Source organism: Nocardia sp. NPDC046473 (genome assembly GCF_040645995.1).
In the GTDB taxonomy this organism is placed as follows: Bacteria; Actinomycetota; Actinomycetes; order Mycobacteriales; family Mycobacteriaceae; genus Nocardia.
Genome location: NZ_JBEYZJ010000006.1, coordinates 465,238 through 520,824 on the forward strand (window position 1 = coordinate 465,238; position 55,587 = coordinate 520,824).

The following is a 55,587-nucleotide window of genomic DNA, read 5'->3' on the forward strand; positions in this document are numbered from 1 at the left end:
CCGAGTGGCCGAAGCGCATGCGCCGCAGGCGCTAGTCTCGGCCACTCGGACGCGAGACGGGCCGCGAACGGCGCTCGATGGCCTCGCGCGTTGTGGTCGCCAACGTCGGTATCGATCAGGTCGAATCGATACCGACAGCCGCGTGTCAGTGCGTGTCGAGCCAGCTGTTGGTGAACTCTTCCTCGTTCTTCAGCACCTCGGTCAGGTGCTCGGCGATCGCGGATTCGATCTTGCCGCCGAACAGCGGGATCTTGACCTCGATGGTGCCGTTGGCAGCGGTGGTCGAGCCCGCGCCGTCCTCCCGCAGCGTGATGGTGCCGCGCACCTCGGCGGGCGCGCCCTCCACGGTGGCCTGGAAGGTGGCCGCATCGCCGTCCCAGGTCTCGACGCGGGGGATGATCAGGTCGCCGGGGCGCACCGCGGTGATCGCGGCGGGCAGCAGCTCGGCGGCGATGGCCTGCACCAGCTGGACGCGGATCTGGTTGCCGTTCACGTCGACCGAGTCGAGCCGGGCGTTCGGCCCGCCGACCTCGGCAACGCGGTCTTTCCAGTACTGGTCGTTCGCGAACGCCGCGCGCACGGCGGCAGCGGGATGCGAGTAGCGGGCCGTGTACGCCAGCGGTGTAGCCATGGTCGGACACGCTACCGTCTGCCTGTGCGAACTTCACGTGTGGTGCCGTCGGATGTGCTGGCCGCCACCGGCGCCCGGATCCGCGAATCGGTGCCGCTGGCCGAGCTGACCACGCTGCGGGTCGGCGGTCCCGCCACGGTCGCCGAATGTGACAGCACCGAAACGCTGGTCGCGACGGTGCGCGCGCTGGATGCCGCGGGCATTCCGGTGCTGCTCATCGCAGGCGGTTCCAACCTGCTGATCAGCGACGAGGGCTTCGACGGCGTGGTGGTGCGGGTGGCGACCGAGGGCGTCGAGCTGAGCGCGGACGGCGTGCTGGCCGAGGCGGGCGCGAACTGGGACGCGGTCGTCGCGGCCACGGTCGCGGCGGGGCTCGGCGGCCTCGAATGCCTGTCCGGAATTCCGGGTTCGGCCGGGGCGACGCCGGTGCAGAACGTCGGCGCGTACGGCGCGGAAGTAGCGAACCTGTTGCGCCGGGTGCGGCTGCTCGATCGCCGCAGCGGTGCGATCCGCTGGGTCGAGCCCGGCGAGCTCGGTTTCGGTTACCGCACCAGCGTGCTCAAGCATCGCGATGACGCCTTGGTGCTCGCGGTCGACTTCGCCCTCGATCCGAGCGGTGCGAGCGCGCCGTTGCGTTACGGCGAGCTCGCCACCACGCTCGGCGCCGACAACGGCGAATCCCGCCCGGCCGCCGAGGTCCGCGATGCCGTGCTGCATTTGCGCGCGGGCAAGGGCATGGTCCTCGACCCCAACGACCATGACACCTGGAGCGCCGGTTCCTTCTTCACCAATCCGGTGGTGCCCGAGGACCGGGTGCCCGAGGTGCGCGCGGCGATCTCGGCGCATGTGGGTGATGTCACGGTGCCGACCTATCCGGCGCCGGACGGCGTCAAATTCTCCGCGGGCTGGCTGATCGAACGGGCCGGTTTCGCCAAGGGTTTTCCCGGTCCCGATGCCCCGGCCCGATTGTCCACGAAACACACGCTTGCGCTGACGAATCGCGGCGGTGCGACCGCCGCGGATCTGGTGGATCTGGCCAGGACGGTGCGCGATGGCGTGGCCGAGCGATTCGGTATCCGGCTCGAGCCCGAACCCGTCACGGTTGATGTCTCACTCTAACCGGGTGAAACGGACACCACACCGTTCGCTAGCCGACCGAACGAGTTTGCCCGCGTAAATTCGATGAGGTGAGCAACCGTCCAGGGATCCGCAGACCGGTTGCCGCCGTGTCGGCCGTGCTGCTCGTCGTGGTCGCCTTGGTGGCCGGATGTAGCAGCGGCAGCGGCGGCAACAACAATCCTCCCCGCGAGCCGGGCCCCGTCGCCAAGGTCACGTTGGCACCGGGCAACGATGCGAAGAAGGTCAACCCGACCACCGCGGCCTCGGTCACCGTCGCCGACGGCACCATCGATCAGGTCGCGCTGACCAACGCCGGCGGTAAGCAGGTCGCGGGCGAATTCGCCCCGGACAAGCGCAGTTACAAGATCACCGAGCCGCTCGGCTACGACGCCACCTACACCTGGTCGGGCACCGCGATCGGCACCGATCGCAAGCCCGTCCCGATCGAGGGCAAGTTCAGCACGCTCGCGCCGAAGAACACCGTCCCGGCGACCGTCAATATCGCCGACAACCAGGAGGTCGGCATCGCCGCGCCGATCATCCTGCAGTTCAAGGCTTCCGTGCAGAACAAGGCCGAGGTGGAGAAGGCGCTCACCATCACCACCGACCCGCCCACCGAGGGCGCGTGGGCCTGGTTCCCCGACGACAACGGCTCCCGATTGCATTGGCGCCCCAAGGATTACTGGGTGCCCGGCACCACCGTGCACGTCTCGGCCAAGCTCTACGGGCTCGATCTCGGCGGTGGCAACTACGGATACACCGATCTGACAACGGATTTCCGCATCGGCCGCAGCCAGATCGTTAAGGCCAACGCGCCGAGCCACCGCATGCAGGTGGTCCAGAACGGCAAGACCATCTTCGATTTCGCGGTGAGCTACGGCGAGGGCAACGAGCCACGCAACGTCACCCGCTCCGGCCTGCACGTGGTCACCGAGAAGCACGAAGACTTCATGATGTCGAATCCGCCCTTCTACACCAACGTTCGCGAGCGCTGGGCCGTACGCATCTCCAACAACGGCGAATTCATCCACGCCAACCCGGAATCGGTGTCCGCCCAAGGGTCTTCGAACGTCACCAACGGCTGCATCAACCTGTCGCCGGGCGACGCCCAGGCGTACTTCCCGACCGCGCTCTACGGCGACCCGGTGGAGGTCACCGGCACCTCCATCCCGCTGTCGGCCGCCGACGGCGACCTCTACGACTGGACCATCGACTGGGCCACCTGGAAGACCATGTCGGCCGAGGACGGCTCCACCTCGGTCGTCTCCGCGACCCCGGTCGCGCCCGGCCCGCCCCGCTAATCTCGATCTCAGCTGGATCGAGGTTCGGAGGGTGATGTGGTGAACCGTCGTGCGGTAGTGCTCGGTCCGGGTGGGGTCGTCGGCACCGCATGGTCACTCGGCGTGGTGGAAGGGTTGCGCCGCAACAGGATCGAGCTGGCCGACGCCGACCTGCTGGTCGGCGCCTCGGCGGGCGCCGACGGCGTGCCGGTGCACCGGGTGGTCACCGCGAGCACGGCGATGCCGGGGATGGCCGCGCCGGTCACCATCGGCGCGCACCGCTACATCGACGGCGCGCCCCGCAACGGCTCGAATGCCGATCTGGCCGAAGGCATGTCGACGTTGATCCTGATCGAACCGCTGGCCCACGTCTTCCCGACGACGGTGCCGTCGAGCGTGCGTCGCGTCGCCCGGATCGTCCCGGACCCGGTCGCGATCGAAACCTTCGGCCCGGATCTCGACGACCGATCCAGCTGGCCCGCGGTATTCGCTGCGGGCCTGCGGCAGGGCAAGGCTGCGGCCGACGAGGTGCGCGCTGTCTGGCAGTGACTAGCGTCGCAGCGACGAATCGAGTTCCGGGTCGTTCTCGACCGCGCGATCGGCCGCCCGCTGGGCGCGCACGGCGTCGTGCCGTTCGGCGAGCAGGTCGCGGATCTCGATGAGCAGTTCGGTCTCGGTGGGCTCGGCCGCCTTGGTGGTGCCGAAGCGGTTCTTGATCGTCTTCATCGGCAGCATCAGCACGAAATACAGCACGGCGGCGACCACGAAGAAGTTGATGAACGCGGTGATGATCGGGCCGATCTGGATGAAGGTCGCCGGTTTGTCCGCGATCAACTGAACGCCGAGGCCGAGCTCGTTCTGGTTGCCGAACACCGCGAGCAAAGGATTCACGACACCTTTGGTCACCGAGGTGACCACTGCGGTGAACGCCGTGCCCATCACAACGGCAACCGCTAGGTCGATGACGTTCCCGCGCATCAGGAACTCTTTGAAGCCTTTGAACATGAGTCGACAACTCCGATCTGAGGTAGACGTCAAAGCCTCAGATGCTAACGGCAGAAGGTAACCGGCGAAGATTCAGCAATCTCGCCGCTAACCTGCTGCGGTCAGTGAGTAATTCGCTTCAGCTATCAGTGCTCAGGTGCGTCGCGCGAAGCGACCCGCGTCGGCCTGGTCACGGGGCTTGACGATGATCTGGTCGAGATTCACGTGCGACGGCCGGGACGCGACGAAGCCGATGATCTCGGCGATGTCCTGCGCCACCAGCGGGTCGATGCCCTCGTAGACCTTGGCGGCACGCTCCTCGTCGCCGCCGAAGCGGACCAGCGAGAACTCGGTTTCCACTGCGCCCGGCGCGATTTCGGTGAGGCGCACCGGCTGGCCGAGCAGTTCGCCGCGCAGTGTGCGGTGCAGCACGGCCTGCGCGTGCTTGGCCGAGGTGTAGCCGGCGCCGTTGTCGTAGGCGACGAAGGCGGCGACCGAGGTGATGGTGACGATGAGGCCGTCGCCGGAGGCGATCAGCTTGGGCAGCAACGCCTTTGTGAGGCGCAGCGTGCCGAGCACGTTGGTCTCCCACATCCAGCGCCAGTCGTCCAGGTCGGCCTCGGCGACCGAGGCCAGGCCCTTCGCGCCACCCGCGTTGTTGACCAGGATGTCGGCGCGCTCGATCGCGTCGGCGAAGGCCTGCACCGACTCGTCCGAGGTCACGTCGAGTTCCAGTGCGGTGCCACCGATTTCGTCGGCGACGCGCTGCAGGCGATCGAGCCTGCGGGCGCCGACGTAAACGTGATAGCCCTGTTCGGCCAGTTCCCGGGCGGTGGCCTCCCCGATGCCGGAGCTGGCTCCGGTGACAACAGCGGTGCGAGTGCTCATGCCAGCTGATCCTAGGTGCAGGCCGTTTGCGGGCAGGGGCGCTGTTGCGGGGATCACCGTTAGCCTGATCGGTATGGCTATTCGGGACGCGGTGAGCGCGGACGGAACGAACATCGTCTACCGAGTGAGCGGCCCCGCCGACGCGCGTCCGCTGGTGTTGTTGCACGGGTGGTCGGCGAATCTGCACTGCTGGGGTAAAGCGGCCGACGACCTCGCCGCGCGCTTCCGGGTCCTCGCCGTCGACCTGCGCGGCCACGGCTATTCCGACGCGCCCGCCGCGGGCTACGACGACCCGAAGAACTGGGCCGCCGATGTCGCGGCCGTGTTGGCCGCGGAAGGCATCGAGACCGGGGCGATCCTGCTCGGCTGGTCCTACGGCGGCATCGTGCTCAGCGACTACCTGACCGCTTACGGCACCGGCGCGATCGCGGGCGCAGTCTTCACCGGTTCGCAAGCCAATATCGGCCGCGACGTCCCCGGCGCGGCCACCGGTGCCGCCATGGCCGCCGCTATGCCCGGTGTCTTCGAGGAGAGCGCGGGTCGCGCGGTGCGCGCGTTCGGCGCCTTCGGCAACGCCAATACCGGGCCCGGCGCGGACAAGGGCGCCGACGCCCAGCGCCTCTTCGGCGCCAGCCTCGCCACCGCGCCCTCGGTGCGCAAGGCGCTGTTCTACCGGACCGTCGACAACACGGAAACCCTTCGCACACTGGACATTCCGGTGCTCGTGCTGCACGGCACCGAAGATCCGGTGGTCCCGATCGATAACGGCCGCTACATCTTCGAGGCCGCACCGGACGCTCGAGCGTCGTTCTGGGAGGGCGCCAAGCACGGTCTGTTCATCGAGGATCGGGCCCGCTTCGTCGCCGAGATCAGCATGTTCGCCGACAGCTTGTAATCCCGCGTCGTCCCAGGTCGGCGTCCCGCGACGGTGTGATCGGGTTCACCGAACCCCTGTGATAGCTCTCACTTGGGAGCGTGACGGTATGGAGGCCGGGAATCCAACGTGCACTATGGATAGTGTGAGTCAACGCCCGGACCTACGGCCGAACCGTGTCGCCGTTTTATCGGTGCATACCTCACCACTGGCTCAACCGGGCACCGGCGACGCGGGCGGCATGAACGTCTATGTGCTGCAAACCGCGCTCCAGCTGGCCCGCCGTGGCACCGAGGTGGAGATCTTCACCAGGGCCACCGCCTCCAATCTGCCGCCCGTGCAAGAGGCGGGCCCCGGCGTGCTGGTGCGCAACGTGGTGGCCGGCCCGTTCGAGGGACTCGACAAACACGACCTGCCCACCCAGCTCTGCCCGTTCACCGCGGAAGTGCTGCGCCAGGAGGCGCGCCACCTGCCCGGCTACTACGACCTCGTGCACTCGCACTACTGGCTGTCCGGCCAGGTCGGCTGGCTGGCCAGGGATCGCTGGCGGGTGCCGCTGGTGCACACCGCGCACACGCTGGCCGCCGTGAAGAACGCCGCGCTCGCCGACGGCGACTGTCCGGAGCCGATGACCCGCGAGATCGGCGAGAAGCAGGTCATCGGCGAAGCGGATCGACTTGTCGCCAACACCGCCGAAGAGGCCCGCCAGCTCGTCGAGCTGTACAGCGCGGAGCCCGAACGCATCGACGTGGTGCCGCCCGGCGCGGACCTGACCCGGTATCAACCGGGCGACAAGGCGGCCGCTCGGGTGGCGCTCGGCTTGGCGGCCGACGAACAGGTCGTCGCGTTCGTCGGGCGGATCCAGCCGTTGAAGGCACCCGACGTGCTGGTGCGTGCCGCGGCCGAGGTGCTCCGCACCGATCCCAACCACAAGCTGCGCGTGCTGATCGTCGGTGGCCCGTCCGGCACCGGCTTGGAACGCCCGGACGCGCTGATCGAGCTCGCCGCCGCACTCGGCATCGCCGACCGCGTCACCTTCCTGCCGCCGCAGCCGCCGGACCGCCTGGTGCTGGTCTATCGCGCCGCCGATCTGGTCGCGGTGCCGAGCTACAACGAATCCTTCGGGCTGGTCGCGATCGAGGCCCAGGCCAGCGGCACCCCGGTGCTCGCCGCCGATGTCGGCGGCCTCGGCACCGCCGTCCGGCACGGCGAAACCGGCCTGCTGGTCCCCGGTCATCGCACGCCGGATTGGGCTGGCGCCCTCGGTTATCTGCTCGATGATCCCGACCGCCTGCGCCGGATGAGTGGCCGCGCGGTCGAGCATGCCGCCAACTTCTCCTGGGAGCACACCGCCGACGGGTTGCTCGCCAGCTACTCCGCCGCACTCGAAGATTTCCGGGCCGAGCGGGCCGGGATCGGCGTCGGCCGGATGAGTGGTGCGTCGCGTGACGACACGCGTGAACGCATTAGCCTGGAATCCAGTCAGGCCAGGTCGCGGGCGCTGTGGCGGCGTCGGATGGGAGCACGTCGGTGAATGAGGTGCAGGCTACCGCTCAGCTGATCGATGAGACCCTGCGTGATCGGGAGATCGAGTACGACCGTTCCGGCGAAGAAGTCTTCGTCGTCATCCTGCCCGGCGAGCGCAAACTGAAGACCACCGTGATGCTTACCGTCGGCAAGCACGGCGTGCGCATCGAGTCGTTCGTCTGCCGCAAGCCGGACGAAAACTTCGAGGGCGTCTACAAATTCCTGCTGCGGCGCAACCGCAGGCTCTACGGCGTCGCCTACACGCTGGACCGGGTCGGCGACATCTATCTGGTCGGTCAGACTGCCACCCACGCCGTCACCGCCGACGAACTCGACCGGCTCTTCGGGCAGATCCTCGAGGCGGTCGACGCGGATTTCAATGTGCTGCTCGAACTCGGCTTCGCCGAATCCATTCGCAAGGAATGGAAGTGGCGCGTCTCGCGCGGTGAATCGCTGAAGAACCTGCGCGCCTTCGAACACCTGGTAGACGCCGCCGACAAGCCGTAAGTTCACTGCGATGACGGTTCTTGCGTTGGATATCGGCGCGACAAAGTTCGCGGCAGGCCTGGTCCACAACGGCCTCGAGGTGCCTGAGGTGCGCCGGGTCGATGTGCCGCCCGAGAACGTGTGGGCGGCCTGCCGTGGGCTGCTGCTCGAGGTGGTGGGAGACACGGCGATCACCGCCATCGGCATCGGCTCGGCCGGACCGGTCGACGTGCGCACCGGCGTCACCGCCCCGCTGAACATCCCCGAATGGAAGTCCGGGTTCGCGATCGTCGCCGCGGTGCAGGAGCTGTTCCCCACGGCGGCAATCCGATTCGCGATCGACGGCGCCTGCCTGGCGCTGGCCGAGCATCATGTCGGCGCGCTGCGCGGGATACCGAACGGGTTGGCGATGACCGTCTCGTCGGGCATCGGCGGCGGGATCATCGCGGACGGCCGAGTCGTCATGGGACGCACCGGCAATGCCGGTCACATCGGTCATATCGTGGTGCCCGGCTGGGACGTGCCCTGCCTGTGCGGTGGCGTCGGCTGTGTCGAGGCGGTCGCCAGCGGCATGTCCTCGGTGCGCTGGGCGGTGCAGCAAGGCTGGCAAGGCAAGACCGGCCTTCAACTGTCCGAGGCCGCGCAGACGGGCGACGAGATCGCCCTCGCGGCGCTGCACCGGGCGGGCACCGCGCTCGGTCAGGCGATCGCCTCGGCCGCCGCGCTGCTCGACGTCGACATCTGCGTCATCGGCGGCGGCTTCGCGCAATCCGGTGAGCCACTGTGGAAGCCGATGCAGGCGGCGCTGGACAAGCACGCGCGCCTCGACTTCACCCGCGAACTGCGCGTCATCCCGTCCCGGATCAGCAACGGCGCCACCCTCGTCGGCGCGGGTGTGCTCGCCGCGGGCGCCGCCACCGGCGAGATCGACCCGAGGCCCTGACCTCGCGGGGAACACTGCGACCCCATTTTCGACACATGGAAGGATGGCCCGCATGACCTACACCCTCGTGCTGCTGCGCCACGGCGAGAGCGAATGGAATGCCCTCAACCTGTTCACCGGCTGGGTGGACGTGCACTTGACCGACAAGGGCATCGCCGAGGGCAAGCGCGCGGGGGAGCTGCTGGCCGAGCACGGCATCCTGCCCGACGTCGTCTACACCTCGCTGCTGCGCCGCGCGATCAGCACCGCCAATATCGCGCTGGACGCGGCCGACCGGCATTGGATCCCGGTGATCCGGGACTGGCGGCTCAACGAGCGGCATTACGGCGCGCTGCAGGGCAAGAACAAGGCCCAGGTGCGGGACAAGTACGGCGACGACCAGTTCATGCTGTGGCGCCGCAGCTACGACACCCCGCCGCCGGCGATCGACCCGGGCGACGAGTACAGCCAGGAGGGCGACCCGCGCTACGCGGGCATCGAGGTCCCGAAGTCCGAATGCCTGCTCGACGTGGTCAAGCGGATGGTCCCGTACTGGGAGGACACCATCTCCAAGGATCTGCTCACCGGTAAGACCGTTTTGGTCGCCGCGCACGGCAACTCGCTGCGGGCGCTGGTCAAGCACCTCGATCAGATCTCCGACGAGGACATCGCCGGTCTGAACATTCCGACCGGCATTCCGCTGCGGTACGAGCTCGACGAGAACCTGCGTCCGGTTCGTCCCCGCGAGTACCTGGATCCGGAAGCGGCCGCCGCCGGCGCCGCCGCTGTCGCCAATCAGGGCGGCAAATAACCTTTACCGACCACCAACGCGCCGCGCTCTGAATTGAGCGCGGCGCGTTGCTGTTTCGGCCCTACTCGCTTGAATTGCCTATGTACCGGCAGGCTTTCGCGATTGCATCGGACCAGCCCCTTTTCCGCTGGGCCCCAGCGTCTCTCACGGTCTCCGCGCACGTGTGTGAGTGACAGATGACAGCGGGCACTCGAATGATTGCAGCGTCGGCGACGGTCTGCCGTCGGGTTGCTCACGCCGGGTGGGCGCGATGCGATCTGCGCCGGCCGGACGTGTTCTCCGACACACTGGTCGACTGGGTGCCAGTGGCGGATGGCTAGTTCGGTCAACTGCACAGTGAGCACTGGTTCTCCCGGCGATCAGCTGACGGCAGGCTTGTTACCTGCGGTTTGGGCGTGGCATGATCGCCGAGGTTGCTGTATGTGAACCTCTATTCGAAAGAAGTACGTGTTACCCCTTGTCATTACCGACAAGTAGGTATGTACACTTTGGTCGTTCGACCAGCCCGAGAGGTAGATCACGACTGATGAAGCACGTGTTGCGCGCAACAGTCGCGGCAGTTGCCGCCGCGATGCTCGTCCCCTTCCTCACCAGCGGCGCTTCCGCCGCGCCCACCCCGACCGGTCCTGACGGCGGCGCCGCGGGCGCCTCCTGGCAAGCGACCCAGGATGGTCCGCAGCAGTACCCGAACATCAACATCCAATGGGACGTCCCCATCACGATGAGTGACGGAACTGTCTTGAAGGGCAACGTCTATCGCCCCGCGGACGCGTCCGGCAGGCCTATCGATACGCCGACGCCGACGGTCGTCAACCTCACGCCGTACACCAAGCTGGTGTCGAACCTGGCCGATCACGCCCAGGCCATCCCCGGCCTGTCCGACGCCCTGTTCGGCCTGCTCCGTCAGATCGACATGAGCGGCACCCCGCTGTCCGGCGTCACCGACCTGACCAAGGGCTTCGCCGGCGGCGAGCTGCGCAACTTCACCGTGGACCGCCAGCTCATCAAGAGCGGCTACTCGCAGGTGGTCGTGGACGTGCGCGGCACCGGCTTCTCCCAGGGCGTCTGGGACATGCTGCGCCAGCGCGAGCAGCAGGACACCGTCGAGGTGATCGACTGGGCCGCCGCGCAGCCGTGGTCCAACGGCCGCATCGGCATGAACGGCATCTCCTACTCCGGCATCAACCAGGTACAGGCCGCTGAGAAGCACCCGGCCGCGCTGCAGGCCATCTTCCCCGTGGTGCCGGGCAGCGACCTGATGAACGACGTGCTCGCACCCGGCGGCGGCTTCGGCTTCAACTTCATCCCGCTCTGGCTGACCGCGATCAACGGACTCAAGCTGGTGCCCGACCTGGCGTCGGTGCTCAACGGACAGTTCGACACCAAGTGGCTGGCCGATCGCGTCCAGGATCCGTTGACGTTCATGGACGTGCTGCTCAACGTCTACACCACCGCGCGCATCGACGACCTGGACCCGCGCGCCAAGGAACTGCTCACCGGCAGCTCGACGCCGCGTGCGGGCTGGCTGAGCGATCCGTCCAAGATCCAGGTGCCGACCTTCGTCACCGGTGGCTGGCACGACCTGTTCACCTACTCGGAATCGAAGATCTACAACGAGATTCCGTTGCCCGCCGGTAAGAAGCAGCTGCTGATGGGCAACACCTACCACGTCAATTCCGGCAACGAGTACGCCAAGCCCGGCCTGCCGCCGCGGCTCGACGTGTTGCAGCGCGCGTGGTTCGACAAGTGGCTCAAGGGCATCGACAACGGCATCGATCAGTACGGTCCGATCACGTTGCGCCAGCAGGGCGGTGGCTGGATCACCACCGACTCGTTCGCCGAGCCGACCGAGAACTCCGGCGCGCAGGAGCCGACGCATCGGCGAATGTACCTGTCCGCCAACCGCAGTGGCACCGCGAACAGTGTGTACGACGGATCGTTGACCGCGGACGCCAACGGCGACACCGCGCGACTCACCGTCGCGCCCGGCCTGACCAGTCTGTGCTCCAACGATGCGGCGCAGGGCAGCGCGGGCATCCTGTCGATCATCGACGGCTGCGCGAAGGACTCGCGGATCGAGGAGTCGAACGGGCTGACCTTCACCAGCAACCCGGTCGCCGAGCCGACCACCGTCTCCGGCCGGATCGCGGTGCGGCTCAACACCGTTCAGGACGCGGCGGACGGCTACTGGGTGACCACGGTCAACGATGTCGCGCCGGACGGGCAGTCCACCGTGCTGTCCTCCGGGCAGGTGATGGCGTCGCTGCGCGAGGTCGACGAGGCCAACAGCAGCAAGTCGGCCAACGGCGACTACACCGATCCGCGGCCGTTCACTTCGCTCGAACACCGGCAGCCGACGGTGCCGGGTGCGGCGACGACCCTGGATATCGCCCTGCCCGCCACCGAGGCGATCCTGCAGCCGGGGCACCGCCTGCGCGTCGACGTCTACGCGGGCAACTTCCCGAAGGGGCTGCCGATCCTGCCGATGCTGCTCGATACCGGGCTGAAACCGCAGCACGTGCAACTGGATCCGGACCGGCCGAGCTTCGTGAATGTGCCGGTGCGCGGAAATCCCGGTTGGTGATTTCGGTCTGAATACCCGAAAGGGCGCCTTTGCTTCGATACTTTCGAGCGCAGGCGCCCTTTCGCATTTCGGGCGTTGTATCAGTTCCGCGCGGCGATATTTGTGAACCTGCACGAGTTTTCGCTGTTCTGCCGCGAATCTGAGACAGTTCCTGCTTCCCTTTCTACGGTTAGAGAGCATCTGTTCCCGAAGAGAGTGGATCCAATGAGGTATGCGCTCCGAACCGCGGCGTTGCTCGTCGCGGCGGTGGCCTTGTCCCCCTTCCTTTCACCCTCGGCCACCGCGACCCCGGTCGGCCCGGACGGCGGCGCCACCGGTGCCGGGTGGGCCGCCACCGAGGACGGGCCGCAGCAATATCCGAACGTCTTCATCGAATGGGACGTGCCGATCATCATGAGCGACGGCACCGTGCTCAAGGGGAACGTCTATCACCCGGCCGATGCTGCGGGACAACCGATTTCGACGCCCACGCCGACCATCGTCAATATGACGCCCTATACCAAATTGGGCTCGATGATCGCCGACAGCATGATCTCGATCCCGTGGCTGTCCGACGCGGTGATGCAGGTGGCGCGCGACGTCGACCTGTCGGGCACCCCGTTCTCCGGCATCACCGATCTGACCAAGGCGCTCGGCGGTGGGCTGCTGCGCAACTTCACCGTGGATCGTCAGTTGATCAAGAGCGGGTACACCCAGGTCGTCGTCGATGTCCGGGGAACCGGCTTCTCCCAAGGTGATTGGGATCTGCTGCGTTATCGGGAACAGCAGGACACGGTCGAGGTGATCGACTGGACCGCGCACCAGCCGTGGTCCACCGGGAACATCGGGATGAACGGCGTCTCCTATTCCGGCCTGAATCAACTGCAGGTAGCCGCGAAGAACCCGCCCGCGCTGAAGGCGATCTTCCCGGTGGTGCCGAGCCGAAATCCGTTCCGCGACTTGGTCGCACCGGGCGGTGCGATCGGCGTCACCTTCATGCCCGCCTGGTTGCTCGCGGTCAACGGCGCGAAGCTGGTGCCGGATCTCGCGGCGGCGGCCCGCGGTCAGTTCGACCTGCAGTGGCTGAAGGATCGGCTGGCCGATCCGTTCACCTTCGTCGACGCCCTGCTGAACGTCCTGGTCACCCCGGAGATCGACCAGCTCGATCCCAAGGTGCAGTCGCTGCTGCAGGCGGACAGCCCGTTCCGGCAGTCGTGGGAGACCGATCCGAGCCGAATCACCGTGCCCACCTTCGTGACCGGCGGCTGGCACGATGTGTTCGTCAACTCGCAGGCCGACGTGTATCGGCAGATTCCGTTGCCGCCCGGGCAGAAACAGCTCTTCGTCGGCGACGGCTACCACATCAGCAACGGCAACGAGTCCGGCCGGCCCGGACTGCCGCCGCGGATGGACGTGCTGCAGCGCGCCTGGTTCGACAAGTGGCTCAAGGGAATCGACAACGGCATCGACCAGTACGGTCCGGTGACGGTGCGCCAGCAGGGCGGCGGCTGGATCACCTCGCCGTCCTTCCCGCAGCCCGGCGTCGACTACCGGCGGATGTACCTGTCCGCGGCGCCCAGTGGGACCGCGACCAGCGTGCACGACGGTTCGCTGTTCGGCGCGCCGAGCCCGGCCGTCGACCAGCTCACCGTCGCGCCCGGCCTGACCGGGGTGTGCTCGCGGGACATGGCGCAGGAGTCGGCGGGCGCGACGTCGATCATCGATGGCTGCAGCAAGGACGCGCGCATCCAGGAACTCGGCGGGCTGACCTTCACCAGCGCACCGGTCGCCGAGCCGACCAGCATTTCCGGCCCGATCGCGGTGCGGCTCAACACGATGCACGACGCGACCGACGGCTACTGGACCGTCACCGTGAATGACGTGGCCCCGGACGGGCAGTCGTCGGTGCTGTCCTCCGGGCAGCTGGTCTCCTCGCTGCGCGCCATCGACGAGGGCCGGAGCACCCGTCTGCCGAACGGCGACTACGCCGAGCCGGTACCGGACCTGTCGCTGGACACCAGGCAGCCCACCGTGCCGGGACAGCCGACGGCGCTGGACATTTCGGTGCCGGGGATCGAAGCGGTGCTGCAACCGGGACACCGGCTGCGCGTCGACGTCTACGCAGGCAACTTTCCGCGCGGCCTGCCGCCGATGCCGCTCCTCGTCGACAGCGGACTGCGTCCGCAACACCTGCTGCTCGACCAGAACCAGCCAAGTTTCGTGAATATCCCGCTACGCGGGAACCCGGGCTGGTAAACCGTAACCCGGTCTGAGCGTGCACTTATCGCGCATCAAAGCTAGAACTCGCGGGGTATGAGCGAATAGTGCACGCTCAGGCGACAGCGTCTTCCGAAAGCACGAACGCCGAATCCGACTGTCCCGCCCGGATCGGCGTCGACGTCTTCGGAAACTCCTGGCTACCGGTCGTCGTCTATCTGCTGCGCGACGGCCCGTTGCGCCCGAGCGACCTGCGCGCGGCGATCGGCGGCAGCAGCCAGAAGATGCTGACCCAGACCCTGCGCCGGATGGAACGGATGACCCTGATCGGCCGGCGCCGCTACGCCGAAGCCCCGCCGCGCGTCGAATACGAGCTGACCGAAGCGGGCCGCGACGCCGAGGACGACGGAAATCCGGCCTCGACCAGCACACACAACGGTGTGGCTTAGACATACCCAACGGCGCGTAAACGGCTGGCTAACAGCGTCAGAAGTGGCCATGACCTGCACGAAACATCGTGTACCCGGAGTTGGATACGTCCTACGCGACCGTACGATTCAAGGGTGAGTGTTCCGCAAGCCGTCCTACTGGCAGTCCTTGCGGCTGTCGTAGGTCTGGCAGTCGGCGGGCTACTTATCCCCTATATGAATGCCAGGCAGCAGGCCCGCAGGCAGGCGGATTCCGGCCTGACGATGTCGCAGGTGCTCGACCTGATCGTGCTCGCCTCCGAGAGCGGCATCGCGGTGGTCGACGAATACCGCGACGTGGTGCTGGTCAACCCGCGCGCCGAGGAACTCGGCCTGGTCCGCAACCGGCTGCTCGACGAGCGCGCCTGGGCCGCGGTGGAGAAGGTCTTGGCCACCGGCGAGTCCGCCGAGTTCGACCTCACCGCGAAGAACCCGGTGCCCGGCCGCGGCCGGATCGCGGTGCGCGGCGTGGCCCGCCAGCTATCGCGCGAAGACACCAACTTCACCGTGCTCTTCGCCGACGACGATTCCGAGCAGGCCCGGATGGAGGCCACCCGGCGCGACTTCGTCGCCAACGTCAGCCACGAGCTCAAGACCCCGGTCGGCGCGATGAGCCTGCTGGCCGAGGCCATGCTCGAATCCGCCGAAGATCCCGAGGCGGTGCGACATTTCGGACAGCGCGTACTCGGTGAGTCCCGGCGGCTCGGCAAAATGGTGACCGAACTCATTGCGCTGTCCCGGTTGCAGGGCGCGGAGAAGCTGCCCGAGCTCGAGGTGGTCGACGTAGACACCGTCGTCATGCAGGCGGTGGACCGTTCGCGCACCGCCGCCGAGGCCGCCGGAATCACCGTCAGTACCGACCGACCAAGTGGGCTCGAAGTGCTCGGCGACGAAACGTTGCTGGTCACAGCCCTATCAAATCTGGTGGAGAACGCGATAGCGTACTCACCGGCCGGCTCCCATGTGTCGGTCAGCCGGTCATTACGTGGCGACCATGTCGCGATGGCCGTGACCGATCGAGGCATCGGCATCGCGAAAGAAGACCAAGAGCGGGTGTTCGAACGCTTCTTCCGATCGGATAAGGCCCGCTCGCGCGCCACCGGCGGTACCGGCCTCGGCCTGGCTATCGTCAAGCACGTGGCAGCCAACCACAACGGTGAGATCACCCTGTGGAGCAAGTTGGGCACCGGTTCGACGTTCACCCTGCGAATACCTGCCCACCACGAGGCCGACGGAGAAGAGGATTCCGCAGGCCCGACGGTGAGCATGAGAGAAACAAGCCCGCGCCCCTCGGGGCCGGGCCGACCCAATGGTGTGGAGGCACGCAGATGACGAGTGTGTTGATCGTCGAGGATGAGGAGTCGCTGGCCGATCCGCTCGCGTTCCTGCTGCGCAAGGAGGGTTTCGAAGTCACCGTTGTCGGTGACGGACCATCCGCGCTCGCCGAGTTCGATCGGTCCGGTGCGGACATCGTGCTGCTCGATCTCATGCTGCCAGGCATGAGCGGCACGGACGTGTGCAAGCAGTTGCGCACCCGCAGCGGCGTGCCGGTGATCATGGTGACGGCAAGGGACAGCGAGATCGACAAGGTGGTCGGGCTGGAGCTCGGCGCCGACGACTACGTGACGAAGCCATACTCGGCGCGCGAGCTGATCGCGCGCATTCGGGCCGTGCTGCGCCGCGGCGCGGGCGACGAGTTGGACGGCACCAATGAGAGCGGCGTGCTGGAAGCGGGCCCCGTCCGGATGGATGTGGACCGCCACACCGTGCTGGTGAACGGCAAGCCGGTGACGTTGCCGCTCAAGGAATTCGACCTGCTCGAATACCTGCTGCGCAACTCCGGCCGGGTCCTCACCCGCGGGCAGCTGATCGATCGCGTCTGGGGCGCCGACTACGTCGGTGACACGAAAACCCTTGACGTGCACGTGAAGCGGCTGCGCTCGAAGATCGAGGCGGACCCGGCCAAGCCGGAACATCTCGTCACGGTCCGCGGGCTGGGCTACAAGTTAGAGGCGTGAGCTAAAGCTCTAGCGGGCCAACGACTGCCGACCCCGGTCGGCAGTCGAGTGCTGCCTGTGTGCCCGAATTCCGTTGCCGGCCAAAAGAAACGGCCGAGGGCGCTGCGAAGCCCTCGGCCGTAACTGAGTTGTCTGCTGTCAGGGCAGGTAGGTCCACGTCGGGCCGACGCCCGGAACGTCGATCTTGCGCAACGAGATCCAGCCCAGGTCGTCTTCCTGCATGCAGTCGTACACGTCCGCCGCGCTGGTGCCGCGGCACGCGATGGTGCGCGAGGTGCCGTACGGGCTCATGATCAGGTTCTTGCCTGCCGCCGCGGCGCCGACGGCGTCGGGGGTGTTGGCGGGCAAGAAGTCCGCGGTGAAGTCGAAGTACTTGGCCGGATCACCGTTCGGTTCGGCATTGGCGATCGCGGGGAGACAGAGCGCGGCGCCGAGCGCGACGGCGGCCATGGTCAAAACTTTCTTGGACATGACCGCACATCAAACCGCAAATAGGTGAAGATCGCATGCCTTCGAGGTGAACGAGGTGCAAGCTCGCATTCCGAGGGCCTCAGGCGGTGGCGTGATCGGCGCTGTCGTGCATCCGCTCCGCGTGCACCGTCGCCGGGTGAATCGCGATGAGCCCGAGCCCTTGTCGCCGCTTGCAGTGCCTGGCCAGTTCCTCGTACGCGGGCGCGCCGAGCAGTTCCTTCAGCTCCGGGCCGTAGGACTGCCAGACCGGCCGGGTGCCGACGTGGGCGTCCGGCGAGCCGGAGCAGTACCAGTCCAGGTCCTCGCCGCCGGGACCCCAGCCGCGGCGGTCGTATTCGGTGACCGTGGTGCGCAGGATCTGCACGCCGTCGGGCCGGTCCACCCACTCCTGGGTGCGCCGAATCGGCAACTGCCAGCACACGTCCGGCTTCACCTCCAGGGGCTCGATGCCGCGCCGCAGCGCCATGCTGTGCAGCGAACACCCCACGCCGCCCTCGAAGCCGGGCCGGTTGAGGAAGATGCAGGCACCGTCGAAGCGGCGGGTGCGCAGCGCGGGCTCGTCCTCCAGTTCGTCGAGCTCGAGGTAGCCCTTCTTGGTCACCTTGCCCGCCGCGTCCGTCGCCTCACCCATCAGCTGCCAATCCTCGGGTGTGAGCATTTTCACAGCGTTCTGAAGCCGCTTGCGATCGTCCTTGTCGGACAGGAACGCGCCGTGCGAGCAGCAGCCGTCGTCGGGTCGTTCGGCGATGATGCCCTGGCATGCCGGAGTGCCGAAGACGCACGTCCAGCTCGACAGTAGCCAGGTCAAATCGGCGACGATCAGATGCTCGTCGTTTGCTGGATCGACGAACTCGATCCATTCGCGGGGGAAATCCATATCGACCTCGGGACTCGGATCGATCTTCCCCGCTGGTCGGGGCCGGGTCGGGCCGCTGGTTGATGCGCCTACCGTCACACCTCGGAACGCTAACAGTTCAGTCGCTTAACCTATAGGACCGGATCACCCAGTACCGTGTTCATGTGCGGCTTGGGGTACTCGATGTCGGAAGCAATACCGTCCACCTGCTGGTGGTGGACGCGCATCGGGGTGGTCACCCCATGCCGATGAGCTCGACCAAGGCCACTTTACGGCTGTCGGAAAACATCGATGACGAGGGCAGGATCACCGAGGCGGGTGCGCAGCGGCTCATCGCCACCGTCGCCGAATTCGCCAGCATCGCCGAGACATCCAAGTGCGTCGAGCTGATGCCGTTCGCCACCTCCGCGCTGCGCGAGGCGACCAATTCCGAGGACGTGCTCGCGCGTGTTCGCGCGCAGACCGGCGTCGCGCTGCAGGTGCTGTCCGGGGTCGACGAGGCTCGGTTGACCTTCCTCGCGGTGCGCCGCTGGTTCGGCTGGAGCGCGGGCCGCATCCTCAATCTCGACATCGGCGGCGGTTCGTTGGAAATGACCAACGGCGGCGACGAGGAACCCGATCTCGCGCTGTCGTTGCAGCTCGGTGCCGGACGGTTGACCAGGGAGTGGCTGAAGGAGGATCCGCCGGGTAAGCGCCGCGTCAACGTGCTGCGCGACTGGCTCGACGCGGAGCTCGCGCTGCCCGCGAAACAGCTGCTCGATACCGGCAAACCGGATCTGGCGGTCGGCACCTCGAAGACCTTCCGCTCGCTGGCCAGGCTGACCGGAGCGGCACCCTCGGCGGCGGGCCCTCGGGTTCGTCGTACACTCACCAGCTCAGGTCTGCGCCAACTGATTGCGTTCATCTCGCGGATGACGGCGGCCGACCGTGCAGAATTAGAAGGCGTAAGTTCCGATCGGTCACAGCAATTGGTGGCTGGCGCATTGGTCGCGGAGGCGAGTATGCGGGCACTATCGCTGGAATCCCTGGAGATTTGTCCATGGGCGCTGCGAGAAGGACTGATCCTGCGCAAACTGGATACCGACATGAATGGCGGACCCCGAGCGACACGCTTACCGGGCCCGGCGGCCAGCAGTGGCCGCCAGGCGACCGGCGACGCGGCCGCGCTACCGGGGCCGATAGGAACGGTGTCGTCATGAGTGAGCGAATCGTGTCACCGCGGGTCTCGCGCGTGACGGAACACAGCGCCGGTGAGGTGCGGTTATGAGCGACGACTCCAAACAGCTGTCGGTCGCCGAGCTGCTGGCCCGCAACGGCCAGCAGGGCGCGTCGTCCGCGGGTGGCGGCCGACGCCGCCGCGGCGGTCGCGGGATCTCGGTGGCCGAGCTGACCGGTGACATGCCCGCCATCGGCAGCGGTCAGTCCTCGCACGCCGCACCCGACGAGGTGCCCGACGAGCCGGTCTATGAACCACCGGCCTACGAACCGCCCGCACCGGAACCTGTCTCATACGCGCCACCCGCCTCGGACCCTGCGGCGTATTCGCCGATGTCCGGGCCGATCTCGATGTACGACCCGCTCGCCGCGTACGCCCAGCCCGAGCCGCAGGCCGACCCGCTGCCCGGCCGATCGAACCGGGTGATGCCCGGCCGGGAGATGCCGGACTCGCGGTACAGCCCGCCCGCCGACCCGCTGTCCGCGCGCACTCCGGTCGCCGACCTGTACGCCCCGTCGCCGAACCCGTACGCGCCGTCGCCGAATCCCTACGCGCCATCGCCCAATCCGTACGCGAACGACCCGGTGCCGGACGAGGCCCCGCGTTCTGGACGACGCCGCAGGCACGACGAGCACGACGACGCCACCACCGAGGTCCGCCCACTTCGCGAGCCGGGCGGGCGCGGGGGAGCGGGCGCCGTACCGCCACCGGACCGCAACGGCCGCAACGGCGTCACCGGCGGCCGCGCCGCCCGGCGCCGCGCGGCCGAGGCCGAAGCGGACGAGATCGCGCCGTCGACCGCGGCCTGGTCGCCGTCCGCCGCGGACTACGACGAACCCGCGCCACTACCGGAATCCAGAGCCACGGCGCCGTGGGCGCCGACGCCCGAACCGCCGCCGAGATCCCCGCAGCGCAACGGCGCCGCCGAAGGTGGCCTGCCCGCCTGGTCGGCGCGAAGACGCAAACCCGATGCGCCACAACGCAACGATCCGCCGCCCGAGACCGAGGGCATCTCCACCGCCGCATGGTCGCTGGCCAGCCAGGACCAGCAGCTCGTTTCCGGTCAGACGGTGGCGGGCGATCTGCTCCGGGACGGTGTCGAGCGGGCGGAACGCGCCGATGCCGAACGTGCGGCGGGTGGCCGGGGCAAACGCGGTCGCGCGAAACGTGATTCGGGCCGCGCCGCGGTCGACGAGCTGGAGATGTACGACGGCAAGACCGATTTCTTCGAGCCCGTCGACCTCGACGACGAGCACGATGAGCTCGACGACTTCGACGAGGACGAGCAGTCCGACCACAAGGTCTCGCCGCGCCGCTCCACCCGGGCGGCCAAGAAGGCCGAGTACGACGCCAACCGCCGCCAGTGGATGATCCTCGGCGGTCAGAGCACCGGCGCGGCCGTCGTGGGCATGTTGCTGTTCAAGGGTTTCGAGCGCATGTGGGAGATGCTCCCCTGGGTGGCGCTGGCCCTGGCGATGATCGTGATTCTCGGCCTGGTCGCGCTGGTGCGGATTCTGCGCCGGACCGACGACGTACTCAGCACAGTGATCGCGGTCGTCGTGGGCGTCTTCGTCACGCTCGGACCGCTAGCCTTTCTTCTCAGTACGAACTGAGGCAGGGAGCGGCAGTGCGGAAAAACGGACAGCAGATTCTCGTCGGACTCTCCACGGCGTCGGTGTATCCGCAGAACACTGAGGCGGCGTTCCGGTACGCGGCCGAACTCGGTTACGACGGCATCGAATTGATGGTCTGGGCCGAACCGGCCAGCCAGAGCATCGCCACCGTGCAGGGCTATGCCCGCAAGTACGACGTGCCGGTGATCGCGATCCACGCGCCGTGCCTGCTGATCTCGCAACGGGTGTGGGGCGCGGATCCGGCCGCCAAACTCGAGCGCAGTGTGCGCACCGCCGAGGCGCTCGGCGCGCGAACGGTCGTGGTGCATCCGCCGTTTCGCTGGCAGCGCCGCTATGCCGAGAACTTCGCCGACCAGGTCGCCGAGCTCGAGGAGCACAGCCCGGTCGTCGTCGCGGTGGAGAATATGTTCCCGATGCGTGCCGACACCCTGTTCGGTCGCGGCGAGCGTGCGGTGAAGCGGCTCGAGCGCCGCGGCGGACCCGGCATCGGGCTCACCGCGTTCAGCCCGTCCTACGACCCGACCGACACCGGTTTCGAGCACTACACCCTCGATCTCTCGCACACCGCGACCGCGGGCGCGGACCCGTTGGCGCTGGCCGCCAGGATGGGTCAGGGCCTGGCCCACCTGCACCTGGCCGACGGTCGCGGTGCCGCGCACGACGAGCATCTCGTCCCCGGTGAGGGCACCCAGCCGTGCGTCGAGGTGTGTGCGGCCTTGGTCCGCAACGGCTTTGCCGGTCAAGCCGTCGCCGAGATCAACACCCAGAACGCCCGCACCACCCAGGACCGCGCGGCCATGCTGCACCGCACCCTCGCGTTCGCCCGGCTGCACCTGAACGGCCAAACCGCACCCGCGCCGACTCCGGCCAACCACGCCTGACGCGAAAGTTCCTGTTTCGCAAGCGCATTGATGAATCATGCGCCGCGTCGGATGCGAAAAGCGTTCCGCCGCAAATGTTTTGCAGATTCCGGTGACCTGCTCGCCGAGTTGATTGCGGCCCGGCGGCTACTTCGCCGTGCGCGAGCCTCGCGAACAGGTGTGATGCATCTCGCGCCGGCCCGGCCGACGGGAATGTGCCCGGCCAACCGCTGCGTTCTACGCTGTACGAACGCCGCGTACCAGTAGCCCTGATCGCCGACGCGGCGGGTGGACGACGGGAGTGACGATGACGACGGAGCTGGATCCGAGACGGCTGAGCGAGACCGAGGCGCCGTTCAGCCGGGTGCTCGCGTTGACCGAGCTGCCCGCGACCACCCCCGACACCGGTCGCTACCTCGGCGATATCGGCAAGTCCTGGACGATCGGCGACAAGGTGCACGGCGGCACCATGGTCGCGGCCAGCGCCGCGGCCGGCCTGCAGTGGCTGCGCGCGACCGATCCGGCCCTGGTCGACATGGCGCCGATCGCCGCGAGCTCCGACTTCCTCGGCGCGCCCGACCCCGGCGACGTCGAATACGAGGTGCGCATCCGCAAGATCGGCCGCCAGATCTGCCTCGCCGACGCGAACCTGATCCAGCACGGCCGCACGCTGGTGCGCACCGCGCTGACCTTCGGCCACCTCGACGACGCCGCGCCGCGTTTCGCGCGCGAACACGACGACATGCCCGTCGAACCACCCGCCGACGCGGTCGGCTACGAGCCGGGCTCGCCGATGGGCCGGATCGTGCACGTCGGCCAGTCCGCCGAGCTCTACCTCGATCGGGAGTGGGGCCGTTTCCTCGACGGCGAAACGGCCGAGCCACGCCTGCGGCTGTGGATGCGTCCGCGCCCCGCCGATCAGCAGGACCCGGAGGTCGCCATGTTCTTCGCGATGATGAGCGCGGACATGAGCCCGCCGGTTCCGTTCAACCTGGGGCATTTCGGCTGGGCGCCCACCGTCCAGATGAGTACTTTCCTGCGCCGCAAGCCCGCCCCCGGCTGGCTGCGCATCATCGCGACCACGCACGAGGTCGGCGCCCGCCTGTTCGACGAGGACCAGCTCATCCTCGATTCCACTGGCGCGGTCGTCGCGCAGAGCCGCCAGCTGGCGCTGATTCCGCAGGGATGACCGCCGTCTAGGCTTTTCCCCCATGACGAGAATTGCGGTTATCGGTGGCGGACGCATTGGGGAGGCGTTGATCGCGGGCTTGCTCGAGTCCGGGCGGCCGGCGAAGGACCTGGTTGTCGTCGAAACGTTTCCGGAGCGGGGCGCCCAGCTCGCCGAGCGGTTCGGCGTGCGGGTCACCGATTCGGTGGCCGACGCCGCGGTCGGCGCGGATCTCCTGGTGGTCGCCGTCAAGCCCGCTGACGTCGACGCGGTGATGACCGCGCTCGGCAAGGCCGCGCTCAGCGACAACGCGAGCGTCGGCAACGATCGCGACCAGATCCTGGTTTCGCTGGCCGCGGGCGTGCCGACCGCACGGTTGGAGGCGAAGTTGCCCGCCGGCTTCCCGGTGGTGCGGGTGATGCCGAATACCCCGATGCTGGTCGGCCAGGGCATGAGCGTGATCGCGCCGGGGCGGCACGCGCGCCCGCCGCAGCTGGAGCTGGTGACCGAGGTGCTCGGCGCGGTCGGCAAGGTGGTGACCGTCGCGGAGGCGCAGATGGACGCGGTCACCGCGGTCTCCGGCTCCGGGCCCGCCTACTTCTTCCTGATCGTCGAGGCCATGGTGGACGCGGGCGTCGGCCTCGGGCTGACCCGCGAGGTGGCCACCGAGCTGGTGGTGCAGACGATGGTCGGTTCGGCGGCCCTGCTCGTCGAGTCCGATCAGAGCGCGGTGGAACTGCGGGCCGCGGTCACCTCACCGGCGGGCACCACGGCCGCTGCGGTGCGTGAGCTCGAGCGCGGCGGGGTCCGTTCGGCCTTCCTGGAGGCTTTGCACGCCGCGAAGCAACGCTCCGCCGAGCAGGGCGGCGGCGACGGCCTCGGAGCAGGCAGCGCGATGTAACCACCGCGGTCGCTGGCATCCGGCGGTCGGGGGCCCCGATGCGCCTCCCGGACAGCACCCGTTCGGAAGCACGCAACCGGTCGGTTCCCAATGGGAAAAGCTGATTTCTCACTCCCGTCGCAGTAACACCACTGGTCCCGCTAAGCTTCAAGCAGCACGTGCGTGTCTGTTCCGCCGGTGGGGAAGCCGGCGGCGCGGGCGTGCCGGAGGTCAATGGTGCAATGATGTCTAACAAGATGTCTGCAAGTAGCTCAGGAAGTTCGAGTGGCCCAGGTCCCTCAGGCGCCCGGGCTGGTTCCCGGGTGCAAGGTGGTTCCGGGTCGCAGGGTCAACCCATGCTCGGCGGCACTCAGTTCCTCACGGTCGCCGAGGTGGCGAGCCTGATGCGAGTGTCCAAGATGACGGTGTACCGGCTAGTGCATTCCGGTGAGTTGCCCGCGGTGCGGGTGGGTCGTTCGTTCCGGGTGCACGCCAAGGCGGTACACGACTATCTGGAGACGTCCTACTTCGACGCCGGATGAACGCCTGATCCGTTCGCGCTCAGCCGGGCGCGGGACGCCGACGGACCTGGTCCGGCGGCGTTGGATCAGGCGGTTTCGAGGCTGACCGGACGTGCCGGTACGATGGACCCTCGGTTCGTGTTCGCCCGCCGGTGGCATCACCCTGTGGTGTCCGGTGGTACCCGGCGGCGCGGACACTGGACGTGAGGCTTGCCGAACGACCGGTCAGTTGGCGTACGTGTGTAGCGTGCGCGCCGAGTAGAGAGAACGCGAGGAACAACCCTATGGGTTCTGTGATCAAGAAGCGCCGCAAGCGCATGTCGAAGAAGAAGCACCGCAAGCTGCTTCGCCGCACACGTGTGCAGCGGCGCAAACTCGGCAAGTAAGCGCTGCGCGTCAGCTCGAAGGCCCGTCACCTCAGGTGGCGGGCCTTTTTGTTTGAAATACCGATTTTTGAAACCGCGGCGTGTTTCAGGTGACTGAAGTCATCGTTAGAACCTGGTAAATACCAACAGAACCCGTGAACGCAGCGGCTACCCTAGGAACCGGGGAATAAGTGATAACGGGGGCTTGCCAAGGTGGGATGCGGTGCCGGTGGCTTCTGACGCTCGAGACGGACGCACGCCGAAAGTCGTGTTGGTGACCGGTGCGAGTCGCTTCTTCGGCGGCAATGTGGTCGCGCGTCTCGCGCAGGATCCCGACATCGACCGCATCATCGCGGTCGACACGATGACCCCGAGCCGAGAGTTGCAGCGGCGCATGGGCCGTGCCGAATTCGTGCGCGCCGATATCCGAAATCCGTTGATCCGTAAGGTGATCGATGGTGGCGCGGTGGATACCGTGGTGCACGCGGCGGTGCTGGCCAGGCCGCCCGCCGGGGCCGGGCGCGCGGTGATGAAGGACCTCAATGTGCTCGGCGCGATGCAGTTGTTCGCGGTCTGCCAGAAGGCGCCGACGGTGCGCCGGGTCGTCGTGCGGTCCTCCTCGGCGGTGTACGGCTGTAGCGCGAAGGACCCGGCGAAATTCACCGAGGAAATGAGTGCGCGCACGCCGCCGCGCGGTGAGTTCGCGCGCGACATGATCGACATCGAAGGTTTTGTGCGCGGACTCGCGCGGCGGCGGCCGGATATCGCCACCTCTATTCTGCGTTTCGCACCGATTGTCGGACCGCGGCTGGCGAGCCGGGGCATGCAGTATCTCCGTTCGCCGATCACGCCGACGGTGTTCGGCCGCGACGCGCGGCTGCAACTGCTGCACGAGGAGGACGCGGTCGCCGCGCTCGCGCACTCCGCGCTGACCGCCCGCACCGGCACTTACAACATCGCCGGCGATGGCGCGCTCGCACTGTCGCAGGCGGTGCGGCGCGCGGGCCGGATCGAACTGCCGGTGCCGTTCGCGCTGTTCCGGACCGCGGGCCGGGTGCTGATGGGGCCGGTGATGCGCGAATTCTCCGGCGAACAGCTCGACTATTTCCATTTTGGTTGTGGCCTCGATACCACCCGGATGCGTGCCGAACTCGGCTTCGTGCCGCGCTGGACGACCATGCAGGCCTTTGACGACTTCATCGGGGGCGCAGCGTTGCGGCCCGTAATCGATCCCGCGTGGATCGATGCCGCAGAAAACAAACTGCTCGGCCTGCTCGGGGCCGGTACGGGAGCGCAGCAATGAACGACGTAGCGAAAGTCATTCAACTCCACGATATGCAGGACGAGGCGCGCTCGCGCCCGACCGCCCGGCGCTGGCCGGAGCACGCGCGGGGCGAAGCGCCCAGCCCGGTGACCTCGCTGACCGATCGCCTGGCGGCCACCGAACCGCCCGCGCCACAGTCGCTCTCGGAGCTGGTGCGGGGCGCGCTCGGCAAGCAGATCGGCAAGACCGCCGACTTCGCCCGCCGCCGGATCACCGGCGACTACCAGGTGGACGAGTTCGGTTTCGACGAGCACCTGCTCGAGTCGGTGATCCTGCCCGCGTTGCGCCCGATGTCGGAACTGTGGTTCCGGGTGCAGGTCAGCGGGATGGAGAACATCCCAGAGGCGGGTGGCGCGCTGATCGTGGCCAACCACGCGGGCACCATTCCGCTGGACGGGCTGATGCTGCAGCTGGCCATCCACGACCGGCACCCGAAGCAGCGGGCACTGCGGTTGCTGGCCGCCGACCTGATCTTCGAAACTCCGCTGCTCGGCGCACTCGCCCGCAAGGCGGGCCACACCCTCGCCTGCCGCGAGGACGCCGAACGGTTGCTGCGGGCCGGCGAACTCACCGGCGTCTTCCCGGAAGGCTTCAAGGGGGTCGGCAAGCAGTTCGCCGACCGCTACAAGCTGCAGCGGTTCGGCCGCGGCGGTTTCGTGGCCGCGGCGGTGCGGGCCGGTGTGCCGATCATCCCGTGCTCCATCGTCGGTTCCGAGGAGATCTACCCGAAGCTGGCCGATCTGCAGCCGCTCGCGCGACTGCTCGGTCTGCCGTACTTCCCGGTGACGCCGCTGTTCCCGCTGCTCGGCCCGCTGGGCGCGCTGCCGCTGCCGTCGAAGTGGTACATCGAATTCGGCGCGCCGATCCCGACCACCGGCTACGAGCCGGAGGCGGCCGACGATCCGATGACCATGTTCGAGGTGACCGACCAGGTTCGCGAAACCATCCAGTCGACGCTCTACAAGCTGCTCACCAAGCGCCGCAACCCTTTTACGGGCTGAGCCGCACCGTCCGCAGCTGCCCGTCGACCCGGCGAACGCCGGGCACCAGTCGGTAAACCCCTCGGCCGCACTGGTTTCCGGCGTTCGCCGGCTCGACGGGTGCCCGCGTCGAGCCCAGGACCGAGTCGCGGCTCAGTGATCGCGCTTGCGGGTTACCGCCGCGGCGACCGCGCCGCCCGCGGCCCCCAGCGCCAGCGCCGTCGGCACGCCGATCTTCGCGGCCTTGCGCCCGGTGCGGAAGTCGCGGATTTCCCAGCCCCGGTTCTTCGCCACCTCGCGCAGGTCCGAATCCGGGTTGATCGCGACCGCGGTGCCGACGAGCGACAGCATCGGCACGTCGTTGTGACTGTCCGAGTACGCGGTACAGCGCTTGAGGTTCAACCCTTCTCGAATCGCCAGCGTGCGCACCGCGTGCGCCTTGCCGAGCCCGTGTAGGATGTCGCCGACCAGCCGCCCGGTGAACTTGCCGTCCACGCTCTCGGCCACCGTGCCCAGCGCGCCGGTGAGCCCGAGCCGCTTGGCGATCACCTGGGCCAGCTCGACCGGCGTCGCGGTGACCAGCCAGACCTGCTGGCCCGCGTCCAGATGCATCTGTGCGAGAGCCCTTGTGCCGGGCCAGATCTTGTCGGCGATGATCTCGTCGTAGATCTCCTCGCCGAGCGCGGCCAGCTCGGCGGTGGGGCGCCCGGCGATGAACTCCAGCGCCTTCTCCTTGCCGCTGGCCATGTCGGAGCTGTTCTCCCGCCCGGTAACCCGGAACTTGACCTGCTTCCAGGCCACGTCGACCAGGTCGGAGGTCTTGAAGTACTTGCGCGCGGCCAGACCTCGGGCGAAGTGCACGATCGACGCGCCCTGCACCATCGTGTTGTCCACGTCGAAGAATGCCGCCGCGGTGAGGTCACGCGGCACCTCGGGGCCGGTGAGATCGCGCTGCGCGAGCGCCAATTCCGCGTCGTGCAAAGACAATGCGGCATCCGCACTTGCCTCGCCGGCCAGGTTGGCCCGCAGCTCTTCCTCGCTGGGGCCGAAGGGGCTGCGCGGGATACGAGCCAGTTGATCCTGCAGGCCCTCACCGATCGCGCCCAGATTCCACCGCGCCGGAAACTCGCCGAATCGTCCCGCGATGAATCCGGCCCTTGCCACCTTCGATCGTTCCGGCACCGATACCTCCGCCCGTCGCGCGAACCATGTCCACAGTAACTGGGCCGACCGACAGTCATCGCAGTACCTGGCAGACCGATTCGGGCGTGGCGAGGGGATTTAATATCCGCCATGACCAATCCCACACATTCGGTGACCCTGTTGACCAGATCCGGCTGCGGCATGTGCGCAATCGCGCTGGACCAGCTGCGGGTGATCTGCGCCGATTTCGGCATCGAGCCCGCGACGCTCGATGTCGACGAGGCCGCCGCCACCGATCCTGGCCTGCGCGCGGAGTTCGGCGACCGGTTGCCGGTGGTGCTGCTCAACGGTCGTGAGCACAGCTATTTCGACGTGGACGAGGCCAGATTGCGGGCCGACCTGAGCCGCTGAGGGCTGAGCGGCAGCGCCGGAGGAGGCAGCGCAGCGTCACCACGGAGGTGCAGCGAAGCCCTCGAATCGAGCACTGACCGGTAGCGATGATAGTTCTCCCCGGCCGCAGCGCTGGTCGCGACGGAAAATGAGGCCAATTTCACCGACTTTGTGAAGGGCTGCACAAGCAGTTACGGTGGTGGCACGCGGACCCGCTTGCCGAGGCTGCGGGCCCACCGCGTAAAGACACCCAGCATTCCGACACTTCGACCATGGCACCGGACCGTCCCGGGCCAGAGGTCCAGCGACGAACCGGTACCCGATTCGGGCCGGAACGAGGAGCCGACGACGTGACAGAGCAGCATGAGGCGCCGGGCGGCGTCTCCGGCAGGGCTCTGCAGAAGGACATCCCGCAGGCCACCGTCGCGCGTTTGGCGACCTATCTCCGGGTCCTCGCCACGTTGGCCGACGAGGGTGTTGCCATCGTATCGAGTGAGGAACTCGCTGTCGCGGCGGGTGTCAATTCGGCCAAATTGCGCAAGGACCTTTCCTTCCTCGGACCCAATGGCGTCCGGGGTGTCGGCTATGACGTAGCCAGGCTGAGGACGAGGATCGAGGATGTGCTCGGCCTGTCGCAGGGACACCGCGTGGTGCTCGTCGGCGCCGGGAATCTCGGCCGTGCCCTGGTCGGCTACGGCGGGTTCCAGCGGCGCGGCTTCACCGTGGTCGGCATCTTCGACAATCATCCCGAGGTGATCGGCCTGCCGGTCGCCGGTCTGGTGGTGTGCGATGTCGCCGGGCTGGCCGAGGCGGTCGCCGCGCTAGAGCCGACCATCGCGGTCATCACCGTGCCCGACGACGCGGCCCAGGACGCCTGCGACCGACTGGTCGCGGCCGGGCTGCAGTCCATTCTGAGCTTCGCGCCCTGTGAGCTGGTCGCGCCGGCCAGCGTCGAGCTGCGCCGGGTCGACCTCGCGGTCGAACTGCAGATGCTGTCGTTCGAGCGAGTACGTAACGCGGACAACGCCTCCGGGCCCGTGGCCGCGCCGATGGGCCCGCCGCGGCCCGCGTCGAGCCGGATCAGCCACCGCGCCCCCACCGCGCATACCTCGGCCGTACATCAGGCCCTCAAGCATTCGGCAGCCGCGCATACGGCGTCCTCGCACACGGCAACGGAGCCAAGCAGCAAGGGATCGGTGGTCAGTCCATGAGAGAGCGCAGCGAGCGAATCATGTCACAGCGTGCAACGCGCGTGCCGGAGCCGAGCGTCAGCGAGGCGCAGGCATGAGTGTTCTTCTGGTCGGGATTTCGCACAGGAGTGCGCCCGTTTCGGTGCTGGAGAAGGTGGCCATCGCCGACGCTGACCGTCCCAAGCTGATCGATCGCATGCTCACCTCGAGCCATGTTTCCGAGGCGATGATCGTCTCCACCTGCAACCGGGTCGAGGTCTACGCCGTAGTCGACGCGTTCCACGGCGGTCTCGCCGAGGTGGGCGACCTGCTCACCAAGCATTCCGGGCTGCCGCTGCCCGACCTGACCAAGCACGCCTACGTGCGCTACAGCGAGGCCGCCGCCGAGCACCTGTTCGCGGTGGCCAGCGGGCTGGACTCGATGGTGATCGGCGAGCAGCAGGTGCTCAGCCAGATCCGCGGCGCCTACGCCTCCGCCGACGCGCAGCAGGCGGTCGGGCGGACCCTGCACGAGCTGGCCCAGCACGCGCTGCGGGTCGGTAAGCGGGTGCACTCGGAGACCGGAATCGACCGGGCCGGCGCGTCTGTCGTGTCGGTCGCGCTGGATCGGGCGCAGCATGTCGTCGGCTCGCTGACCGGACGCACTGCGGTGGTGGTGGGCGCTGGCGCGATGGGCAGCCTTGCGGTGGCGCATCTTTCGCGGGCGGGCATCGGCCGGATCGTCGTCGTGAACCGCACCATCGGGCGGGCCGCGCGGCTGGCCGAGACCGCGGGCGGCTACGGGGTCGACGCCGAGGCGATGGAACTTTCCCGGCTCACCGAGGCGATGGCCGTCGCCGATGTGGTCATCACGTGTACCGGCGCGGTCGGCAATGTGGTGACCCTGGCCGACACCCACCGGGCACTGACCGAGCGCGAGCGCGGCATCGAATTCGCCACCACGGAACGGCCGTTGGTGTTCTGCGACCTCGGCCTGCCCCGCGATGTCGAGCATGCGGTCGCCGGACTGCCCGGTGTGACGGTCATCGACATCGAGACGCTGCAACGCGATCCGGCGGCCGGCGCCGCCGCCGACGACACCGCCGCGGCCCGCGCGATCGTGGCCGACGAGCTCGCCAAGTACCTGACCGGCCAGCGGATGGCCGAGGTCACCCCGACCGTGGCCGCGCTGCGCCAGCGCGCCGCCGAGGTGGTCGAAGCCGAACTGCTGCGGCTGGATTCGCGGCTGCCGAGCCTGGCCGACCCGGAGCGTGACGAGGTGGCCCGCACGGTGCGCCGGGTGGTCGACAAGCTGCTGCACGCGCCGACCGTGCGGGTCAAGCAGCTGGCCTCCACGCCGGGCGGTGACAGCTACGCCGAGGCGCTGCGCGAGCTGTTCGAGCTGAAACCAGGTGCGGCGCAGGCGGTTGCCACGCCGATGGAGATCTCCGCGATCGGCGACCACGCGGGCATGTTGCTCACCGACGCCGACATCGCCCTCGCCGACGACTTCACCACCGGCCACCGCGGCGACGAACAGGGGCAGCCGGCATGACGGCGCACCGGATCGGTAAGGCCGCGCCACGCACCCGCGAGGTGCGGGCATGACACTCGTGCAGGAAGAGGACAACGTGACGGCAGGCAGCACGCGCGCGCCGTGGCGGATCGGCACGCGCGGCAGCCTGCTGGCGCTCACCCAGTCGGGCACCATCCGCGACGCGCTGGTCGCCGCGGGACACGAGGCCGAGCTGGTCGTCGTCAAGACGCTCGGTGATCTCTCGTCCGAGCCGGTGCAGCAGATCGGCGTCGGCGTGTTCACCTCCGCCCTGCGCGACGAGCTGGCGGCGGGCAACATCGACATCGCGGTGCACTCCTACAAGGACCTGCCGACCGCGCAGGACCCGCGCTTCACCATCGCCGCCATCCCGCCCCGGCAGGATCCGCGCGACGCGCTCGTCGCCCGCGACGGACTGGTACTCGGCGAACTGCCCGCGGGCGCCAAGGTCGGCACCTCCGCGCCGCGGCGGGCCTCGCAGCTGCGGGCGCTGGGTCTCGGCCTGGACATCGTGCCGTTGCGCGGCAACCTGGACACCCGCCTGCGCAAGGTCAGCGACGGTCACCTCGACGCGGTCGTGGTCGCCAGAGCTGGCCTGGCCAGAATCGGCAGACTGGATGCGGTGACCGAGGCCTTGGAGCCGGTGCAGATGCTGCCCGCGCCGGGTCAAGGTGCGCTGGCCGTCGAATGCCGCTGCGACGACACCGAACTCATCGAGGCGCTCACCGCGCTGGACGACGCCGCGACCCGTGCGTCGATCATCGCCGAGCGGGCCTTGCTCGCCGAACTCGAGGCAGGCTGCACCGCGCCGATCGGCGCGCTCGCGGAAGTAGTCGAGTCCATCGATGAAGACGGACGGATCTTCGACGAGCTCTCGCTGCGCGGTTGCGCGGCGGCGGTCGACGGGTCCGATGTGGTCCGGGCCTCGGTGGTCGGCGCACCGGCGAACGCGGACGAGCTCGGCCGGGCCCTGGCCCGCGAGCTCCTCGACATGGGCGCGCGCGAGTTACTCAGCGTCGCCGAACCAGGGGCCGATGCCCCCGAACCGGAATCCGGTTCGGCTACACAGGCGGTGAATGCGCCCGCCTCAGACTTCACCCAACCCAGCCCAATGGAGAACAACCAATGAGCGAGCGTAGCGAGCGATTCATGACACAGTGCGCACCGCGCACGGCGGGACCGAGCGCCAGCGAGGTGGAGGCATGAGCGGTCGAGCTACCAAGAAGCAGCCAGGTCGGATCCTTTTCGTCGGGTCAGGTCCCGGCGACCCGGCGTTGCTCACTGTGCGCGCTCGTGAGGTGATCGGCCGCGCGACGCTCGCGTTCACCGATCCCGATGTCGACAAGGGTGTGCTCGCCCTGATCGGGACCGCGGTCGAGCCCGGCGAAGACGGCGAGCGTCCGGTGGACGTGCGGCCCGCCCTGGGCGAGCCGGCCGAGGTGGCCAAGACGCTGATCGCCGAGGCCCGCAACGGCCACGACGTCGTCCGCGTGGTCGCCGGTGACCCGTTGACCACCGACTCGGTGATCGCCGAGGTCAACGCGGTCACCCGCTCGCACATGGTGTTCGAGGTGCTGCCCGGCCTGCCCAACGGCTCGGCCGTGCCCAGCTACGCGGGCATCGCGCTCGGCTCCGGGCACACAGAGGCCGACGTGCGCGGCGAGGTCGACTGGGCCGCGCTGGCCGCCGCCCCCGGACCTCTGGTGCTGCACGCGACCTCGGGCCACCTGGCCGAAACCGCAAGCGCCCTGGTGGAACACGGCATGGCGCCGCAAACTCCGGTCGCGGTGACCGTGCGCGGCACCACCCGGCAGCAGCGCACCATCGAGGCCACCCTGGCCACGCTGAACAGCGCCGCCTCCGAGCTGGTCGGCCCGCTGGTGGTGACCATCGGCAAGGTGGTCGCGTCGCGCTCGAAGATGTCCTGGTGGGAGTCGCGCGCGCTGTACGGCTGGACCGTGCTGGTGCCGCGCACCAAGGACCAGGCGGGCGAGATGAGCGAGCGGCTGGTCACGCACGGCGCCATTCCGATGGAGGTGCCGACGATCGCGGTCGAGCCGCCGCGCAGCCCCGCGCAGATGGAGCGCGCGGTCAAGGGTCTGGTCGACGGCCGCTACCAGTGGGTGGTGTTCACCTCCACCAACGCGGTGCGCGCGGTGTGGGAGAAGTTCGCCGAATTCGGTTTGGACGCACGGGCTTTCTCCGGCGTGAAGATCGCCTGCGTCGGCGAGGCCACCGCGGACCGGGTCCGTTCGTTCGGCATCAACCCCGAGCTGGTGCCCAGCGGTGAACAGTCCTCCGAGGGCCTGCTCGCCGACTTCCCGCCCTACGACGACGTTTTCGACCCGGTGAACCGAGTTCTGTTGCCGCGCGCCGACATTGCCACCGAGACGTTGGCCGAGGGCCTGCGCGACCGCGGCTGGGAAATCGACGACGTCACCGCCTACCGCACGGTGCGCGCCTCGCCGCCGCCCGCGGAGACCCGCGAGATGATCAAGACCGGCGGTTTCGACGCGGTCCTGTTCACCTCGTCCTCCACGGTGCGCAACCTGGTCGGCATCGCGGGCAAGCCGCACGCGCGCACCATCGTCGCGTGCATCGGCCCGAAGACCGCCGAGACCGCCATCGAATTCGGTCTGCGCGTCGACGTGCAGCCCGAGGTCGCTCAGGTCGGTCCGTTGGTCGAGGCGCTCGCCGAGCATGCCGCCCGGCTGCGTGCCGAGGGGCTGTTGCCGCCGCCGCGGAAGAAGAGTCGCCGCAGCCGCTGATCCCTGCTGTACCCACTGCCCGTGCCGAGTTCGGTACGGGCAGTGTGCATTTCGTTCGTAGTTTTCCGGTGGTATCGATATCTGTTGTCCGGCAGTGGATTTGGCACCATTGCTGGGCTATGCCCATGAAAACATGGGCAGCTCATCTCGTGTGGTCGGGCTAGTTTGTCCTGGCGTGTTAGCGCGATCACAAGAGGGAGTTGGTTTCGATGAAACGATCGATAGTGCACGTCGGCGCGGCAACGTTCGCCACCATGGTCATCGTATTGTCCAGCGGCGCTTCGGCATTGGCGGCGCCCGCGCCCGCGCTGCCTGCCGCCGCGCCCGCTGATATCGACGCGTCGACGGGCAGCTCGACCGGTTCGCTGCAGGGGTTGCCCGCGATCGGGCGCGGCTTTGCCTGCCTACTCAAGACGTTGTCCGGCGGTACCGGCCAGATTTGCACCGTATAGCGCAGGTAGCGGTTTTGGATCGGCGGCGTACCGCATGCGATACGCCGCCGATCCGGCTTGAGGCGGTGCCTCAGTACCGCTTACGCAGCAGTGTGCGCACCATGGTGCAGGTGAGGTCGGACGGCGGGCGAATGCCGATGACCTCGGCGGTGTGCCGGATGCACTTGTTGTTCGCCGAGCTCGGGTTGTAGACGCCCGAGTCGAGCAGTGCGATGGTCAGGCGCATCGCCTTGAGTTTCCGATTGTGGCGGACATACCACGACCGCGGGCGCCCCGCGGGTAGTCGCTGCTTCTCCAGCGGTGTGTAGGGCCGGTCGATGAGAACGGTCTTCGTCGCGGGCACAGGCTTCCCTCCCGTTGCGATCGGGGACTCGGCGAATCCCCTCGAACACTGTTTCGATTATACCAACGAGTACCGACAAAAACCGCTGGCCGCAAGGGGTTCGACGACTACGCCAGGGCACCGCTCAACGGCGAGCTCGACCAGCCCGCCCAGTGTTGCCACCACTGCAGGTAGTCCGTCGAGGCCATCGGAGCGTCCAACGCCTCGAGGGGGATATCGAAGGCGTCGACGAGCACACCGAGGTGCTCGGCCAGCACGAGACGGTGGCGCAGCAGCTCGGACTCGACCGCGCACGCGCAGCGGGCGGGCATCCGCTGGTGCGCGGCGTACCAGACCCCGCGAGCGTAGATCCGTTCCAGGGCATAGACCGCTCCGGCGGATTCCAGCAGCGCACGTGCCGTCGGGTCGGCGGTGTGCTGTGCCGCGGTGTGAACCGCGGTGGCCGCCAGGCGTTCCGCGGTCGCGGTGGCCAGTTCGATGGCGGCGGTGTCCCGGTCGATCGCCACGCCGGCTGCGGCGAGGTCGTGGTGGCGCAACCCGGCCGCCACGGTCACCTCTCGCTCGACGAGCAGCTGCAGGTACCAGGGCAGCTGAGCCGGGGCCGCCGGGAGGTCGAACGCCGTGATGTCCACGCCCGCCATCGCCGCCAGCCCCGCCTGTTTGAGCAGCAGTTGCGACTCACCCTCGGCGGTGATGATCCCCTCGGTGGTGCCGATCCAATCGCCGATCCAATTGGCGCGCAGGCTCGCTTGCGCGGCCCCGCGCTGGCGGCAGGTCAGCAGTACCTGGTGCGCGGTGTAGGCCAGTAGCGGTTTGGCCAGCATCGACCACACCGCTTGGCGCGGATCGCCGGCGCGGGTTCGTGACCGCATATCTTGTATCTGATAGCCGAGAATGCTGGTGGCGTAGACGGCGGCCAGCGCGGAAACCACATCGCGGCGCACTGTTCCGCGCTCGATCATGGCGACCTTGCCGGGTCGCCGTGCGGCGGCGTAGTTGACCAACAGGGCGAGCCCCGCGCGCGCGACCGCGCTCGCGGCGTTGGCCAGATCCAGTCGCCCTTCCCCCAACATCGCGATCGCACGATGGAAACGGGCCCGCGGCGGGAGCTCGCAGCGCAGCCCGGTCCGGGTCATCACCGCCCAATCGCCGCCGAGTAACGCGTCGCGCGGCACGAACAGCGCGTTGAACCGAATCAACGCGTGATCCATCGGAGCCCAGGACTTATCGGGCAGCGTACGGACCTCCAGGCCGGGCACCAGCGAGCCGTCGGCGTCGCGGAATCGCAGCAGGAACGGCAGGACGCCCTCATCCCGGCCGTCGACGATCAGACGGGCGGTGGTCACGCCGATTCGCGGTGTCGCCGAGGCGATGTTCGGCATGAATTTCCAGCTGGCCGCGGTCGGCGAATTCAGCCAGTACCCGTCGCTGGCCGCGTCCCACGTCGCGGTGGTCTGCTGATCGCTGCCGTTGGTGCCGCCCAGCTCGGTCAGGGCCAGTTCGCCGACCGCCGTACCGGCATCGAGCTGAGCCAAGAGCTCGGCCTGGTACTGCGCACCGGTGCCGAGCGTCGCGATGGCGCCGACCGACAGATCCAGGTGGCCGGTGAGGACGGGAATCAGGTGCGGGGCGGCGATGGCGGCCCACTCGCACAGGCTGCCCCGCATACGCACATCCGCCGCGATGGCGACCGACGAGCCGCCCAGCTCGGCGATCGCCGAGCGCAGCAGCGCGGGCGCCAGCGCCGCCTCCTCGGCATAGGTCAGGTCCGAGCGGGGCCGATCGCCGAGGGCGAGCACCGCGGCGCGCACGCGCCGGTGCAGTTCTTCGTCCGGACCTCGCAGCGCGGTGCGCAATGCGTCGGTGGTACTGGACTTTTCCGGTCGTGACGGCGAATCCGACGGTGCGAACACGGCAGGTGCATCTACTGTGGTCATGGCAGAGTTCTCCAAATCTGCAAGAGCTTCAGGCGGTTGCAGCCGCACTGGAGCGCGAGTGATCGGGTGTCCCCTCGCTACCAACGGGGGGACACCTGAACGTCCGATGTGATCGCGACGTCGATGCCGGCGCGATCTATTGAGCTTCGGCGCGGACTCCGGCCGAGATCTCCGGCGCGACGAAGGCGCCTGCTGCGCCGATGTCCGCAGGCGCTTCGCAGGCCGGAGGGCTTGTACCTGATGTGATGGGTGAGCAGAGATAGCCACTGGGAAACGCGTGCGGAATTTCGATGCTGTGTCGCAAGGGGGAGGACTCCTCGTCGGTACCGGAAGCAGCGCAACAGATCGGCTTGCCCGCTTCCGGGCTCGGAATCACTCTCCGGCCGGCGCGCCCGCAGTCTATCTCCGGCGAAAGCACAGTGGCAATCACTCCGCAAATGTGGAGTGTCGTCGCATCAACGTGGAATGGTGAGCCGCTCAGATATCGTGCAGAAGTTTCATCGATGGTGGATGGCCCAGTGCGGCAGCGCGTTCCAGCAAGTGCCTGGCTTCCTGCTGGGCCGGTGTTCGGCCGGTGGCGATCGCCGCGGCGGCACGCAGCACGCCGGGCTCGGACAGGTCCCCGGTGAGCGGGTAGAGGTCCTGTTCGCGCAGGAACAAGGCCAGATGGAACATCGAGTCGGGATCGCCCGCCTCGACCCCGCGGCGCAGCCAGTATTCGCCCGCCGCGGTGTCGCCGTGATCGAGGTGCAGCGAGCCGAGGATCGCCATGGCGTCCGTGCGGCCGCGCCGCACCGCCTCGGTGAGCAGCTCGACGGCCCGCTGGAGATCGCCGCGCCTGGCCACATAGAGACCCAAAGTTCGCATGGCCGTTGGGTTTCCGGCGCGGGCCGCGCGCTCGTACCACTCCTCGGCCGCGTCGTTGCTGCCGCGCCGGTTGGCCACCACGCCCATGTTGCACAACGCCTCCGGCGAGCCCGCCTCGGCCGCGGGCCGCAGCCACCGCTCGGCCTCGTCGAGCTTGCCGCGCTCCAGATGCAGCAGACCGAGTTGCAGGTCCGCACCCGCGCAGCCCGCGGCGATCGCCGACTCCAGCCAGCGCACCGCCTCGGCGATCCGGCCGTGCGTGCCGAGCAGCAGGCCGAGGTCGGCCATCGCGGTCGCGCTGCCGCGCTCGGCGGCCCGGCGGAACCAGTGCTCGGTTTCGGTCAGCTCGTTCGCGTCGCGCAGCAGCTGCGCGAGCTGCTCCATGGCGCCGAGGTCGCCGCGCTCGGCGAGGGCGCGCAGCGTGGCGAGCCTGCGTTCGTGCGCGGTCGGCGCCGGATCGGGGCGCGGGTCGCGGAACAACTGCAGGCCGAACGGATCCACCGGGTGGTCGTCGTCGGGCAGCTCGCCGCGCTCCCGGCTGGCGATGGACTCGTTCCATTCGGCGAATCGGTCGTCGTCCGGCCCGATTTCGACCATCCCGTTGGCGATGGTTCCGTCCGGCTGTTTGCCCTGCCACGGAATCAACAGTCGCCCGTCGGCCAGCCGACGGGCGCCCGAAGCGGGCTGTGTCATGCGGCATCAGCGCGGGTCATCGCGCACCTTTCCGGCTGGGTCGGGCGTGCCGTGCTGGTAACCGTGCGTGTCGGCATACGCGGCGAGTTGGGATTCGTAGCTGCTCAGGCTGTCGAGCAACCAGGTGTCACCAGTGTCCTTCACCACCACGATCGGCCCCTTGGTGCCCGGCGCCAATACCGGCGAGGTGCCGTCGGAGTACCAGGAGGTGGTGGACCAGGGGAAGACGAACGCCCAGCCCACATCGGAAACGTGTCCCTGCGGTCCGAGCTGGAACGGGTCGACCGGAATGGCGAAGCGCGCGCTGTGCTGAGCGAGCAGATGCCGGGCGCTGTTGCGCGCGACCCGGATATCCATCGGCCCCGTCGTGGTGTTCGGGAACGGCAGCGTCGCGTCGGGCATCGCGCTCAGCTGCCGACCGGCGGCCACCGCGACCTGACACGGCCTGCTCTGCAAGCGCAGGAAGATGGTGTGCGCGGTATCGGAGAAACGCAGCTGCACGGTGGCGTCTTCGGTGTGGCCGACCAGGTGCCTGCCCAGGCTCTGCGTCATCTCCCGCTCGTCCGGGACCATGCCGAGGTCGTCGAAGGCCCGCCGCGCCACCGTGATCAGCTCGGGCTCGGCCAGCTGCCGTGCGATGAACTCGACGCGAAAGATCTGCCCGCTGCCGTCGGCGGCCCGCCACGCACGCAGGGTCGTCTCCGGTGGTGTGAGTCCACCGGTGAGCACCGGCCACCAGTCCGAAAGTAGTACCGCGACCCACGACTCGAAGTCGGCGGCTCTGGCCAGCGAAATTTCGGTGTGCGGTTCGGTCATGCTGTCCCCCAGGGGGTCTCGCCCTCCTGTCGGAGTATGCGCCATCGGCCTGCGCGGCAGGTGTGATTTCACACACCGTTACTGTCGATCCAGGGCCGATCGGCCCATTTTGTGCATGCCGGCCCACGGCATCGAGCTACTGTCGTCGCGAAACGCCCAGCTCTGCCGCGTCGGCGCCGAAGCGCCCTCCGCGCGAGCCGACGGGTGCTCGCGACAGCGCTCGGCGCCGGGCGTATCGTGCGGTTATGACCGGATTGGACCGCCCACGGCGGTTGCGCCGTACCCCCGCGCTGCGTCGTCTCGTGGCCGAAACCACCCTGGAGCCACGGCAATTGGTGCTGCCGATGTTCGTGGCCGACGGGCTGGACGAGCCGCGCGAGATCAGCTCGATGCCCGGCGTGCAGCAGCATTCGATGGACTCGCTACGCAAAGCGGCCGTCGAGGCGGTGACCGCGGGTGTCGGCGGCCTGATGCTGTTCGGCGTGCCGCGCCACGAGGACAAGGACGCCACCGGCAGCCAGGCCAGCGACCCGGACGGCATCCTCAACCGCGGCCTGCGCGCGCTGGCCGACGAGGTCGGCGAGTCGACGGTGCTCATGGCCGACACCTGTCTCGACGAATTCACCGATCACGGGCACTGCGGCGTGCTCGCCGCCGACGGTTCCGTCGACAACGACGCCACCCTGCACCGCTACGTCGACATGGCGCTGGCCCAGGCCGCCTCGGGCGCCGACCTGCTCGGCACCAGCGGCATGATGGACGGCCAGGTCGGCGCGGTCCGGCGCGGCCTGGACGCGGTGGGCCGCACCGATACCGGCATCCTCGCCTACGCCGCCAAGTACGCCTCGGCGTTCTACGGCCCGTTCCGCGAGGCCGTCGCCTCGTCGCTGGAGGGCGACCGGCGCAGCTATCAGCAGGATCCGGCGAACCGCCGCGAGGCGATCCGCGAACTCGAGCTGGACCTGGCCGAGGGTGCGGACATCGTCATGGTCAAGCCGGCCATGTCCTACCTGGACATCCTGCGCGACGTCGCCGACCACTCGACCGTCCCGGTCGCGGCCTATCAGATCTCCGGCGAGTACGCGATGATCACCGCCGCCGCCGAGCGCGGCTGGATCGACCGCCGCGGCGCCATCCTCGAGTCGCTGATGGGGATCCGGCGGGCGGGCGCGGACATCGTGCTCACCTACTGGGCGACCGAGGCCGCTCACTGGTTGTCGTGACGAATCTGCCGGGACCGGTCGGCGCCGCGCCCTCGCCCGCGCCGATGCCGGTGGATGTCGGCACCGCCCGGCAATTGTGGTGGGGTGTCATCGGATTCGGCGTAGTCCAGCTGATCGCGTCGGTGGTGGCCGCGCTCTCGCAGCGGCACACCTTCGCCAAGCAGGTCTTCGATCAGGCCAGGGAGAAGGACCCACAGGTCAGCCTGGCCAGCGCCGAACTGATGGTCGCGCTGGTCTACGTCGTGGTGGTGTTCATCGGGCTCGGCGTCGCGGTGCTGGCGCTGCTGATCGTGCATCAATTCGCGCGCGGCAAGCTCTGGGCGCGCACCATGCTGACCATTGTCGGCGCGTGGCTGGTGGTGATCGGCGTCGGCGCGCTGTTCGCGTTCGGCGCGGTGGCCGGGGCGGCCTCACTGGTGGCGGGCGGCGCCGCGATCGTGCAGGCGGTGCTGGCGGGCGGATCGATCTATTTGTCGCACCGCCCGGAATCAACCGCTTATTTCCAGATGAGCCGACGATGAACGGTTGGCGCCCAAGTTTGTCGGGGCAACGTCGGCATGTATCGTGAGGGTTGTCACAGTGGACATGGGAACCGGTAGTTGTTTGTCAGACGTTGTCTTGCATTGCGTAAGAGAATCGGTCAGATGGCTCCGGGGAATCGGAGGCAGCAATGCGAGTGGTGATCCAACAGCCGCAGAGCATTCGGCGCGAATTGGCCGTGCTGAGCCTCTTGGTCCTGTTCGGGGTGCTGACCGTCGTCGTCCTGCTGTGGCCCGGCCTCACTCGCTGATTCTGTTTTCCGCCTTGTCGATTCGCGGTGCTGTGAGCGTCGCGTGACCGAGGAACTCGCCGACTCCGGCGTGCTGTTCGCCGAGCCGGGTGCGCGCTGGCGCACCGTGGCCTACGGGCCCATTCTGTGCGTCATCATCCTGATCATCGAAATGTCGACCGGTAGCTCCGTGCACTGGTTCGCCCTCGTCTTCTGCGGCTCGCTGATCGCGATGTTCGTTGTGCTGCAAGTGATCGCGGGGCAGCGCCACGTCAGCGTCGAACTCACCGCGGCCACGCTGCGCGACGGCACCGAGACGCTGCCCCTCACGTCGATCGATGCGGTGCTGCCCGAACGCGACGAGGATGCCTGGGACGACGAGGAGTGGGAGGAGGCGCGCGCGCTCGGCGAATTGACCGGCGTGCCACGCCGACGCACCGGCATCGGGTTGCGGCTGACCGACGGCAGCCTGGTGCAGGCTTGGGCGAAAGACCATCGAACGCTGCGCGCCGAATTGACCGCGGCGATCGGCCAAGCGCCCGAACCCGCCGACGAGCCGACGCCCGACACCGATGACAAGCACAGCGAGAACGGAGTGGACCGTTGAAGACCTGGATCACCGTGGCCGCCACCGAACTCGGGCTGGTCGTACTCGGACTCGTCGCGGCGGTGCTGAGCTGGCAGCGGGGCATCCAGACCACCACCTTCGCCGCCATCGGCCAGGCACCGGAATTCGTCGCGACCCGCTACGTCGCACCCTGGCTGCTGCTCGCCGCGGTCTTGGTCGCGCTCGCCGGTCTGTTCGCCATCGATGCGGTCACTCGCGTCGTGCGCGCTCGCCGGTCCCGCTGAGGATCGCCGCCGCCCCGCCGTTTCGGCCCGCCGATCGCGGGAATATCGCACCCATGAAGCCCACAGTCACTGTCAAGCGGACTCTCCTCGGTGCCGCGGCCGTCGGCATGATCGGCGCGGCAACGGTGGCCCCGGCGGTCGCAGCCCCCGCCGAGGTTTCCCCGGCCCCACCGACCGCAGTGGTGCCCGTACTCATCGAGACCCCGCCCGCACCCTTGCTACACGCTCTACCGGCCCCGCTGGCCTGCCTGGTGACGACCGGCTTCGCCCTGTGGTGCATCGGCATCACTTAGTAGCGCCCAGGTGCGGTGGCTGCCGGTAGGGATGCGGTCGAATCGGCCGATACCTGGTGAGTTACCCATGTGCGCCGGAAATCAGTTGTTGCGCAGTGTGTCCACACTGCCGTCGACCAGCGTGCACGAGACGCCGCCGGGCCAACGGCGGCTGCTCGGACGTTGCCCGTAATACTTCTGTGGCCGTTAGTATTTCGGCCGTCAACGTGTAACTACCTAGGATTGGGTTTGATGAATCGGCTTGCTGTGAAAGTCTGTGCCGCACTGGCGATTACCGCCGCGATCGGGATCGGCGCCGGGCCGGCGGGTGCGAACCCGGGACTTCCGCTCGAGCCCGCGGGCGACACCTCGATGGGGCAGGTCGACGCACCGGTGCTGGTGCCGGATTCCGGTTCCGCGGGCCCGTACAACGCGTTCATGTGCTACCTGCACACCATTTCGGCGCAGGCACCGTGCATGTACAGCTGAGCGTGGCTCAGTTCCAGTTCTGATACATGTCGAGCACGCGGCCGTTGCGGGTGCCAGGGGCGTTGACGAAGAGGGTGATCGTCCCGTCGGGATGATTGGCCGCCTCCATGATCGCCTGCCGCAGCGACGCGTGCACGCCGCCGTTCTCGTCCTTGTAGATCCCGGTGTCCGCCTTCAGGCCGACGCCGATCCGGTTGAGCGGCACGAACATGGTGACCACGGCCGGAATCGGGCCGTCGGCCATCGACTTGGTCTCCGCATGACTCAGTTGCAGCCCGATCCGATCCGGCTGTGCGACCGGCTCCACCGCGGCGGCCGTACCGGCGCCGAACACGACGGCCGCACTGACGAGCGCGGTGGAAACAGCAGCACTGACCATGGCAAACCGCATAGAAATCCTCCGGGGCAGATGAATGGTGACGCCCGAGATTACGCATCAGCAATCTCGGGGCGATCGAATACGGCGTAAACAGCGCCCCGGCGTGTTGCGGTCTACGTCACGCCCACTACACCCTGTCGTCGAGGCGTTCCGATCGGGCTGAGACACTGGAGGTCGTGAGTTCTTCTCCGCGCGTGACCAGCGCATCGGTGCCGGTTTCTGCTCAGCTCTTCGACCGGGCGTGCTCGGTGATTCCCGGGGGCGTCAACTCTCCGGTGCGAGCCTTCGACTCCGTCGGCGGCACACCGCGATTCATCGCGTCCGCGCATGGCTACACCCTCGTCGATGCCGACGGCAACGAGTACGTCGACCTGGTGTGCTCGTGGGGTCCGATGATTCTCGGGCACGCGCATCCCGCGGTGGTCGAGGCGGTGCAGCGGGCCGCGGTCGGCGGCCTGTCCTTCGGCGCGCCCACCGAGGCGGAGATCGAACTGGCCGAGGCCATCATCGAGCGCGTCGATCCGGTGGACCGGGTGCGCCTGGTGAACTCGGGCACCGAGGCCACCATGAGCGCGGTGCGGCTGGCCCGCGGCTACACCGGGCGCGCCAAGATCATCAAGTTTTCCGGCTGCTACCACGGCCACGTCGACGCGCTGCTCGCCGACGCGGGCTCCGGCGTCGCCACCCTCGGGCTACCGACCTCGCCCGGCGTCACCGGCGCGCAGGCGGCCGACACCATCGTGCTGCCCTACAACGACCTCGACGCCGTCGCCGCCGCGTTCGCCGCGCACCCCGACGCGATCGCCTGCGTGATCACCGAGGCCGCCGCGGGCAACATGGGCACGGTGGCGCCGCTGCCCGGCTTCAACGCGGGCCTGCGCAAGCTGACCGCGGACAACGGCGCGCTGCTCATCATGGACGAGGTGATGACCGGGTTCCGGGTGAGCCGCGCCGGCTGGTTCGGCCGCGAGGGCGTCGCCGGTGATCTCTACACCTTCGGCAAGGTGATGAGCGGTGGCCTGCCCGCCGCCGCGTTCGGCGGACGCACCGAGATCATGAACCACCTGGCCCCGCTCGGCCCGGTCTACCAGGCCGGAACGCTCTCCGGTAACCCGGTCGCGGTCGCCGCCGGCCTGGCCACGCTGCGCGCCGCCGACGATGCGGTGTACGCCGCGCTGGAACGGAACGCGCAACGGCTCGGCGCGCTGTTCGGCGAATCGCTCAGTGCCGCAGGCGTCGAGCACCAGGTGCAGTTCGCAGGCAATATGGTGAGCGTGTTCTTCGCCGAACGCCCGGTCACCGACTACGCCGCCGCCAAGGCGAGTCAGACCTGGCGCTACCCAGCCTTCTTCCACGCACTGCTCGACGGTGGCGTCTACGCGCCGCCGAGCGCGTTCGAGACCTGGTTCGTCTCCGCCGCACTCGACGAGGACGCATTCGACCGCATCGCCGCCGCCCTGCCCGCCGCCGCACATGCGGCCGCGGCCGCCACTCCCGAAGGATCCCGCGCGTGAGCTCCGATCACGATCTGCCCGATGCCGACAAGCGCGAGCTAGCCGAGTCCGCCACTGAATCCACCGCCGACCCGGCCGGGTCGGTCGCGGGGCTCGGCGCGGCTCCGGTCGCCGAGCCCGGTGCCGCCGCGCCGAGTACCGAGCCTGCCGCCGGGGCGATCGCGGGCCTGGGCGCCGGGCCGGTCGTGGACGCCGACGCCGATTCGACCGTCATCGACGCGGGCGCGCACTTCGCCGCCGCCGCATCGGGTCCGGCCGATCAGCTCCCCTCGGTCGAGGAAAGCGGCAGCGCCGCAACGGATTCCGAGCCGAGGCCGAGTGCCGCGAAGGAGCAGCGGATCCACGACGGTGGCACCGCGCCGGTGGAGACGATCGTGCACGTGCTGCGCCACGGCGAGGTGCACAACCCGAACGGGATCCTCTACGGCAGGCTGCCCGGCTTCAGCCTGTCGGTCACCGGCCGCTCGCAGGCCGGTGCCGTCGCGCGGGCGCTGGCCGATCACGACATCGCGGTGGTCATCGCCTCGCCGCTGCAGCGGGCCCAGGAAACCGCGGAACCGATTGCGGCACAACATCATCTGATCGTGCGGACCGACGAGAACCTGATCGAGGCCGGCAACACCTTCGAGGGCCTGCGGGTCTCCGTCGGCGACGGCGCGTTGCGCAAGCCGCGGCACTGGTGGAAGCTGCGCGACCCGTTCACCCCGTCCTGGGGCGAGCCGTACCTGCAGATCGCGCACCGGATGCTGGCCGCGGTGAACAAGGCGCGGGTCGAGGCGGCTGGGCGTGAGGCGGTGCTGGTGTCGCATCAGCTGCCGGTCTGGACGCTGCGCCGGTTCCTGCAGGGCCAGCGGCTCTGGCACGACCCGCGGCAGCGGCAGTGCTCGCTCGCGTCGCTGACCTCGCTGGTCTACCAGGGCGACACGCTCGTCGACATCGTGTACTCCGAGCCCGCCGGTGGTTCGGACCCGTCGGTACACGGCGCATGATTCAGCGCACCGCGTCCGTCGCACCGCCTGCCGCATCGGCACGGCGGGTCGTTGCGGTTCTGCTCGCGTGCCTCGCCCTGGTCGCGGCGCTGGCCGGTTGCTCGAGCGGTAAGGACGCGGTGGCCTCCGGCGGCACCTTCGAATTCGTCTCGCCAGGCGGCAAAACCGACATCTTCTACGATCCGCCCAGCTCGCGCGGCACCATCGGCAAACTGGCCGGACCCGACCTGATGACCTCGGGCAAAACCACCTCGGTGGAGGATTACCCCGGCAAAATCGTGGTACTCAACCTGTGGGGCCAGTGGTGCGGACCCTGCCGCGCGGAGTCGCCCGCGCTCGAAAAGGTCTATGCGGCAACGAAAGACAACGGCGTCGCCTTTCTCGGCATCAACGTCCGTGACCCGCAGCAGGACAAGGCCCAGGACTTCGTCGTCGACAACAAGGTCGGTTACCCGTCCATCTACGACCCGTCCATGCGCACCCTGCTCGCCCTCGGTGGCAATTTCCCGACCAGTGTCATTCCCACCACCCTGATCTTGGATCGTCAGCACCGCGTCGCCGCGGTGTTCCTGCGCCCCCTGCTGGCCGACGATCTGCAACCGATTGTTCAAAAACTCGCCTCGGAGGAAGCACAGTGAATCGCGATCGTCGTACCCGTACCCAGCGTGCCTGTCGCCACCGGCAGGGCGCCCGCCGAATCGGCGGTGCCTGGGCCGTGGACGACCGATGGAAGGGCATCGCCACCGTGCCGCGCAGCGTAGCGGCGGACTCGCTGCTCGACTTCGGCGTGCTGTTCGACCCGGCGGGGGAGACCACCGAGCAGCGCGTCGTGTTGCGCGGCGACACCGAGCCGGCCGAGGAGACGCCGGAGGGGGAGGGCGCTTGAGTCCCCGCGTAACAGCGGTGGCGCGGTGATGGTGCTCGCCGCCGTAGGGGATTCGTTCCAGCAGACCGCCGCGACCGGACCGTTGCTGCTGGCGTTGGGCGCCTGCCTGCTCGCCGGGCTGGTGTCCTTCGCCTCCCCGTGCGTGGTGCCGTTGGTGCCCGGCTATCTGTCCTACCTCGCTGGACTCGTCGGTGCCGAGGCGCCGCCCGCCTCGGTCGCGCAAGCCACCGGGGGAGAACCGAGTTCGGTTGCCGTCGAGTCGGCCAGGCAGGCCGCGCGGGCGGGCAAGATGCGGGTGGCCGGTGCGGCGGGGTTGTTCGTCGCCGGGTTCACCGTCGTGTTCGTGCTTGCCACCGCAACGGTTTTCGGCGTTATTCAGACGCTGAACGTGAATCGTGAACTGCTGCAACGCATCGGCGGCGTGGTCACCATCCTGATGGGTCTGGTCTTCATCGGCCTGATCCCCGCGCTGCAGCGCGACACCAGGATGGAACCGCGCAGGCTGACCAGCATCGCGGGCGCGCCGCTGCTCGGCGGCGTCTTCGCGCTCGGCTGGACGCCGTGCCTCGGGCCGACGCTGTCCGGCGTGATGGCGGTGGCCGCGGGCACCGACGGGACCACCGCGGCGCGCGGCGTGGCGCTCATCATCGCCTACTGCCTCGGGCTCGGCCTGCCGTTCGTGATTCTCGCGTTCGGCTCGGCCAGCGCGTTGCGCGGCGTGGGCTGGCTGCGCCGCAATTCGCGCACCATCCAGATCATCGGGGGCCTGCTGCTGGTCGCGGTCGGCGCGGCGCTGGTCACCGGGGTATGGGATCAGTTCGTCGGCTGGGTGCGCGACGCATTCGTTTCCGAGGTGACGCTGCCGATATGAGTATGAACAGCATCGATTCGATGAGGGGTGGTGGTCGCGCGACGGGTGGGCCCGAAAAACCGCTGACCGAACCGGCGCCGGTGCCCCGGCAATCCCCGCTCGGCCGGGCGTGGGCCTTCGTCCGCAACACCTGGCGCGGGCTGACCAGTATGCGCACCGCGCTGGTGCTGCTGTTCCTGCTCGCGTTGGGTGCGATTCCCGGCGCACTGCTGCCGCAGCGAAACCTCAACGAGCAGAAGGTCGATCAGTACATCGCGAACCGGCCGACGCTCGGTCCGTGGATGGACCGGTTCGAGCTGTTCGACGTGTTCGGCAGCTTCTGGTTCACGGCCATCTATGTGCTGCTGTTCATTTCACTGGTCGGCTGCATCCTGCCGCGCTGCCTCGATCACTATCGCGCGCTGCGCACCCCGCCCGTGCGGGCGCCGCGCAACCTCAGCCGGTTGCCGCACCACTACGCGGGCAGCGCCGACGAGACACCCGACGACGTGGTCGCGCGGGTTCGTAAAGAGCTGCGCGGCTGGCGAACCGAGGTCACGCCGGGCACCCGCGACGGGGAGATCACCCTCGCCGCGGAGAAGGGGTACTCCCGCGAGCTCGGCAATCTCGTCTTCCACCTCGCGCTGGTCTGCCTGCTGGTCGCCATCGCGGTCGGTAAGCTGTTCGGCTACGAGGGCAACGTCATCGTCATCGCGAACGACGGGCCGGGCATCTGCACCACCTCGCCCGCCATCTTCGACTCGTTCAAGGCGGGCAACGTCAACGACGGCACCGGCATGACGCCGATCTGCGTGCGGGTCAAGGACTTCAAGGCCGACTACCTGGCGAACGGTCAGGCCGAGATGTTCACCTCGAACATCGAATACCAGGCCGGCGCCGATCTGCAGAGCAACACCTGGCGCTCGACGGCGATCCAGGTGAACCATCCGCTGCGCGTCGCAGGCGACCGGATCTATCTGCAGGGTCACGGTTTCGCGCCGACCTTCACCGTCACCTTCCCGAACGGGCAGACCCGCACCGAGACGCTGCAGTGGCGGCCCGACGACGCGAGGACCTTCCTGTCCAGCGGCGTGCTGCGCATCGACCCGCCCGGCGGCATGTACGCCACCGACGAGGAGCGGCGCAAGAACCAGATCGCCATCGAGGGCCTGTTCGCGCCGACCGCGCTGTTCCACGGCAGCCTGATGACCTCGTCGTTCCCCACGATGAACGATCCGGCCGTCGCCGTCGACATCTATCGCGGCGACACCGGGCTGGACACCGGAAAGCCGCAGTCGCTGTTCGCGTTGGATCCCGAACAGGTCAAGCAGGGTCGACTGACCAAGGAGGCCAGGGTGAACCTGCGCCCCGGCGAGTCGACCAGCCTGCCCAACGGCAGCAAGGTGACCTTCGACGGCGCACAGGAATTCGCGAACCTGCAGGTGTCGCACGATCCGGCGCAGCAGTGGGTGCTGGTGAGCGCGGTGACCATGATGCTCGGCCTGCTGGTGTCGCTGCTGGTAAAGCGGCGCCGGATCTGGGTCCGGGTCTACCCTGCCGAGGAGGCAGCCGGTACCTTGGGCAAACGACGCACCGTAGTAGAAATGGGCGGGCTGGCTCGGACCGATCAGGCGGGCTGGGGCAGTGAGTTCGACCGACTACGCGCGCGCCTGCTGGACGCCACGCCGGACTCGGCGGCGGACGCGAAGACCACGGGAGAGTAAAGATGCCGATCAACGAGACCATCGCGCGCTACAGCGATTTCTCGTTCAAGACCGCGATCGTGGTCTACGCGCTGGTGCTCGTGCTGCTGATCTGGCAGTACGCCACCGCGCGCAGCCGTCAGGTCGCGGAGCGTGAACTCGTCTCGGTCGGCGGACCGGCCAGCGATCCCGCGGTGCCGGGGCGCATCGTCGGCCCGCCGGAGAAGTCGCTGTCCGAGCGCCTCGGCAACATGGCGTTCTCGGTGCTGGTCGTCGCCATCGCGCTGCACATCGGCTCGATCGTGTTGCGCGGCTTCGCGACGCACCGGTTCCCGCTCGGCAACATGTACGAGTTCGTCACCATGGCAACCGCGGCCGCGGTGCTGATGGGCGCGCTGTTCCTGCGCGAACAGCGGTACCGGTCGATGTGGGTCTTCCTGCTCATCCCGGTCGTCATCCTGCTGTTCCTCGCGGGCACCATCCTCTACGCCGACGCGGCGCCCGTTGTGCCCGCACTGAAGTCGTACTGGCTGCCCATCCACGTCACCATCGTCAGCATCGGCAGCGGCGTCTTCCTCTTCGCCGGCGTCTCCAGCATGTTGTTCCTCTACCGCCTGCGCCAGCCCGAAGGCCAGGAGTCGAACAAAATCCTCGGCGCCATCGCGCGCCGCCTCCCCGACGCCCGCACCCTCGACCGCCTCGCCTACAAAGCCACCATCATCGGCTTCCCTCTCTTCGGCGCGGGCGTCATCCTCGGCGCCATCTGGGCCGAAGCCGCCTGGGGCCGCTTCTGGGGCTGGGACCCCAAAGAAACCTGCTCCTTCATCGCCTGGGTCCTCTACGCCGCCTACCTACACGCCCGCGCCACCTCCGGCTGGCGCGACACCAAGGCCGCCTGGATCAACATCGCCGGCTTCATAGCAATGCTCTTCAACCTCTTCATCATCAACATGGTGATCAGCGGCCTGCACTCCTACGCCGGATTGAACTAACGGCTTCTACCTGCCCGTTCGTTCCGTCTTCGGCATCGGCGGAGTCTTGCTCATCGGTCTCGGTACGCAGTTGACCGGTAGACATGGGAAAACCGTCCCCGAACCGTGGGTGATCGAGGAAGCCCTGGCTGCGATGGACATCGACGACCCGGGGGTGTTTGCCGAGGACTACGACAGCTTCCTGGACGACATCGAGTTGCTGTGCCAGCTCACCGGGGCCCGCCCAACGGTTGCGGACGTCACAGGACCCGCCCGCGTCATCATCCTGCCAGGCGGGTGAACAGCGTCCGCACCGCTTGCCTGTGTCGGGCGGTCAGTTCTTTCCGGCATGGCACAGTGCATGATCGACGAGCGCGCCCGCGGCTTTCTCCTGGGCGAGTTGATGTTCCTCGGTGTCCTGAAGCAGGGTGGACATGGAGATGACGACGCTGCGGGTGCCGTCGTCGGTGACGCCGTCCCTGGTCTTGTAGCCGGTGATGTCGCCGCCGTGCATCCAATACCTTCCACCGCAGGATAATTCGACCGAGAACAGGCCCAGGCCGTAGCGCGCGTCCGGGAAGATCGACCGCACCTCGGCGTCGGTGTCGACAGTCTGCTTCATTTCGGCGAGTTGTTCGGGCCGCAGCAGTCTGCCGCCGAGCAATGCCCGGAAGAATGTGTTGAGGTCAGCGGTCGTGGTGATCAGCGCGCCTGCCGAATCCGCGAATTGACCGATCCGGCCGTCGGTGGTGTCGGCCAGCCCGCTCGATGGCCATTGGGTGTATCCGGTGGCGTGTGGGGTGGGGATCGTGGTCGCCGTCCCGGGGTAGCTTGTGTGTTTCAGGCTGAGTGGGGTGATGATTCGGCTGTTCACTTCCTCGAACCACGGGTTGCCGGTGACTTTGTCGATGATCAGGCCCAGCAGCAGATAGCCGGTGTTGCTGTAGCTCCAGCCGGTTCCCGGGGCGAAGTTCGGCGGGTGCTGCACGGAGGCGGCCACCACCTCCTCGGGGGTTGGGGCGTCGTCGGCGTGCTGCCGGTAGTCGGTGGGCGAGGATAGCTGGAACGGTGGCATATAAGCCACTCCGCTGGTGTGGTTGAGCAGTTGGCGCAGGGTGATTTTCGTGCCGTCGTTGCCGTTGCCCCGCACCACGCCCGGCAACCATTTGTCGACCGTATCGTCCAGCGCGATTTTGCCCTCACCAACCAGCTGCAATATCACGGTGGCGGTGAAAGTCTTGGTCGCGCTTGCCATCCGGAAATACCCGTCCGAAGGAACCGGGCCCTTGCGCGCGATATCGGCGACGCCGCTGGTCACCACGTTATTGCTGCCGTCGGCGGCGACCAGCTTGACCTGTACGCCGGTGACGCCGACATCGCGAATCGCGTCGGCGTCCCGCTGGAGTTCGGTGGTATCACTCGGTGCGGCCGTGCCCGACGCGGAAGGTGGTGCGCTCATCGCGTGGGGGTGAGCACCAGAACCGGGATCACACGCTGTCGCCAGGCTCACCAGCACCGCTGTGGCCAGCACGCGCGGCAATATTGTCTTCCGAGGTAGGAACATCGTTGTCTCCGATCGCGGCGCAGGGGAAGGCACGGCAGCACGGCGAAACACAGGAACCGCAGTACGCCGAGGCAGGTGTGAATGGCTCGGACACCATCATCGAGACGGCACGGCGCAGCGGGAATCCCACTGGCTACCCACCCTGGGTAGTGCTAGCAGGAGCGTGGTCTCCCGACGCGCTGCCTACTTCCTCGCAACAAATCAGCATTCCGCACCTTCGGGAATGTCCCCTCTATGCCGCGACCCCCGCGTTCCAGCCGGGCAGGCCGACGGAACGCGCCGGGGTCGAATCCGAGGTGCGCCACGGTTGACCGCCAATGATTGCTGCTCATGAGCGAGCTCGGCCCGCAGTGGACTCAACCCGAGGTCTGTGAGCGATGCCGCACCCGGTCACCGAACACACTGTGGGAAACCGGACGAGCAGTGCGGCGGCTGGATGCATTGCCGTGCGGCGCAGTGCCAATACTGGCACGACTAGCTGTACTGACCGGACACGTTGCTTGAGAGCATGGCGTTCTGGTCGGCGGTCACCTGGCTGGGGTTGAGTGTCTGTCAGCCAGGTCTCTGGCGAGCTGGCTGATGCGTTTGCGGGCTGCCTCCGGGGTGAGTATTTCGATGTGGTTGCCGAATTGGAGGAGTTGACGCACTGACTCGATGTCGGGGTAGCGGACGACGACGGTGCATGATCCGTCTTCCGCATCGGAGACATCGCGGATGCGTGTGCCGAGGATGCGCCGCGCTAAGTCGAGGCCATGTTCTGGCAGTCGGAAGGTCACGCTCACGCGACCCTGCTGTTCGGTGCGTTCCTTCAACGCCGCCCATCTGGTGCGGAGGGTTTCTCCTGGTCGGAGAGCAACTGGCGCGTCGAGTTGTTCGTAGGCCGAGAGTCGTTCCAGAGCGAACAGCCGGCCGTCCCCCTGGTGATCGGCGACGAGATACCAGCGGCCGGACTTCGCCACGATCCCGTACGGGTCGACCACCCGCGTTGATGCCTGGTTTTCGGCGCTGCGCCTGTAGTGGATTCGCAGTCGGCGGCGGTGTCGCAGGGCCGATGCCAGTTCGGCTACGTCGACCGTTGCCTCTGAATCGGCGAACCATGCGGTGCTGTCCACCAGCACGAGGTCCGCCAGTCGCGGCGGGCTTGGGTACTCAGGGGTTGCGGCCTGGCGGGCGGCGATCTTGCGTGCGGCCGAATCCCACACCGCAGACAGGCCCATGCGCTCACGTTGTGTGCTGTCCAAACCTGCTAGGGAGAGGGCTTCCAGCTCTGATGGTTCCAGGTGGGATGCGTTGAGCCGTGCACCCGGGAGCAGGATGATTCCACCGTTGCGCCCGCGTTCGGCATACACAGGCACACCTGCTGTCGAGAGCGCCTCGACATCGCGCAGCACAGTCCGCCGAGATACTTCCAGACGCTCGGCGAGCTCGGTGGTGGTGATGCGCTGACGGGTTTGCAGGAGCAGCAAGAGACGCAACAGCCTCGAAGCCTTCATGTTGACCAATCTTCACAGAAAAGATGACAGGTTCTGTCGCGATTTGTCGATCAACTGAGGCGGTACCGAAAGTCACCGAGTTGAGGAGCGCTCTATGCCCGCACCGAACCTGTTCCTGATCGGCGTCCGCGACGCCAAGGCCGCTACCACCTTCTACAGCGACCTGTTCGAGATCGAACCGACCTTCACCAGTCCCCACTACGTCGCTTTCGAGGTTGCCCCCGGCGTCCTGTTCGCGCTGTGGACCGGCTACAGCGAGCACGCGGTCCCGAACACCCCTCGCACAACCGAGGTCGGACTGATGGTGCCGGGACCAGCGTCTGCAGTTGACGAGATCTTCACGAGGTGGGTCTCGAAGCGAGTCCACGTCGTGGAAAAGCCGCACAACGCTGTCTTCGGTCGCACATTCGTGGTCACGGACCCCGACGGCAACCTCATCCGGGTCTCCCCGGTGGACTGACCTTAACGCCCCATACCCGCCAAGTCCGTCTCGAAGGGCCGCCCACACACGATGGTCGGCCCTTCGGCCCTGTCCAGGAGTGCAGAAATGGCACATCCGAATGCTGTCCTCCCCCCGCGTCACCGCATGAAAGTCGCTCGACTCGTCGTAGACGACGGCTGGCCAATCAGCGAAGTTGCCGCCCGATTTCAGGTGTCCTGGCCGACCGTGAAGAGGTGGGTCGACCGCTACCTCGCGGGCGAGTCCATGCAATCGGGCGGCTCGGCGCAGGCAGTTGCTCAGGGCCGCTCGGAGTCTTGCTCTGGCTGGTATCGGAACGCGAAAACGCCAAGCGTGGGCCAATATGAAGGGGCGACTGGATGACATCGACCCGTAGCTGCTGCGCTGCGGGTGCTGTTGGGTCGCAACAGATTCGGGCCGATTCGGCGGGTGGATTGCCCGCTGGAAACGGTGAGTTGTTGTCGGAGGACGGATTAGACTCGGGCGGGTGGGGCGAGGTCCGTCGGCGCTCGGTGATCTGGCGTCGGAACGACGGCCACCGAGGCGGACGATCTGGTTACGCCTGGCGGTGGTCGCGGGCGTTGCTGTCGTTGTGGTGGTGGCCGTGGTCGTGGTCGGGCTCAGGGCGCACGACAGTGACGAGGACGGCGCCGTCGGCGCGGTCATCACCACGACTACTCGCTCGGCGGACACCACCCCGGTTTCCGCAGTCTGGAACATTCCACAGGCTTTCCTGGGCACCTGGCACGGCGTCGCCGTGGACGGGCCACGCGAGTTCGACGTCGAGTTGATCATCAAGCCTGGCAAGAACTCCGAGGAACTCGTCCTGTCTTCCCAATCCGACCGGGTCTCCGGCGGTCGCTGTGACAGTGTCGAACGGGTGATCACTGTCGATGAGGCCGAGCTGACTCTGGTCGCTCGCCGAACCGGGGGCAGCGATTGTCCCGACGGCACCACCTCGACGATTCGCCTCGGATCGGACAGCTCGATCACCTACACCGCCGCCACCCGCACCGGCACCCTCCGCCGCAGCTAGTCGGCGGACCGCCCGCGTTCCAAGCGGCGGACATCCGAACGCTATTGGGCCACAACAGGTTCGGGCTGATTCGTCAAAGGGATTGTCAGGTGCACAAGCGGCAGCCCCGCACCTCGATCGGGCACGAGGGCGGGGCTGCCGGCCACCGGGGCGGGTGCCCCTGCTTACACCTCCAGGTCTTCCTCGATGCCCTTGAGGCGGTGGCGGGCCAGTGCGAGATTGGCTCGGTTGCGGTCCAGCGCGAGATAAAGGAACAGGCCCTTGGACTTTCGGCCGGTCATCGGACGGATGATGTGGTACTGGCCGGACAGCGTGATGAGGATGTCTTCGATGCTGTCGTTCAGGCCGAGCTGTTCCATGGTGCGCATCTTGGCGCGCACGACCTCGGTGTTACCCGCGCCGGCGACCTGAAGGTCCAGCGCCTTGGAACTGCCGAGGGTGCCTAGCGCCATGCCGCTGTTGTAGTCGACGACCGCGGCGCCGAGCGCGCCGTCGATCACCATCATGTCCTTCAGTGACAAATCCAGGTTGGACATGCCTATTCCTTTCCTTGGGGTTTCGGTCCCTGGTCTTTGCCGAGGTTGTTCGCGATGGCCGCCATATGGTCGGCGATCGTGCGGGCCACCGGCCGGGACTCCAGGTGCAGCCTGCCGACGTTCACCTCGGGGCCCGCCAATACGGTCAATGAGGTCCAGCCCGCCGCGTAGACGACGACGTGCCCCTCGGTGCCGTGCACGACGACCTCGTGGAACCCGCCGCCGTTCGCGGTGATCGCCAAGCGATAGGACAGCGAAAGCTGCGCGGCGGCCAGCGCGGCCATTCCGGCGGGCTCGATATGCGCGGGTAGATCGTGCGCGACAAGTAGTCCGTCGCTGGACGCCACCACCGTTCCGGTCAGTCTCGGCACGCGTTCGCGTAGCGCCGTCAATTCCGCGAGTACCG

59 protein-coding genes and 1 pseudogene (1 of these 60 only partly in view) are annotated in these 55,587 nt (G+C 68.0%); 45 read left to right on the forward strand and 15 right to left on the reverse strand.

Annotated elements, in window-relative coordinates:
• Positions 1–145: 145 nt before the first annotated feature.
• On the reverse strand, positions 146–631 hold the full coding sequence (locus tag ABZ942_RS23690) for a DUF2505 domain-containing protein (protein ID WP_357385390.1): 486 nt from the start codon (positions 629–631) through the stop codon (positions 146–148).
• A gap of 24 nt (positions 632–655) precedes the next feature.
• Here ABZ942_RS23690 and ABZ942_RS23695 point away from each other — a divergent pair, with 24 nt between their 5' ends.
• The 3 genes from ABZ942_RS23695 to ABZ942_RS23705 all read left to right on the forward strand — a co-directional run bounded on the left by ABZ942_RS23695 (position 656) and on the right by ABZ942_RS23705 (position 3,579).
• Positions 656–1,750, forward strand: coding sequence for a UDP-N-acetylmuramate dehydrogenase (locus ABZ942_RS23695; protein WP_357385392.1), 1,095 nt, complete (start codon positions 656–658; stop codon positions 1,748–1,750).
• Positions 1,751–1,818: 68 nt separating this feature from the next.
• The gene (locus ABZ942_RS23700) at positions 1,819–3,051 is read left to right on the forward strand and encodes an Ig-like domain-containing protein (protein ID WP_357385393.1); all 1,233 of its coding nucleotides are present in this window, start codon (positions 1,819–1,821) and stop codon (positions 3,049–3,051) included.
• Between the two features lie 36 nt (positions 3,052–3,087).
• Positions 3,088–3,579: a hypothetical protein gene (locus ABZ942_RS23705; RefSeq protein WP_357385395.1), complete on the forward strand. Its 492-nt coding sequence runs from the start codon at positions 3,088–3,090 to the stop codon at positions 3,577–3,579.
• On the opposite strand, the gene mscL is transcribed toward ABZ942_RS23705, so the two are convergent.
• Entirely contained in the window at positions 3,580–4,035 is a 456-nt protein-coding gene (gene mscL / locus ABZ942_RS23710) for a large conductance mechanosensitive channel protein MscL (RefSeq protein WP_357385397.1), read from the reverse strand.
• A 132-nt stretch (positions 4,036–4,167) separates the two neighbouring features.
• Positions 4,168–4,902 carry an SDR family NAD(P)-dependent oxidoreductase gene (locus ABZ942_RS23715; RefSeq protein WP_357385399.1) on the reverse strand — a complete coding sequence of 245 codons (735 nt, stop codon included), beginning with the start codon at positions 4,900–4,902 and terminating at the stop codon, positions 4,168–4,170.
• Positions 4,903–4,975: 73 nt separating this feature from the next.
• Between ABZ942_RS23715 and ABZ942_RS23720 the strand changes: the two genes are divergently transcribed.
• The 10 genes from ABZ942_RS23720 (at position 4,976) to ABZ942_RS23765 (ending at position 16,787) form a co-directional block, all read left to right on the forward strand.
• Complete coding sequence (locus tag ABZ942_RS23720; protein WP_357385401.1) at positions 4,976–5,797, forward strand: alpha/beta hydrolase; 822 nt, start codon at positions 4,976–4,978, stop codon at positions 5,795–5,797.
• 115 nt (positions 5,798–5,912) lie between these two features.
• Entirely contained in the window at positions 5,913–7,310 is a 1,398-nt protein-coding gene (mshA, locus tag ABZ942_RS23725) for a D-inositol-3-phosphate glycosyltransferase (RefSeq protein WP_357385403.1), read from the forward strand.
• A 5-nt stretch (positions 7,311–7,315) separates the two neighbouring features.
• The gene (locus ABZ942_RS23730) at positions 7,316–7,810 is read left to right on the forward strand and encodes a YbjN domain-containing protein (protein ID WP_357385882.1); all 495 of its coding nucleotides are present in this window, start codon (positions 7,316–7,318) and stop codon (positions 7,808–7,810) included.
• 10 nt (positions 7,811–7,820) lie between these two features.
• Positions 7,821–8,732: an ROK family protein gene (locus ABZ942_RS23735; protein ID WP_357385405.1), complete on the forward strand. Its 912-nt coding sequence runs from the start codon at positions 7,821–7,823 to the stop codon at positions 8,730–8,732.
• A 52-nt stretch (positions 8,733–8,784) separates the two neighbouring features.
• Positions 8,785–9,522 (forward strand): phosphoglyceromutase, encoded by a 738-nt coding sequence (locus tag ABZ942_RS23740; RefSeq protein ID WP_357385407.1) that lies wholly within the window; start codon positions 8,785–8,787, stop codon positions 9,520–9,522.
• A 526-nt stretch (positions 9,523–10,048) separates the two neighbouring features.
• Positions 10,049–12,106, forward strand: a complete 2,058-nt coding sequence (locus ABZ942_RS23745; protein ID WP_357385410.1) for a CocE/NonD family hydrolase — start codon at positions 10,049–10,051, stop codon at positions 12,104–12,106.
• 204 nt (positions 12,107–12,310) lie between these two features.
• Entirely contained in the window at positions 12,311–14,341 is a 2,031-nt protein-coding gene (locus tag ABZ942_RS23750) for a CocE/NonD family hydrolase (protein WP_357385412.1), read from the forward strand.
• Positions 14,342–14,409: 68 nt separating this feature from the next.
• Positions 14,410–14,751 carry a helix-turn-helix domain-containing protein gene (locus tag ABZ942_RS23755; RefSeq protein WP_357385414.1) on the forward strand — a complete coding sequence of 114 codons (342 nt, stop codon included), beginning with the start codon at positions 14,410–14,412 and terminating at the stop codon, positions 14,749–14,751.
• Positions 14,752–14,865: 114 nt separating this feature from the next.
• Positions 14,866–16,101 carry an ATP-binding protein gene (locus ABZ942_RS23760; RefSeq protein WP_135233643.1) on the forward strand — a complete coding sequence of 412 codons (1,236 nt, stop codon included), beginning with the start codon at positions 14,866–14,868 and terminating at the stop codon, positions 16,099–16,101.
• Positions 16,098–16,787, forward strand: coding sequence for a response regulator transcription factor (locus ABZ942_RS23765; RefSeq protein ID WP_069160635.1), 690 nt, complete (start codon positions 16,098–16,100; stop codon positions 16,785–16,787). The genes ABZ942_RS23760 and ABZ942_RS23765 overlap by 4 nt, the downstream gene beginning before the upstream one ends.
• Before the next feature lie 138 nt (positions 16,788–16,925).
• On the opposite strand, the gene ABZ942_RS23770 is transcribed toward ABZ942_RS23765, so the two are convergent.
• Both ABZ942_RS23770 and ABZ942_RS23775 read right to left on the reverse strand, forming a co-directional pair.
• Positions 16,926–17,258, reverse strand: coding sequence for a hypothetical protein (locus tag ABZ942_RS23770; protein WP_357385417.1), 333 nt, complete (start codon positions 17,256–17,258; stop codon positions 16,926–16,928).
• Positions 17,259–17,337: 79 nt separating this feature from the next.
• Positions 17,338–18,135 carry a hypothetical protein gene (locus ABZ942_RS23775; protein ID WP_357385884.1) on the reverse strand — a complete coding sequence of 266 codons (798 nt, stop codon included), beginning with the start codon at positions 18,133–18,135 and terminating at the stop codon, positions 17,338–17,340.
• 143 nt (positions 18,136–18,278) lie between these two features.
• On the opposite strand from ABZ942_RS23775, the gene ABZ942_RS23780 reads away from it, so the two are divergent.
• From ABZ942_RS23780 to ABZ942_RS23820, 9 genes are all read left to right on the forward strand, one after another.
• Entirely contained in the window at positions 18,279–19,313 is a 1,035-nt protein-coding gene (locus tag ABZ942_RS23780; RefSeq protein ID WP_357385419.1) for a Ppx/GppA phosphatase family protein, read from the forward strand.
• A 64-nt stretch (positions 19,314–19,377) separates the two neighbouring features.
• Complete coding sequence (locus tag ABZ942_RS23785; protein ID WP_357385421.1) at positions 19,378–20,943, forward strand: hypothetical protein; 1,566 nt, start codon at positions 19,378–19,380, stop codon at positions 20,941–20,943.
• A 14-nt stretch (positions 20,944–20,957) separates the two neighbouring features.
• A complete protein-coding gene (locus ABZ942_RS23790) occupies positions 20,958–21,845 on the forward strand; it encodes a sugar phosphate isomerase/epimerase (protein ID WP_357385423.1) in 888 nt (295 codons plus the stop codon).
• Between the two features lie 286 nt (positions 21,846–22,131).
• Entirely contained in the window at positions 22,132–23,013 is an 882-nt protein-coding gene (locus ABZ942_RS23795; protein WP_357385425.1) for a thioesterase family protein, read from the forward strand.
• A gap of 22 nt (positions 23,014–23,035) precedes the next feature.
• Positions 23,036–23,893, forward strand: coding sequence for a pyrroline-5-carboxylate reductase (gene proC, locus ABZ942_RS23800; RefSeq protein WP_357385427.1), 858 nt, complete (start codon positions 23,036–23,038; stop codon positions 23,891–23,893).
• Positions 23,894–24,228: 335 nt separating this feature from the next.
• Entirely contained in the window at positions 24,229–24,414 is a 186-nt protein-coding gene (locus ABZ942_RS23805) for a helix-turn-helix domain-containing protein (protein WP_014988570.1), read from the forward strand.
• A 263-nt stretch (positions 24,415–24,677) separates the two neighbouring features.
• On the forward strand, positions 24,678–24,779 hold the full coding sequence (locus ABZ942_RS23810; protein WP_003402602.1) for an AURKAIP1/COX24 domain-containing protein: 102 nt from the start codon (positions 24,678–24,680) through the stop codon (positions 24,777–24,779).
• Positions 24,780–25,026: 247 nt separating this feature from the next.
• Entirely contained in the window at positions 25,027–26,061 is a 1,035-nt protein-coding gene (locus ABZ942_RS23815) for an NAD-dependent epimerase/dehydratase family protein (protein WP_357385886.1), read from the forward strand.
• Positions 26,058–27,083, forward strand: coding sequence for a lysophospholipid acyltransferase family protein (locus ABZ942_RS23820; protein ID WP_357385430.1), 1,026 nt, complete (start codon positions 26,058–26,060; stop codon positions 27,081–27,083). Before ABZ942_RS23815 ends, ABZ942_RS23820 begins: the two co-directional genes overlap by 4 nt.
• Positions 27,084–27,215: 132 nt before the next feature.
• Here ABZ942_RS23820 and ABZ942_RS23825 read toward each other — a convergent pair whose 3' ends face one another.
• The gene (locus ABZ942_RS23825) at positions 27,216–28,169 is read right to left on the reverse strand and encodes an HAD-IB family hydrolase (protein WP_357385888.1); all 954 of its coding nucleotides are present in this window, start codon (positions 28,167–28,169) and stop codon (positions 27,216–27,218) included.
• A 186-nt stretch (positions 28,170–28,355) separates the two neighbouring features.
• Here ABZ942_RS23825 and ABZ942_RS23830 point away from each other — a divergent pair, with 186 nt between their 5' ends.
• The 6 genes from ABZ942_RS23830 to ABZ942_RS23855 all read left to right on the forward strand — a co-directional run bounded on the left by ABZ942_RS23830 (position 28,356) and on the right by ABZ942_RS23855 (position 34,539).
• On the forward strand, positions 28,356–28,616 hold the full coding sequence (locus ABZ942_RS23830) for a glutaredoxin family protein (protein ID WP_357385432.1): 261 nt from the start codon (positions 28,356–28,358) through the stop codon (positions 28,614–28,616).
• Positions 28,617–28,945: 329 nt separating this feature from the next.
• A complete protein-coding gene (locus ABZ942_RS23835) occupies positions 28,946–29,806 on the forward strand; it encodes a redox-sensing transcriptional repressor Rex (protein ID WP_357385434.1) in 861 nt (286 codons plus the stop codon).
• 73 nt (positions 29,807–29,879) lie between these two features.
• Positions 29,880–31,319 (forward strand): glutamyl-tRNA reductase, encoded by a 1,440-nt coding sequence (locus tag ABZ942_RS23840; protein WP_357385436.1) that lies wholly within the window; start codon positions 29,880–29,882, stop codon positions 31,317–31,319.
• A gap of 49 nt (positions 31,320–31,368) precedes the next feature.
• Positions 31,369–32,448 carry a hydroxymethylbilane synthase gene (hemC, locus tag ABZ942_RS23845; protein WP_357385438.1) on the forward strand — a complete coding sequence of 360 codons (1,080 nt, stop codon included), beginning with the start codon at positions 31,369–31,371 and terminating at the stop codon, positions 32,446–32,448.
• 73 nt (positions 32,449–32,521) lie between these two features.
• On the forward strand, positions 32,522–34,087 hold the full coding sequence (locus tag ABZ942_RS23850; RefSeq protein WP_357385440.1) for a bifunctional uroporphyrinogen-III C-methyltransferase/uroporphyrinogen-III synthase: 1,566 nt from the start codon (positions 32,522–32,524) through the stop codon (positions 34,085–34,087).
• Between the two features lie 209 nt (positions 34,088–34,296).
• Positions 34,297–34,539 (forward strand): hypothetical protein, encoded by a 243-nt coding sequence (locus tag ABZ942_RS23855; protein WP_357385442.1) that lies wholly within the window; start codon positions 34,297–34,299, stop codon positions 34,537–34,539.
• Between the two features lie 70 nt (positions 34,540–34,609).
• On the opposite strand, the gene ABZ942_RS23860 is transcribed toward ABZ942_RS23855, so the two are convergent.
• The 4 genes from ABZ942_RS23860 to ABZ942_RS23875 form a co-directional block, all read right to left on the reverse strand.
• Positions 34,610–34,882, reverse strand: coding sequence for a hypothetical protein (locus ABZ942_RS23860; protein ID WP_357385444.1), 273 nt, complete (start codon positions 34,880–34,882; stop codon positions 34,610–34,612).
• A 107-nt stretch (positions 34,883–34,989) separates the two neighbouring features.
• Positions 34,990–36,819 (reverse strand): hypothetical protein, encoded by a 1,830-nt coding sequence (locus ABZ942_RS23865; protein ID WP_357385446.1) that lies wholly within the window; start codon positions 36,817–36,819, stop codon positions 34,990–34,992.
• 477 nt (positions 36,820–37,296) lie between these two features.
• Positions 37,297–38,379 (reverse strand): tetratricopeptide repeat protein, encoded by a 1,083-nt coding sequence (locus ABZ942_RS23870; protein WP_357385448.1) that lies wholly within the window; start codon positions 38,377–38,379, stop codon positions 37,297–37,299.
• A gap of 6 nt (positions 38,380–38,385) precedes the next feature.
• The gene (locus tag ABZ942_RS23875) at positions 38,386–39,195 is read right to left on the reverse strand and encodes a hypothetical protein (protein WP_357385450.1); all 810 of its coding nucleotides are present in this window, start codon (positions 39,193–39,195) and stop codon (positions 38,386–38,388) included.
• 245 nt (positions 39,196–39,440) lie between these two features.
• Between ABZ942_RS23875 and hemB the strand changes: the two genes are divergently transcribed.
• The 6 genes from hemB (at position 39,441) to ABZ942_RS23905 (ending at position 42,800) form a co-directional block, all read left to right on the forward strand.
• A complete protein-coding gene (gene hemB, locus ABZ942_RS23880; RefSeq protein ID WP_357385452.1) occupies positions 39,441–40,418 on the forward strand; it encodes a porphobilinogen synthase in 978 nt (325 codons plus the stop codon).
• Entirely contained in the window at positions 40,415–40,939 is a 525-nt protein-coding gene (locus tag ABZ942_RS23885) for a hypothetical protein (RefSeq protein WP_357385454.1), read from the forward strand. Before hemB ends, ABZ942_RS23885 begins: the two co-directional genes overlap by 4 nt.
• Positions 40,940–41,251: 312 nt before the next feature.
• Positions 41,252–41,794 carry a hypothetical protein gene (locus tag ABZ942_RS23890; RefSeq protein ID WP_357385456.1) on the forward strand — a complete coding sequence of 181 codons (543 nt, stop codon included), beginning with the start codon at positions 41,252–41,254 and terminating at the stop codon, positions 41,792–41,794.
• Entirely contained in the window at positions 41,791–42,039 is a 249-nt protein-coding gene (locus ABZ942_RS23895; RefSeq protein ID WP_357385458.1) for a hypothetical protein, read from the forward strand. The genes ABZ942_RS23890 and ABZ942_RS23895 overlap by 4 nt, the downstream gene beginning before the upstream one ends.
• Before the next feature lie 53 nt (positions 42,040–42,092).
• Positions 42,093–42,332, forward strand: a complete 240-nt coding sequence (locus ABZ942_RS23900) for a hypothetical protein (RefSeq protein ID WP_357385460.1) — start codon at positions 42,093–42,095, stop codon at positions 42,330–42,332.
• 231 nt (positions 42,333–42,563) lie between these two features.
• Positions 42,564–42,800, forward strand: a complete 237-nt coding sequence (locus tag ABZ942_RS23905) for a hypothetical protein (protein ID WP_357385462.1) — start codon at positions 42,564–42,566, stop codon at positions 42,798–42,800.
• Positions 42,801–42,807: 7 nt separating this feature from the next.
• On the opposite strand, the gene ABZ942_RS23910 is transcribed toward ABZ942_RS23905, so the two are convergent.
• Positions 42,808–43,191, reverse strand: coding sequence for a hypothetical protein (locus ABZ942_RS23910; protein WP_357385464.1), 384 nt, complete (start codon positions 43,189–43,191; stop codon positions 42,808–42,810).
• A 164-nt stretch (positions 43,192–43,355) separates the two neighbouring features.
• On the opposite strand from ABZ942_RS23910, the gene hemL reads away from it, so the two are divergent.
• The 8 genes from hemL to ABZ942_RS23950 all read left to right on the forward strand — a co-directional run bounded on the left by hemL (position 43,356) and on the right by ABZ942_RS23950 (position 50,393).
• Entirely contained in the window at positions 43,356–44,693 is a 1,338-nt protein-coding gene (hemL, locus tag ABZ942_RS23915) for a glutamate-1-semialdehyde 2,1-aminomutase (RefSeq protein ID WP_357385466.1), read from the forward strand.
• A 338-nt stretch (positions 44,694–45,031) separates the two neighbouring features.
• The gene (locus ABZ942_RS23920) at positions 45,032–45,682 is read left to right on the forward strand and encodes a histidine phosphatase family protein (protein ID WP_357385890.1); all 651 of its coding nucleotides are present in this window, start codon (positions 45,032–45,034) and stop codon (positions 45,680–45,682) included.
• Entirely contained in the window at positions 45,679–46,320 is a 642-nt protein-coding gene (locus tag ABZ942_RS23925; protein WP_357385468.1) for a TlpA disulfide reductase family protein, read from the forward strand. Before ABZ942_RS23920 ends, ABZ942_RS23925 begins: the two co-directional genes overlap by 4 nt.
• Complete coding sequence (locus ABZ942_RS23930) at positions 46,317–46,568, forward strand: hypothetical protein (protein ID WP_357385469.1); 252 nt, start codon at positions 46,317–46,319, stop codon at positions 46,566–46,568. The genes ABZ942_RS23925 and ABZ942_RS23930 overlap by 4 nt, the downstream gene beginning before the upstream one ends.
• A 28-nt stretch (positions 46,569–46,596) precedes the next feature.
• Entirely contained in the window at positions 46,597–47,439 is an 843-nt protein-coding gene (locus ABZ942_RS23935) for a cytochrome c biogenesis CcdA family protein (protein ID WP_357385891.1), read from the forward strand.
• Between the two features lie 20 nt (positions 47,440–47,459).
• Positions 47,460–49,142 (forward strand): cytochrome c biogenesis protein ResB, encoded by a 1,683-nt coding sequence (locus ABZ942_RS23940; protein WP_357385893.1) that lies wholly within the window; start codon positions 47,460–47,462, stop codon positions 49,140–49,142.
• Between the two features lie 2 nt (positions 49,143–49,144).
• Positions 49,145–50,113: a c-type cytochrome biogenesis protein CcsB gene (gene ccsB / locus ABZ942_RS23945; RefSeq protein WP_357385471.1), complete on the forward strand. Its 969-nt coding sequence runs from the start codon at positions 49,145–49,147 to the stop codon at positions 50,111–50,113.
• Positions 50,114–50,183: 70 nt separating this feature from the next.
• Entirely contained in the window at positions 50,184–50,393 is a 210-nt protein-coding gene (locus tag ABZ942_RS23950; protein WP_357385473.1) for a hypothetical protein, read from the forward strand.
• A 33-nt stretch (positions 50,394–50,426) separates the two neighbouring features.
• Here the strand turns inward: ABZ942_RS23950 and ABZ942_RS23955 are convergent, their stop codons facing one another.
• Together ABZ942_RS23955 and ABZ942_RS23960 are read right to left on the reverse strand one after the other, a co-directional pair.
• Positions 50,427–51,551: a serine hydrolase domain-containing protein gene (locus tag ABZ942_RS23955; RefSeq protein ID WP_357385475.1), complete on the reverse strand. Its 1,125-nt coding sequence runs from the start codon at positions 51,549–51,551 to the stop codon at positions 50,427–50,429.
• Positions 51,552–52,183: 632 nt separating this feature from the next.
• Positions 52,184–53,149, reverse strand: coding sequence for a WYL domain-containing protein (locus tag ABZ942_RS23960; RefSeq protein ID WP_357385477.1), 966 nt, complete (start codon positions 53,147–53,149; stop codon positions 52,184–52,186).
• 94 nt (positions 53,150–53,243) lie between these two features.
• On the opposite strand from ABZ942_RS23960, the gene ABZ942_RS23965 reads away from it, so the two are divergent.
• From ABZ942_RS23965 to ABZ942_RS23975, 3 genes and pseudogenes are all read left to right on the forward strand, one after another.
• The gene (locus tag ABZ942_RS23965) at positions 53,244–53,609 is read left to right on the forward strand and encodes a VOC family protein (protein ID WP_357385479.1); all 366 of its coding nucleotides are present in this window, start codon (positions 53,244–53,246) and stop codon (positions 53,607–53,609) included.
• An 87-nt stretch (positions 53,610–53,696) separates the two neighbouring features.
• Positions 53,697–53,861, forward strand: a pseudogene (locus ABZ942_RS23970) (helix-turn-helix domain-containing protein); the annotation flags it as partial.
• 235 nt (positions 53,862–54,096) lie between these two features.
• Positions 54,097–54,645 (forward strand): hypothetical protein, encoded by a 549-nt coding sequence (locus ABZ942_RS23975; RefSeq protein ID WP_357385481.1) that lies wholly within the window; start codon positions 54,097–54,099, stop codon positions 54,643–54,645.
• Positions 54,646–54,809: 164 nt separating this feature from the next.
• Here ABZ942_RS23975 and ABZ942_RS23980 read toward each other — a convergent pair whose 3' ends face one another.
• Positions 54,810–55,181 carry a hypothetical protein gene (locus tag ABZ942_RS23980; RefSeq protein WP_357385483.1) on the reverse strand — a complete coding sequence of 124 codons (372 nt, stop codon included), beginning with the start codon at positions 55,179–55,181 and terminating at the stop codon, positions 54,810–54,812.
• Positions 55,182–55,183: 2 nt separating this feature from the next.
• Positions 55,184–55,587: the 3' portion of a roadblock/LC7 domain-containing protein gene (locus ABZ942_RS23985; protein ID WP_357385485.1), read on the reverse strand. 82 nt of this gene lie beyond the right edge of the window; only the last 404 of its 486 coding nucleotides appear in the window; its start codon lies off the right edge, out of view; the stop codon is at positions 55,184–55,186.

Excerpts from the sequence above, each read along its gene's own strand:
- ABZ942_RS23690 (WP_357385390.1), bottom strand. The coding sequence starts at position 631 with ATGGCTACACCGCTGGCGTACACGGCCCGCTACTCGCATCCCGCTGCC.
- mscL (WP_357385397.1), bottom strand. The coding sequence starts at position 4,035 with ATGTTCAAAGGCTTCAAAGAGTTCCTGATGCGCGGGAACGTCATCGAC.
- ABZ942_RS23715 (WP_357385399.1), bottom strand. The coding sequence starts at position 4,902 with ATGAGCACTCGCACCGCTGTTGTCACCGGAGCCAGCTCCGGCATCGGG.
- ABZ942_RS23720 (WP_357385401.1), top strand. The coding sequence starts at position 4,976 with ATGGCTATTCGGGACGCGGTGAGCGCGGACGGAACGAACATCGTCTAC.
- mshA (WP_357385403.1), top strand. The coding sequence starts at position 5,913 with ATGGATAGTGTGAGTCAACGCCCGGACCTACGGCCGAACCGTGTCGCC.
- ABZ942_RS23735 (WP_357385405.1), top strand. The coding sequence starts at position 7,821 with ATGACGGTTCTTGCGTTGGATATCGGCGCGACAAAGTTCGCGGCAGGC.
- ABZ942_RS23740 (WP_357385407.1), top strand. The coding sequence starts at position 8,785 with ATGACCTACACCCTCGTGCTGCTGCGCCACGGCGAGAGCGAATGGAAT.
- ABZ942_RS23745 (WP_357385410.1), top strand. The coding sequence starts at position 10,049 with ATGAAGCACGTGTTGCGCGCAACAGTCGCGGCAGTTGCCGCCGCGATG.
- ABZ942_RS23750 (WP_357385412.1), top strand. The coding sequence starts at position 12,311 with ATGAGGTATGCGCTCCGAACCGCGGCGTTGCTCGTCGCGGCGGTGGCC.
- ABZ942_RS23765 (WP_069160635.1), top strand. The coding sequence starts at position 16,098 with ATGACGAGTGTGTTGATCGTCGAGGATGAGGAGTCGCTGGCCGATCCG.
- ABZ942_RS23770 (WP_357385417.1), bottom strand. The coding sequence starts at position 17,258 with ATGTCCAAGAAAGTTTTGACCATGGCCGCCGTCGCGCTCGGCGCCGCG.
- ABZ942_RS23775 (WP_357385884.1), bottom strand. The coding sequence starts at position 18,135 with ATGGATTTCCCCCGCGAATGGATCGAGTTCGTCGATCCAGCAAACGAC.
- ABZ942_RS23785 (WP_357385421.1), top strand. The coding sequence starts at position 19,378 with ATGAGCGACGACTCCAAACAGCTGTCGGTCGCCGAGCTGCTGGCCCGC.
- ABZ942_RS23795 (WP_357385425.1), top strand. The coding sequence starts at position 22,132 with ATGACGACGGAGCTGGATCCGAGACGGCTGAGCGAGACCGAGGCGCCG.
- proC (WP_357385427.1), top strand. The coding sequence starts at position 23,036 with ATGACGAGAATTGCGGTTATCGGTGGCGGACGCATTGGGGAGGCGTTG.
- ABZ942_RS23805 (WP_014988570.1), top strand. The coding sequence starts at position 24,229 with ATGCTCGGCGGCACTCAGTTCCTCACGGTCGCCGAGGTGGCGAGCCTG.
- ABZ942_RS23810 (WP_003402602.1), top strand. The coding sequence starts at position 24,678 with ATGGGTTCTGTGATCAAGAAGCGCCGCAAGCGCATGTCGAAGAAGAAG.
- ABZ942_RS23820 (WP_357385430.1), top strand. The coding sequence starts at position 26,058 with ATGAACGACGTAGCGAAAGTCATTCAACTCCACGATATGCAGGACGAG.
- ABZ942_RS23830 (WP_357385432.1), top strand. The coding sequence starts at position 28,356 with ATGACCAATCCCACACATTCGGTGACCCTGTTGACCAGATCCGGCTGC.
- ABZ942_RS23840 (WP_357385436.1), top strand. The coding sequence starts at position 29,880 with ATGAGTGTTCTTCTGGTCGGGATTTCGCACAGGAGTGCGCCCGTTTCG.
- hemC (WP_357385438.1), top strand. The coding sequence starts at position 31,369 with ATGACACTCGTGCAGGAAGAGGACAACGTGACGGCAGGCAGCACGCGC.
- ABZ942_RS23850 (WP_357385440.1), top strand. The coding sequence starts at position 32,522 with ATGAGCGGTCGAGCTACCAAGAAGCAGCCAGGTCGGATCCTTTTCGTC.
- ABZ942_RS23855 (WP_357385442.1), top strand. The coding sequence starts at position 34,297 with ATGAAACGATCGATAGTGCACGTCGGCGCGGCAACGTTCGCCACCATG.
- ABZ942_RS23865 (WP_357385446.1), bottom strand. The coding sequence starts at position 36,819 with ATGACCACAGTAGATGCACCTGCCGTGTTCGCACCGTCGGATTCGCCG.
- ABZ942_RS23870 (WP_357385448.1), bottom strand. The coding sequence starts at position 38,379 with ATGACACAGCCCGCTTCGGGCGCCCGTCGGCTGGCCGACGGGCGACTG.
- ABZ942_RS23875 (WP_357385450.1), bottom strand. The coding sequence starts at position 39,195 with ATGACCGAACCGCACACCGAAATTTCGCTGGCCAGAGCCGCCGACTTC.
- hemB (WP_357385452.1), top strand. The coding sequence starts at position 39,441 with ATGACCGGATTGGACCGCCCACGGCGGTTGCGCCGTACCCCCGCGCTG.
- ABZ942_RS23900 (WP_357385460.1), top strand. The coding sequence starts at position 42,093 with ATGAAGCCCACAGTCACTGTCAAGCGGACTCTCCTCGGTGCCGCGGCC.
- ABZ942_RS23905 (WP_357385462.1), top strand. The coding sequence starts at position 42,564 with ATGAATCGGCTTGCTGTGAAAGTCTGTGCCGCACTGGCGATTACCGCC.
- ABZ942_RS23910 (WP_357385464.1), bottom strand. The coding sequence starts at position 43,191 with ATGCGGTTTGCCATGGTCAGTGCTGCTGTTTCCACCGCGCTCGTCAGT.
- ABZ942_RS23925 (WP_357385468.1), top strand. The coding sequence starts at position 45,679 with ATGATTCAGCGCACCGCGTCCGTCGCACCGCCTGCCGCATCGGCACGG.
- ABZ942_RS23935 (WP_357385891.1), top strand. The coding sequence starts at position 46,597 with ATGGTGCTCGCCGCCGTAGGGGATTCGTTCCAGCAGACCGCCGCGACC.
- ABZ942_RS23940 (WP_357385893.1), top strand. The coding sequence starts at position 47,460 with ATGAGGGGTGGTGGTCGCGCGACGGGTGGGCCCGAAAAACCGCTGACC.
- ccsB (WP_357385471.1), top strand. The coding sequence starts at position 49,145 with ATGCCGATCAACGAGACCATCGCGCGCTACAGCGATTTCTCGTTCAAG.
- ABZ942_RS23955 (WP_357385475.1), bottom strand. The coding sequence starts at position 51,551 with ATGAGCGCACCACCTTCCGCGTCGGGCACGGCCGCACCGAGTGATACC.
- ABZ942_RS23960 (WP_357385477.1), bottom strand. The coding sequence starts at position 53,149 with ATGAAGGCTTCGAGGCTGTTGCGTCTCTTGCTGCTCCTGCAAACCCGT.
- ABZ942_RS23965 (WP_357385479.1), top strand. The coding sequence starts at position 53,244 with ATGCCCGCACCGAACCTGTTCCTGATCGGCGTCCGCGACGCCAAGGCC.
- ABZ942_RS23980 (WP_357385483.1), bottom strand. The coding sequence starts at position 55,181 with ATGTCCAACCTGGATTTGTCACTGAAGGACATGATGGTGATCGACGGC.